Raw genomic sequence first — 57671 nt, forward strand, 5'->3', positions numbered from 1 at the left:
CACCAGCGAGAGCAACGACACGTAGGCGAGATTGCCCGCCAGCGTGGTCATGTTGTCCTCATCGATGCGGTGCCAGAGGAGCTTCAGCCACGCCCTCAGCGGGCGCGTGTGGTGGTTGGCTTTTTGATGAACGGTTTTTAGCATAACTGCTTCGCAAAGTAGTTCGGTATCGTCTCTTTTCCGGTCACCAGAATTGAGGTGATACCTGTCTGGTTAGCTCCCTCTATATTATCGACGTTGTCGTCGAAAAAGACCGCATCCGCCGCCGTGAATCCTTCCTCCTGCAACACCGCCTGATAGATCCGCGCCTCCGGTTTACGCATCCCCATCTCCTGGGAGAGATACACTTTATCTGCCGCCGCGTGGATTTCCGGGTATTCATCCGGCCAGAAGGTGGTATGCAGGCGGTTAGTATTCGACAGCACAACGACGCGATGCCCCTGCGCGCGAAGCTTGTGCATGATGTCGATCACCTCCGGGCGGATCGCGACAAATACCGCCTGCCAGCCGTGGGAAAACTGCTCGTAGCTCAACGAGAGCCCCATTTCCTGACAGAAACGTTCAGCGAACGCTTCGTCGCTGATTTCACCGCGCTCGTGCAGGTGGAAAGTCTCGCCCATCGCGAAATTCTGCTTTAACGTCGCCAGCGGAACACGGCTAAAATCGCTCCATGCGCCCAGCACCCGGTTAAAATCGATATCGACGATTACATTTCCTAAGTCAAAGATATAAAGCATGTTTATCTCCTTTCGCCGTGGAAAACTAACTGTAGCGGGAAAGAGAAACTTTAGCTATGCGCCAGATTCAGCTTAAAGAGAGGAACGGCCCGAAACGGAGTATCGGGCCATAAGACGATCAGCCAGCCTGCTGCTCTTCTCCTGAATGCACCTCGACAACCTCAACCTTGCTGGATTTAAGATGGCTGTGCAGCGCCGGGCCGGGCAGCTCATCGGTGAAAAGCGCCGTTGCCTGAGCCACGTTGCCGATTTCAACCGCCGCGGAGGCGTGGTATTTCGTATGATCGGCCGCCAGTAAAATGTGGCGGGAATGGGCGATCATGGCCTTAACCACGCTGGCTTCATTGACGTCAAACTCCATCATGGCGCCGTCGTGTTCAATCGCCCCCACGCTGGTCACGAGATAATCCGCCCGGAAGCCGGACACGAAGGCCGTCGCCGCCGGGCCGATAATGCCGCCGTTGTGCGGGCGCAGCGTACCGCCGGGCACCATCACCTCAAAACGCGGATTCTTATAAAGAATGTGCGCCACCCGCAGGCTGTTGGTGATGATGCGCAGATGATTATGGTTAAGCAGCGCCCGGGCAACGTGCTCTACGGTCGTCCCGATAGTGATAAAAATGGTTGAGCCATCGGGAATATAGTCCGCAATCGCTTCGGCAATCGCCCGTTTCTCTTCGGTAAGCGAGACTTCGCGCTGCTCAAATGCCGTGTTTACCACGCTGGATGCCCTGCCCGCGCCGCCATGATGCCGCGTGATCAGCCCCTGCTCGCTGAGCTTGCGGATATCCCGGCGCACCGTTTGCGTCGACACATCCAGCAGCTGGGCCAGTTCATCAATGTTCATATAGCCGCGTTCGGCAATCAGCGTCAGCAGACGATCGTGCCGCGGGTTGCCGGTTAGTTCGGTAAGGCTCATGGGCTGTCCTCTGAAAACCATCACGCCCCGCATTTTATACAAAAAGTGACAAAAAAGAGCGGGTTTGATCACAGTCGGGTATACCCGCGCGCCCGCCGGGCCTGGTACATTTCAGCGCGGCGACGGCGCTGGCAAAACGCACGGCGTCTGCGGCGGCGGAGTGCTGGGCCAGGCTGAACGCCAGCGCGCCGTGGAAAACGTCGCCCGCGCCGGTGGTATCAATGACGTTCACCTCAAACCCCGGCTGATGGCATAACGCGCCGTTCTCCAGCCAGAAGCAGCCGTCTCGCCCCTGGGTGACGTACACGTGTCCATTTGTGAGCGTTTGTGCTTTTTTCAGCGCCTCTTCGGCCTCATCCCGCTGCGTTAAGCGCCGTAGTCCCGGCGCGGAGAAGGCCGCGTGGTCGCTTAGGGCAACCAGCTCTGCGATGTCCTGCGGGGTGACATCCGCATCAAGCAGGGTCGGCACGCCCCGCTGGCGGGCAAGGGTAAACGCCTGTTTTGCCCCGTCATGCCAGCGCACGTCCGCTAACACAATATCCCACTGAGAGAAGTCGATTTCATGCAGCCAGTCTGCCGCAGCAGGGAGATCCGGGCTGGGGTAGTTCGCAATGACGCGCTCCCCGCTCGCATCCACCAGCACCGCCGATTGTGACGATCGGGCACCTTTAACTACGCGCGTAAAGCGGGTATTCACCCCCAGGGAGCCCAGCTCCGCAAGCAGCCGTCGGCCGGTATCGTCGTCCCCCACCCGGCCAATAAAATCCACTTCCGCGCCCAGCTTCGCCGCTGCCACCGCAGCTGTTGCCGCCGGGCCGCCGCCCACTTCCGTATAGTCTTTTGCGACATATTTCCCACCTTCCTTTGGTAAATCATCGAGATACCAGATGCGATCCAGCACGGTAATGCCGACACAAGCAATGCGAGTCATGGTGATTCCTTCTGCGATTTCTGATGCCTTCATTTTAATTTCAGCAAATGTTTAAAAAGTGACCCCTGTCAATTTTTTGACTATAAATTACAAATACGATCAAAAACAGACAACACAAACGCGCAGAAATTGACACGATATGACAGGAGAGAGGCATGTCAGCAATCGCATTTATCGGTTTAGGGCAGATGGGCGCGCCAATGGCGAAGAATCTGTTGAAGCAAGGTCACCGGCTTCAGGTCTTTGATGTGAACCCGCAGGCGGTTCAGCTCCTGGTGGAGAGCGGCGCGAAGGCGGCGGCAACGCCCGCACAGGCCGCAACGGATGCCGAGTTCGTCATCACCATGCTGCCCAACGGCGACCTGGTGCGCAGCGTACTGTTCGGCGAGCACGGCGTATGCGAAGGGTTATCCCGCGACGCGCTGGTGATTGATATGTCGACCATTCATCCCCTGCAAACCGACGCGCTGATCCGCGACATGGCTGACCGCGGCTTCAGCCTGATGGACGTGCCCGTCGGACGCACGTCTGACCATGCCATCGCCGGCACGCTGCTCCTGCTGGCAGGCGGCACGGCGCAGCAGGTTGAGCGCGCCACTCCCGTATTAATGGCGATGGGCAACGAGCTGATTAACGCCGGTGGCCCGGGCATGGGCATCCGCGTGAAGCTCATCAATAACTACATGAGTATCGCCCTGAACGCCCTCTCCGCCGAGGCGGCCGTGCTGTGTGAAGCCCTCGGCCTCTCCTTTGAGGTGGCGCTGAAGGTGATGAGCGGCACGCCGGCGGGTAAAGGCCACTTCACCACCTCATGGCCGAATAAGGTGCTGAAAGGGGATCTTTCCCCCGCCTTCATGATCGACCTTGCACATAAAGATCTGGGGATCGCCCTGGACGTGGCCAACCAGCTCCACGTGCCGATGCCGCTGGGCGCGGCCTCCCGCGAAGTTTACAGCCAGGCCCGCGCCGCCGGGCGCGGGCGCGAAGACTGGACGGCCATTCTTGAACAGGTTCGCGCATCTGCCGGGCTGAAAAAAACACACTGATACGAAAGGACTGAGGAATGACGATGTACACCCTGAAAGATATCACCCGACCTTCCGGCGGTTTTGCGATGCTGGCCGTGGATCAGCGCGAAGCGATGCGCCTGATGTTTGCCGCGGCAGGCGCGCCGGTGCCGGTAACGGACCAGAACCTGACGGATTTTAAGGTCAATGCCGCGAAAATTCTGTCCCCGTACGCCTCTGCCATTCTCGTCGACCAGCAGTTCTGCTATCGCCAGATTGTGGAGCAGCAGGCCGTGGCAAAAAGCTGCGCGATGATTGTGGCGGCCGACGAGTTTATTCCGGGGAACGGTATTCCCGTCGACAGCGTGGTGATAGACAAGAGCATCGACGCTCAGGCCGTGAAACGCGACGGCGGCAAGGCGCTGAAGCTGCTGGTGCTGTGGCGCAGCGATGAAGATCCGCAGCAGCGGCTTGAGATGGTGAAGGCGTTCAACACCCTGTGCCACGACAGCGGGCTGCTGAGCATTATCGAGCCGGTTGTGCGTCCACCGCGCCGCGGTGCCGCGTTTGACCGCGAGCAGGCGATTATCGACGCGGCCAAAGAGCTGGGCAACAGCGGTGCCGACCTCTACAAAGTGGAGATGCCGCTGTTTGGCAAAGGCACGCAGCAGGAGCTGCTGGCGGCCTCGCAGAGGCTGAACGAGAACATCGCCATGCCGTGGGTGATCCTCTCCTCCGGCGTGGACGATAAATTATTCCCGCGCGCCGTGAGCGTGGCGATGCAGGCGGGTGCATCGGGCTTTTTAGCCGGACGCGCCGTCTGGTCATCGGTGATTGGCCTGCCGGACACCGGGCTGATGCTCCGCGACATTTCTGTACCAAAACTGCAGCGTCTCGGTGAGATCGTCGACGAAATGATGGCTCGCCGTTAAGAAAGGACCCGAACATGAAATGGTTTAACACCCTGAGCCACAATCGCTGGCTCGAACAAGAGACCGACCGCATTCTTGATTTCGGCAAAAACGCCGCCGTACCGACCGGCTTCGGCTGGCTGGGCAATAACGGGCAGGTTCGCAGCGATATGGGCACGCATCTGTGGATCACCGCCCGTATGCTGCACGTTTACGCGGTGGCGGCGAACATGGGGCGTCCCGGCGCGTACGCCCTGGTTGAGCACGGCATCAATGCCCTCAACGGCCCGCTGCGCGACAAACAGCACGGCGGCTGGTACGCCTGCGTTAACGATGAAGGCGTGGTGGATGCCTCCAAGCAGGGCTATCAGCACTTCTTCGTGCTGCTCGGTGCGGCAAGCGCCGTTACCACCGGCCATCCGCAGGCGCGCAGGCTGCTGGACGACGCCATCGAGGTGATTGAGCGCTACTTCTGGAGCGAACGGGAGCAGATGTGCCTGGAGTCCTGGGATGAAGCCTTCAGCAAAACGGAAGATTACCGCGGCGGTAACGCCAACATGCACGCCGTGGAAGCCTTCCTCATCGTGTATGACGTAACCCACGACCGGAAATGGCTCGACCGCGCCCTGCGCATCGCCTCGGTGATTATTCACGACGTGGCGCGCAAAGGTGAGTATCGCGTTAACGAGCATTTCGACACCGACTGGAACCCGATCCGCGACTACAACATCGATAACCCCGCTCACCGCTTCCGCGCCTACGGCGGCACGCCGGGGCACTGGATCGAGTGGGGCCGCCTGATGCTGCACCTGCGCGCCGCGCTGGAGGCGCGCTTTGAAACCCCGCCGGCGTGGCTGCTGGAAGATGCGAAAGGGCTGTTCCACGCCACCATCCGCGACGCCTGGGCGCCCGACGGGGCCGATGGGTTCGTCTACTCCGTAGGCTGGGACGGCAAGCCTATCGTGCGCGAACGCGTGCGCTGGCCGATCGTCGAAGCGATGGGTACGGCCTACGCCCTCTACACCGTGACCGGCGAGGCGCAGTACGAAGCCTGGTATCAGAAATGGTGGGATTACTGCATCAAATACCTGATGGATTACGAGAACGGATCCTGGTGGCAGGAGCTGGACACCAATAACGAAGTGACCACCAAAGTCTGGGACGGCAAGCAGGATATTTATCATCTGCTGCACTGCCTGGTGATCCCCCGCCTTCCGCTGGCGCCGGGCTTAGCGCCTGCCGTAGCCGCCGGATTACTGGATAGCCAGGCCAAATAATAAAGACGGAGTTTTTATGCGTACCCTACACAATATTGACCTGAAAAATAATGAAAATGGTTTCACCCTCAGCTGGGAGAACCGACTGATTTTGTCCCACTCCACGGACGAGCCTTGCCTGTGGATCGGCGCGGGCGAGGCCGATATCGAGATGTTTCGCGGCAACTTCAGCATTAAAGACAAGCTCAACGAAAGGATTGCCCTGACGGACGCGACCGTTACGCGGCAAAGCGCGGGCTGGGCGATTCGCTTTACCCGCGGCGACGCGGTGAGCGCCACGCTGCTGGTGGGTGTGGATGCAGAAGGCCGTCTGGAGCTGAAGCTTAAAAATGATGCCACCTGCCATAACCGCATCTGGCTGCGGCTGGCGGCGCAGCCGGAGGAGCATATCTACGGCTGCGGCGAGCAGTTCTCGTACTTCGATCTGCGCGGCAAGCCGTTCCCGCTGTGGACCAGCGAGCAGGGCGTAGGCCGCAATAAGCAGACCTACGTGACCTGGCAGGCCGACTGCAAAGAGAACGCGGGCGGCGATTACTACTGGACCTTCTTCCCGCAGCCTACCTTCGTGAGCACCCGGAAGTACTACTGCCACGTGGACAACAGCTGCTACATGAACTTCGACTTCAGCGCGCCGGACTTTCACGAGCTGGCGTTCTGGGAGGATAACGCCACGCTGCGCTTCGAATGTGCGGAAACGTACGTCGATCTGCTGGAAAAACTTACCGGCCTGCTGGGGCGACAGCCAGAGCTGCCGGACTGGGTTTACGACGGCGTAACGCTGGGTATTCAGGGCGGCACCGGGGTGTGTCAGCAGAAGCTCGACGCCATGCGCGAGGGCGGCGTAAAGGTGAACGGCATCTGGGCGCAGGACTGGTCCGGCATTCGCATGACCTCCTTCGGTAAACGCGTGATGTGGAACTGGAAGTGGAACAGCGAGCTGTATCCGCAGCTTGACGAGCGTATTGCGCAGTGGAAGCAGGAAGGCGTGCAGTTCCTTTCCTATATCAACCCGTACGTCGCCAGCGACAGAGACCTTTGCGAAGAGGCGGCCAAACGCGGCTATCTGACCAAAAATGCCGACGGCAAGGACTACCACGTCGAGTTCGGCGAGTTCTACGCGGGCGTTATCGACCTGACCAACCCGGAAGCCTACGGCTGGTACAAAGAGGTCATCAAAAAGAACCTGATTGAACTGGGCTGCGGCGGCTGGATGGCCGATTTCGGGGAATATCTGCCGACCGATACCTTCCTGCACAACGGCGTCAGCGCGGAGATTATGCATAACGCCTGGCCCGCACTGTGGGCGAAATGTAACTACGAGGCGCTGGAAGAGACCGGCAAGCTTGGGGAGATCCTGTTCTTCATGCGCGCGGGCTACACCGGCAGCCAGAAGCACTCGGTAATGATGTGGGCGGGAGATCAGAACGTCGACTGGAGCCTGGACGACGGTCTGGCGTCCGTTGTACCTGCTGCGCTGTCGCTGGCGATGACCGGGCACGGGCTGCACCACAGCGACATCGGCGGCTATACCACCCTGTTCGAGATGAAGCGCAGCAAGGAGCTGCTGCTGCGCTGGTGCGACTTCAGCGCCTTTACGCCGATGATGCGTACCCACGAGGGCAACCGCCCCGGCGATAACTGGCAGTTTGACGGCGACGCTGAAACCATCGCGCACTTTGCGCGCATGACCACCGTATTCACCACCCTGAAGCCGTATATCAAAGCCGCCGTCGCGCAGAATGCGAAAAGCGGCCTGCCGGTGATGCGTCCGCTGTTCCTGCACTACGAGGACGACGCGCGCGCCTACACGCTGAAATACCAGTATCTGTTTGGCCGCGACCTGCTGGTGGCGCCGGTTCATGAAGAGGGACGCCGCGACTGGACGCTTTATCTGCCGCAGGACAGCTGGGTGAATGCGTGGACGGGGGAAATCTGCCGGGGCGGTGACGTGACCGTTGATGCCCCGCTCGGCAAGCCGCCGGTCTTCTATCGCCAGCAAAGCGAATGGGCAGATCTGTTTAGCACCTTACGTCATATCTGATAAGGCTCGCCCGCAGGAAAGCCTGCGGGCAGGCGGAGAACAATAATGAGTCAACATACTTCCGATCCGGCAACCCTGCGCCTGCCGTTTAAAGAAAAACTCGCCTACGGGATGGGCGATCTCGGCTCTAACATCCTGCTGGATATCGGCACGCTGTATCTGCTGAAATTTTACACCGACGTGCTGGGCCTGCCGGGCACCTACGGCGGGATCATCTTCCTGATTGCCAAATTCTTTACCGCCTTCACCGATATGGGTACCGGGATCATGCTCGACTCCCGGCGCAGGATCGGCCCGAAAGGAAAATTTCGCCCGTTCGTGCTGTATGCCGCCTTCCCGGTGACCTTGCTGGCGATTGCCAACTTCGTCGGCACGCCGTTTGAGATAACCGGCAAAACGGTAATGGCAACGGTGCTGTTCATGCTGTACGGCCTGTTCTTCAGCATGATGAACTGCTCTTACGGCGCGATGGTGCCCGCCATTACCAAAAACCCGGACGAGCGCGCCTCGCTGGCCGCCTGGCGTCAGGGCGGCGCCACGCTGGGCCTGCTGCTCTGTACCGTGGGCTTTGTCCCGGTAATGAACCTTATCGAGGGCAACGACCAGCTTGGCTATATCTTTGCCGCCACGCTGTTCTCGCTGTTCGGGCTGTTTTTTATGTGGTGGTGCTACAAGGGCGTGACCGAGCGTTACGTCGAGACGCAGCCTGCTCATCCGGCGCAAAAACCGGGGCTGCTGCAGTCGTTTCGCGCCATCGCCGGGAACCGTCCGCTGTTTATCCTGTGCATCGCCAACCTGTGCACGCTGGGCGCGTTTAATGTCAAGCTCGCCATCCAGGTTTACTACACGCAGTACGTGCTGAACGACCCGATCCTGCTGTCGTACATGGGCTTCTTCAGCATGGGCTGTATTTTTATCGGCGTCTTTATGATGCCCGGCGCGGTGCGGCGCTTCGGCAAGAAAAAGGTCTACATCAGCGGGCTGATGATTTGGGTGGCGGGCGATCTGCTTAACTACTTCTTCGGCGGCGGCTCGGTGAGCTTTGTGGCGTTCTCCTGTCTGGCGTTCTTCGGCTCCGCGTTCGTGAACAGCCTGAACTGGGCGCTGGTGTCCGATACCGTGGAATACGGCGAGTGGCGCACCGGCGTGCGCTCCGAGGGGACGGTCTATACCGGCTTTACCTTCTTCCGTAAGGTCTCGCAGGCGCTGGCGGGTTTCTTCCCAGGGATCATGCTCACGCAGATCGGCTATGTGCCCAACGTGGTGCAGTCCGCCGGAACGGTTGAGGGGCTGCGGCAGCTGATTTTTATCTATCCGAGCCTGCTGGCGGTCATCACCATTGTGGCGATGGGCTGCTTCTACAACCTCAACGAGAAGATGTATGTGCGCATCGTGGAAGAGATCGAACTGCGCAAACGTACGGCATAAATGACGTGATAGGGCGCCCCTGCGTGGCGCTCTGAGGATCGACCATGACACACAATACTGATCCGTTAACCCTGAAACTGAGCCTGCGAGAGAAGTGCGCCTACGGGATGGGCGATTTTGGCTCGAATCTGATGCTCTGTATTGGCACGTTGTATCTGCTGAAGTTTTACACGGACGAGCTGGGCATGCCCGCGTTCTATGGCGGCATTATTTTCCTGGTGGCGAAGTTTTTTACCGCGTTCACCGACATGCTGACCGGCGTACTGCTGGACTCCCGGCGTAATATCGGCGCGCGGGGAAAATTCCGGCCGTTTATTCTGTACGCCTCCGTCCCGGTGGCGCTGGTCGCCGCGGCGCAGTTTATGGCCAACGACTTTAGCCTGACGGTGAAAACGGCCCTCGCCACCGCGCTCTTCATGATGTTTGGCCTCTGCTACAGCCTGATGAACTGCGCCTACGGTGCAATGGTCCCGGCCATTACCAAAAACCCGAACGAGCGCGCGCAGCTTGCGGCGTGGCGTCAGGGCGGCGCAACGGTGGGGCTACTGCTTTGCACCGTCGGCTTTATGCCCATCCAGGCGCTGTTCGTCAGCCAGCCCTCCCTCGGCTATCTGGTGGCCGCGCTGGTGTTTGTCACCGGCGGCCTGTTCTGCATGTGGTGGTGCTACAGCGGGGTAAAAGAGCGCTACGTGGAGATCGCGCCCGATCACCATAAGCCGGGTATTCTGAAGTCGTTCTGCGCGATTTTCCGCAATCCGCCGCTGCTGGTGCTGTGTATCGCCAACCTGTGCACCCTCGCCGCGTTTAACATCAAGCTGGCGATCCAGGTCTATTACACCCAGTACGTGCTGAACGATCTGCATCTGCTGTCGTGGATGGGCTTTTTCAGCATGGGCTGCATTCTGATTGGCGTGTTTCTGGTACCCGGCGCGGTGAAGCGCTTTGGCAAGAAGCCGGTCTATCTGGGCGGGCTGGCGCTGTGGGCAGCAGGCGACGTGCTGAACTTCTTCTGGGGGACCAGCTCCCTGCTGTTCGTGCTGTTTTCCTGCATGGCCTTTTTCGGCACCGCGTTTGTTAACAGCCTGAACTGGGCGCTGGTGCCGGATACCGTCGATTACGGCGAGTGGAAAACCGGCATCCGCGCCGAGGGGTCGGTTTATACCGGCTATACCTTCTCGCGCAAAATCTCCGCGGCGCTCGCCGGTTTCCTGCCCGGCATCATGCTGACCCAGATTGGCTACGTTCCCCATGCGGTACAGAGCGCAGGCACGCTGCTGGGCCTGCGTCAGCTGATTTTCCTCTGGCCGTGCGGCCTGGCGATAGTTGCCGCCGTGACCATGGGGCTGTTTTATAAACTCAACGAAGCGCGCTTCGCCTTTATTATTGAGGAGATTGGAAAACGGAAAAAAGAGTCAGCACATACCCCTGAGATAACCAACAACAATAAAGCGTCAGCAGTCACTTTATAACAATAAAACCGGCCAGTATTTCCTTCCTGTTAATCAGGAGGGAGGCCTTTCTGTACCTGATACATGGACAAATTATGAAAAGAATCATCACTGTACTGATCGTGTCGTCTGTGTCCTGCCCGGTATTTGCCGGGGCTTATGTCGAAACCCGCGAAGCATACAATACGGCCTCTGAGCTGCACGAAGTCATCCTGCGCGCTGGCTATAACTTCGATATGGGCGCGGGGCTGATGTTCACCAACGCCTATAACGTGGGGAAATGGGATGAGCTAAAGCACAGCTATAACGAAATAGAGGGGTGGTATCCGCTCTTTAAACCAACCGACAAACTTACCTTCCAGCCCGGCGGATTGATTAACGACAGCAGCGCAGGGTCCGGCGGTGCGGTCTATTTAGATACCAACTACAAATTTACGGACGGGTTCAACCTGACGTTCCGCTATCGCTTTAACCATAACAACTACGACACGCCGGACTATAACGGGCAGATGGACAAGAACGACACGCACGAATTTGCTAACTACTGGAATTTCAAAGTGACGGAGGCGTTTTTCTACACCTTTGAGCCGCACTTTTTCCAGCGGGTAAATGATTACCACAGCAAAAATGGCAAAGACCATCACTGGGAAATCACCAACAAGTTCAGCTACAGGATCGACAGAAACTGGCTGCCGTACCTTGAGCTTCAGTGGCTGGACAGATGGAATGATTACAACCGGGAGCAGTACCGGATACGCCTGGGATTACGCTATTCGTTTTAATAAAAAAGCCGCTGATCTCTCAGCGGCTTTTTAACCTGCCGGGTGGCGCACGCGCTTCCCCGGCCTACGGCATAACCGAATTACTCTTCTTTCGCACCGCGCATAGCACGTTTACGATCGTTCTCGGTCAGGTGACGTTTACGGATACGAATTGACTGAGGCGTCACTTCTACCAGCTCGTCGTCATCGATGAATTCCAGAGCCTGCTCCAGGGTCATCTTGATCGGTGGAACCAGAACCGTTGCTTCGTCAGTACCGGACGCACGCATGTTGGTCAGTTTCTTACCGGTCAGGCAGTTTACCGTCAGGTCGTTAGAACGGCTGTGAATACCGATGATCTGGCCTTCGTAAACTTCAGCACCGTGACCCAGGAACAGCTTACCGCGATCCTGCAGACCGAACAGCGCAAACGCAACCGCTTTACCCTGACCGTTGGAAATCAGTACGCCGTTGTTACGCTGGCCCACTTCGCCCGGACGAACGTCGTCGTAGTGGCTGAAGGTGGAGTACAGCAGACCGGTACCGGACGTCATGGTCATGAACTCAGAACGGAAGCCGATCAGGCCACGGCTTGGGATCACGTAGTCGAGACGTACGCGGCCTTTGCCATCTGGATTCATGTTTTTCAGGTCGCCTTTACGCTCGCCCAGCGCCTGCATTACAGAACCCTGGTGCTGCTCTTCAACGTCCAGCGTCACGTTCTCGAATGGCTCTTGTTTACGGCCATCGATTTCGCGGAAGATAACTTTCGGACGGGAAACCGCCATCTCGAAACCTTCACGACGCATGTTTTCGATCAGAACTGACAGGTGCAGTTCGCCACGACCGGAAACGCGGAAGGCATCAGCGTCTTCCGTTTCTTCAACGCGCAGCGCAACGTTGTGCACCAGCTCTTTGTTCAGGCGGTCAAGGATCTGACGAGAGGTAACAAACTTACCTTCTTTACCACAGAACGGAGAGGTGTTGACGTTGAAGAACATGGATACGGTTGGTTCATCAACGGACAGGGCTGGCAGCGCTTCAACGTTCTGCGGATCGCAGATGGTGTCGGAGATGTTCAGTTCACCCAGACCGGTGATGGCGATGATGTCGCCAGCTTCAGCGATGTCGCTCTCGATACGCTCAAGACCCAGGTGAGTCAGTACTTTACCGACTTTACCGTTACGGGTTTTGCCTTCGCTATCGATGATAGTGACCTGCTGGTTAGGCTTCACTTTACCGCGCTTGATACGACCGATGCCGATAACGCCAACATAGTTGTTGTAGTCGAGCTGGGAGATCTGCATTTGCAGCGTGCCTTCCAGGTCAACGTTTGGCGCAGGAACACGGTCAACAATCGTCTGGTACAGCGGAGTCATGTCTTCAGCCATGTCTTCGTGATCCAGACCGGCAATACCGTTCAGCGCAGACGCGTAAACGATAGGGAAGTCCAGCTGTTCGTCGGTCGCGTCGAGGTTAACGAACAGGTCGAATACCTGGTCAACAACCCAGTCAGGACGCGCGCCTGGACGGTCTACCTTGTTGATAACAACGATAGGTTTCAGGCCGTGGGCAAATGCTTTTTTGGTCACGAAGCGCGTTTGCGGCATCGGGCCGTCAAATGCGTCAACCACCAGCAGCACGGAATCCACCATGGACATCACGCGCTCAACTTCACCACCGAAGTCGGCGTGCCCTGGGGTATCAACGATGTTGATACGGTAGTCATTCCATTTGATAGCGGTGTTTTTGGCGAGGATGGTAATCCCACGCTCTTTCTCCAAATCGTTGGAGTCCATCACACGCTCTTGAGTTTCGGCACGAGCATCAAACGTACCGGACTGCTGCAGCAGCTTATCAACCAGGGTAGTTTTACCATGGTCGACGTGCGCGATGATGGCGATATTACGCAATTTTTCGATCACAACTTTGCCTCAGGCATTTAGAAATAGCGCGTTATTGTACACGGATTAATCGCACTACAAAACAGGATCACAAACATCCCCCGCAAACAAGTATTGCAGAGATGCTTTGTGATCGCTTTCACGGAGCGGTAAAAGGGCACTTTAACGTAAATTGCACCAATATGGTGCTCAATGTTCACATCGAAGCACTATAATGGTGCAAAGAATCCAATGTGGTGCAGCCCTTCTGCACTATGGTGCGCATGATAACGCCTTTTGGGGGTGTTTTAAAAGTTGGCACAGATTTCGCTTTACAGAAATACAGTAAAAATATGGCAGCCCAGCCGATTTGAAGACCTCGTTACCACGACGACAATGACCAATCTGGAGAGTTAAGTATGTCCGCTGAACACGTTTTGACGATGCTGAACGAACATGAAGTGAAGTTTGTTGATCTGCGCTTCACCGATACCAAAGGTAAAGAACAGCACGTCACTATCCCTGCTCATCAGGTGAACGCCGAATTCTTTGAAGAAGGCAAAATGTTTGACGGCTCCTCCATTGGTGGCTGGAAAGGCATTAACGAATCCGACATGGTTCTGATGCCAGACGCTACCACCGCGCTCATTGACCCGTTCTTCGAAGAGCCTACGCTGATCATCCGCTGCGATATCCTGGAACCAGGCACGCTGCAGGGCTACGACCGCGATCCACGCTCCATCGCAAAACGTGCTGAAGAGTACCTGCGTTCTACCGGCATCGCGGACACCGTTCTGTTCGGGCCAGAGCCAGAGTTCTTCCTGTTCGACGACATCCGTTTCGGCGCGACCATCTCCGGTTCCCACGTGGCTATCGACGACATCGAAGGCGCATGGAACTCTTCCACCAAATACGAAGGTGGTAACAAAGGTCACCGTCCAGGCGTGAAAGGCGGTTACTTCCCGGTTCCTCCGGTTGATTCTTCACAGGACATCCGTTCTACCATGTGTCTGATCATGGAAGAGATGGGCCTGGTTGTTGAAGCGCACCACCACGAAGTGGCAACGGCTGGCCAGAACGAAATCGCCACCCGCTTCAACACCATGACCAAAAAAGCGGACGAGATTCAGATCTACAAATACGTTGTGCACAACGTTGCGCACCGTTTCGGTAAAACCGCGACCTTCATGCCAAAACCAATGTTTGGCGACAACGGTTCCGGCATGCACTGCCACATGTCCCTGTCCAAGAACGGTACTAACCTGTTCTCTGGCGACAAGTACGCGGGTCTGTCCGAGCAGGCGCTGCACTACATCGGTGGTGTTATCAAACACGCTAAAGCGATCAACGCCCTGGCGAACCCAACCACTAACTCCTACAAGCGTCTGGTCCCTGGCTACGAAGCACCAGTAATGCTGGCGTACTCTGCCCGTAACCGTTCTGCTTCTATCCGTATCCCGGTGGTGGCATCTCCGAAAGCGCGTCGTATCGAAGTGCGCTTCCCTGACCCGGCGGCTAACCCATACCTGTGCTTCGCAGCGCTGCTGATGGCAGGCCTGGACGGTATCAAGAACAAGATCCACCCGGGCGAAGCGATGGATAAAAACCTGTACGACCTGCCGCCAGAAGAAGCGAAAGAGATCCCACAGGTTGCCGGCTCTCTGGAAGAAGCCCTCCAGGCGCTGGACGCAGACCGCGAGTTCCTGACCGCTGGCGGCGTGTTCACCGATGAAGCTATCGACGCTTACATCGCGCTGCGTACCGAAGAAAACGACCGCGTTCGCATGACGCCGCACCCGGTTGAGTTCGAGCTGTACTACAGCGTTTAACTGATTTGTTTTACCCGGCGCTTTCGCGTCGGGGGTAGTTGCCGTGGAAACTTTAGCCCATCTTCGGATGGGCTTTTTTCTCCACCAACAACCTGATCTCACGCGCTTTTTACCTCTAAAACGCTATACTGCACTAAAATAGTGCAACAACTCCAGGAGACTGCTGAATGGCAACTGGCACGCTGCCCGATGCTGGGCAGATCCTCAATTCTTTGATTAACAGCATCCTGCTGGTCGACGACGAGCTGGCGGTGCATTACGCCAACCCGGCGGCGCAGCAGCTGCTCGCCCAAAGCTCACGAAAGCTGTTTGGCACGCCGCTGCCGGAACTGCTGAGCTATTTCTCGCTGAATATCGGCCTGATGCGCGAGAGTTTGCAGGCGGGCCAGGGCTTTACCGATAACGAAGTGACGCTGGTGATCGACGGACGCTCGCATATTTTGTCCCTCACGGCACAGCGTCTGCCGGACGGCCTGATCCTGCTGGAAATGGCGCCGATGGATAACCAGCGTCGTCTCAGCCAGGAGCAGCTTCAGCATGCGCAGCAGATTGCGGCGCGCGACCTGGTGCGCGGGCTGGCCCATGAGATCAAAAACCCGCTGGGCGGCTTACGCGGGGCGGCGCAACTTCTGACCAAAGCGCTGCCCGACCCTGCGCTGGCGGAGTATACCAACGTCATTATTGAGCAGGCGGACCGTCTGCGTAATCTGGTCGACCGCCTGCTCGGGCCGCAGCAGCCGGGGATGCACGTATCGGAAAGCATTCACAAGGTCGCTGAGCGGGTGGTGAAACTCGTCTCGATGGAGCTGCCGGACAACGTCACGCTGGTGCGTGATTACGACCCAAGCCTCCCCGAGCTGGCGCACGATCCGGACCAGATTGAGCAGGTGCTGTTAAACATCGTGCGTAACGCGTTGCAGGCGCTGGGCCCGGAGGGTGGCGAAATCATTCTGCGTACCCGCACCGCGTTCCAGCTGACGCTGCACGGCGTTCGCTATCGCCTGGCGGCACGTATTGACGTGGAAGATAACGGTCCGGGTATTCCGCCGCAGCTGCAGGATACGCTCTTTTACCCGATGGTCAGCGGTCGCGAAGGCGGTACCGGGCTGGGCTTATCCATTGCCCGTAGCCTGATTGACCAACACTCCGGCAAAATTGAATTTACCAGTTGGCCGGGACATACCGAGTTCTCGGTTTTCCTGCCGATTAAAAAATAAAGGTGACGTTTATGCAACGAGGGATAGTCTGGGTAGTCGATGACGATAGCTCCATCCGTTGGGTGCTTGAACGCGCGCTCACGGGAGCGGGATTAAGCTGCACGACGTTTGAGAGCGGCAGCGAGGTGCTCGACGCGCTCACCACCAAAACGCCGGACGTGCTGCTCTCGGATATTCGCATGCCGGGGATGGACGGGCTGGCGCTCTTAAAGCAGATCAAACAGCGCCACCCGATGCTTCCGGTCATCATAATGACCGCCCACTCCGACCTGGATGCCGCCGTTAGCGCGTACCAGCAGGGCGCGTTTGATTACCTGCCAAAACCGTTTGATATTGACGAAGCCGTTGCGCTGGTTGAGCGCGCTATCAGCCACTATCAGGAGCAACAGCAGCCCCGCAACGCTCCCGACTTTGGGCCAACGACGGACATCATCGGTGAAGCGCCGGCCATGCAGGACGTGTTTCGCATCATCGGCCGCCTGTCGCGTTCATCCATCAGCGTATTGATTAATGGCGAATCCGGGACCGGTAAAGAGCTGGTTGCTCACGCCCTGCATCGCCACAGCCCGCGGGCGAAAGCGCCTTTTATCGCCCTGAACATGGCGGCGATCCCGAAGGATTTGATTGAATCTGAGCTGTTCGGCCACGAAAAAGGGGCGTTTACCGGGGCGAATACCATTCGTCAGGGGCGCTTTGAACAGGCGGACGGCGGCACGCTTTTCCTCGATGAAATCGGCGATATGCCGCTGGACGTTCAGACCCGTCTGCTGCGCGTGCTGGCGGATGGCCAGTTTTATCGCGTGGGCGGCTATGCGCCGGTGAAGGTGGACGTGCGTATTATCGCCGCGACGCACCAGAACCTGGAACTGCGGGTGCAGGAGGGAAAATTCCGTGAGGATCTTTTCCATCGCCTGAACGTGATCCGCGTTCATCTGCCGCCGCTGCGCGAGCGCCGGGAAGATATTCCGCGCCTGGCGCGCCACTTCCTGCAGGTGGCAGCCCGCGAGCTGGGCGTAGAAGCCAAGCAGCTTCACCCGGAAACCGATGCTGCCCTCACCCGTCTGGCGTGGCCGGGCAACGTGCGTCAGCTGGAAAATACCTGCCGCTGGCTGACGGTGATGGCCGCCGGACAGGAAGTATTGATTCAGGATTTACCGGCAGAGCTGTTTGAAGCCACCGTGCCGGAAAGCAGTACCGGACACGCGCTGCCGGACAGCTGGGCGACGCTGCTGGCGCAGTGGGCGGATCGCGCGCTGCGTTCCGGTCATCAAAACCTGCTTTCTGAGGCTCAGCCTGAAATGGAGCGCACGCTGCTGACCACCGCGCTTCGCCATACGCAGGGACACAAGCAGGAAGCGGCTCGCCTGCTGGGATGGGGTCGAAACACCCTGACGCGCAAGCTGAAAGAGCTGGGCATGGAGTGATCGTTACCGCTGTGTAAAGATGATTAATTGAGCGCAAACTGTCGTTATTTTGCGCTTTACTGTTCCGATGAGTTTTGTATGATCGTGCCCGGAAATTTGGGGGGACCATCATGCTGGAATCACTAGTGTCTTTACTGTCGAGCGGAGCAGCTGAAAGCCACACGCCGCAAACCGCCGTAGCTGCGGTATTGTGCGCGGCGCTGGTTGGGCTGTTTAGCTAGCGCGTTGCAGATGAAAAGCCGGGTGGCGCTTCGCTTACCCGGCTTTGCGCCTTAAATCACCCGCGAGAACTGCTGCATACGCGCTTTCTGCCGAAGGTAAGCGTCAAAGCACATGCAGATATTACGAATCAATAAACGTCCTTTCGGCGTGACCGCAATCGCATTCTCCGACACATCCACCAGCCCGTCTTTCGCCAGCGGCGCCAGAAGCTTCAGGTCTTCCGCAAAATAATCGCTGAACGTCAGATCCCACTGCGTCTCCACGTCGCTGAACTCAAGACGGAAGTTGCAGATAAGCGCCTTGATCGCGTCGCGGCGAATGCAGTCATCGCGGGTTAACGCAATGCCGCGCCACAGCGCATTGCCGGTGTCGTCTACCTGCGGGTAGTAAAGCTTCAGCTCTTTCTGGTTCTGGGCATAGCAGTCACCGATCATGCTGATGGCGGAGACGCCCATTCCGAGCAGATCGGTGTCGCCCTGGGTGGTATAGCCCTGGAAGTTGCGGTGGAGCACGCCCTCACGCTGGGCAATCGCCAGCTCGTCATCCGGGCGGGCAAAGTGATCCATGCCGATAAACTGATAGCCCGCTTCGGTCAGCGATGCGATGGTTTCCTGCAAAATGTCCAGCTTCTGCTGGGCGGAGGGCAGATCCGCATCTTTGATTTTGCGCTGAGCAGCGAACAGCGTCGGCAGGTGCGCATAGTTAAAGACGCTCAGGCGGTCCGGGTTGAGTTCAGCCACGCGTTTTAGCGTAAAGGCGAAGCTCTCCGGCGTCTGCTTCGGCAGGCCGTAAATCAGATCAATGTTGGTCGAGGTAAAGCCGATCTCACGCGCATGGTTAAGCAAGGCGAAGATAAACGCTTCGTCCTGCTCGCGGTTTACCAGGCGCTGCACCTCTTTGTTGAAGTCCTGCACGCCCATGCTCAGGCGGTTAAAACCTTCTTTGCGTAAGTGATCCAGTACATCCAGCTCTATTTCACGCGGATCAACCTCGATCGAGATTTCGGCGTCGTCGTTAAACGTGAAGTTGCCGCGCAGCAGCGCCATCAGGCGGCTTATTTGCGCTTTATTCAGGTAGGTTGGCGTGCCGCCGCCCCAGTGAAGCTGGCTCACCTGGCGTCCTTTAAACAGCGGTGCGCGGTGCACAATTTCCTGCTCGAGCGCATCGAGGTACCGATCGGCTTTATGCTGCTGGCGGGTAACGATTTTATTGCAGCCGCAGAAGTAGCAGAGCTTGTGGCAGAACGGAATATGGACGTAAAGCGACAGCGGGCGTTCCGGATAGCGCGCAACGGCCTGCTGAAAATCCGCCTCGCCGAAAGCCCCGGAAAATTCCAGCGCGGTGGGGTATGAGGTATAACGCGGCCCGGAATAGTTATATTTCTGGATCAGGGCCAAATCCCAGTCGATAGATGGTACAGACATGCTCACTCCTTCCGTTGGTGTCGCGTTCGTATACGGCGGCCCGTTCTGGCTCCGTTGCGGGCCATCATTCGGGTGCGCAGCCACTTCTGTCGCCGCGACAACCGCCGTAGTTTAACGAATAACCACACCAGATAACATATAACCGGAAGGGTTATAAGCAGGGCAAGCGTACCTGCCGGGTGCAAATGTTAGTTTCCACCTTTCAGAAGACGCATCATATCTTCCTGCTTTTCGTCTTCCTCTTCGTCTTCTTCATCGTCGTACGACAGACCGAGCTTCTGCATCAGTTCGTCAATGCGATCCAGTTTGGCATCCACCCATGTCTGCTCTTCAGCGGTCAGGGTTTCACCCTCTTCAAGACGTTCCAGAAGCGCATCCAGGCGCTCATCGTTCTCCAGCAAATCCAGCTCAGCCTGCGGTGAAAGCATAGGTTTCTCGCTCTTTGGTTTGTGCTGCTTAGTGACCGGGGTGTCTGTCACGCCCAGTGGAATGGGAGTTTTACTGCCGATACGAGGATCTTTCTGCTGTTTGCCTTTTGCAGAAGCGCCCGCGGCACCGCCACCGTTAGCACGGCTGCCCGCAGCATGGCCACGATGTTTTTTATCGCGTTTGCGATCGCGCGCTTCCTGATTCAGTTCTTCGCGCGTTTTGCGGCGTGCTTTTGCAGGGCGTTTCGCGCCCGCTGCGGAGGTCGGTTTTTTCATGATGTTTTATCTTTAAGTCGTTTTCTTCAGTATAGAATTGCGGCGAAATCTAGCAGAAAGCAAGCAAAGAAAAAAGGCGACAGAGCAATCTGTCGCCTTTTTTCCTGACACACAACCCTTAACGGGTTACACATTCCCTGTTTACCTACAACAAACCCTGTTTATCCTTTGGCTGCTACCGTCCGTGATACGGTTCCGTTTCCTGTTAAAACGCCTCCAAGGCGCCGGTCATCCTGACAATCCTGAGTCTTCGCCTCCTGGCGCTCCTGACCCTTGTCCTTAAGTCGTAATCCTGTTGGCATCCTCGCCATGGCGCTCACTTTACCTTGTTTCACTAGACGCACAAGCAACGAAAAGGTACAAAACCGGATTTTCAGAATATTACTCATTATCAACTCTTTGAATTTTAATGGTTTAGCATTTTTAAGGCCTGCGATTTCTCTTAAATGTCTTATAACCTCAGGAGCAGATGTCTCACATTTCTCAGGGTTTACGCTCACACGTCAATGACGATGGGAAAAGCCTTTTGCCCGCATTCAGGTATAATCCCCGCAGATTACGATTTTTGGAGACGACCACGTGACTACCTGGAACTACCAACAGACGCATTTTGTCACCAGTGCGCCCGATATTCGCCACCTGCCCTCAGACACGGGGATTGAAGTGGCATTTGCTGGCCGCTCCAATGCGGGAAAATCCAGCGCCCTGAATACGCTGACCAATCAGAAAAACCTGGCGCGTACCTCAAAAACACCTGGCCGTACCCAGTTGATTAACCTGTTTGAAGTGGCTGAAGGCAAACGCCTGGTCGACCTGCCGGGCTATGGCTACGCGCAGGTGCCGGAAGAGATGAAGATCAAATGGCAGCGTGCGCTGGGTGAATACCTGGAAAAACGCATGTGCCTGAAAGGGCTGGTGGTGCTGATGGACATCCGCCATCCGCTGAAAGATCTCGACCAGCAGATGATTGACTGGGCAGTGGCAAGCGATATTGCGGTGCTGGTGCTGCTGACAAAAGCGGATAAGCTGGCGAGCGGCGCGCGCAAAGCGCAGGTGAACATGGTTCGCGAAGCGGTGCTGGCGTTCAACGGTGATGTGCAGGTTGAGCCATTCTCGTCGCTGAAAAAGCAGGGCGTGGACAAGCTGCGTCAGAAACTCGACAGCTGGTTCAACGATCTCGAACCGGCGACAGAAGCGGAAGCAGAGTAAGGATGGGCGCGGCGATGACCGCGCTTTTTTTTGCCTGACGTTTTCTTTGCCGCAATAAAAAACGCCCCAGTCATTACTGACTGGGGCGGCTAAAATATTCAGCCAAATCCGATTACGTGAAGTAAAAGGTCTGAAAGATAGAACATCTTACCTCTGTACCCTACGTCGTTAACTCTACTCTTTTTTTGTCGCCTGAAAAAGCACTTTTTGTAGTTTTTTTTCATTCTTTACATAGGGAATTCTAATGATCGTCACAAAACGCGCGTACTTATGTTGCTTACTTACATAAAACGCGCGTTATTCCGATAACGCTTAGTGAGCCTGATCCCAGTTTTCACCGCTACCCACTTCCACCAGCAACGGCACGTCCAGCTTCATGCTGCTTTCCATCAGTTCATGGATCTTCTGAGAGACCTTTTCCAGGTCGTCTTTATGAACTTCAAATACCAGCTCATCGTGTACCTGCATGATCATTTTTACGCGCGGTTTCTCTTTTTCCAGCCAGGCATCAACGGCGATCATTGCACGTTTGATGATGTCTGCCGCAGTACCCTGCATCGGGGCATTGATAGCAGCGCGTTCAGCGCCAGCGCGGCGCGCCGCGTTGCTGGATTTGATGTCCGGAAGGTAAAGACGACGGCCATCCAGCGTTTCAACGTAGCCTTTCTCTTTCGCCTGCGCGCGGGTACGTTCCATATATTCCAGCACGCCCGGATAGCGCTCAAAGTAGAGATCCATATACTTCTGCGACTCTTTACGCGGAATATTGAGCTGGCGTGAAAGGCCAAATGCGCTCATACCGTAAATAAGGCCGAAGTTAATCGCTTTTGCGCTACGACGCTGTTCGTTTGTCACGCTGTCCAGCGGCAGGCCAAACACTTCGGCAGCCGTCGCCCGGTGGATATCCTTCCCTTCGGCAAATGCCGTCAGCAGGCCTTTGTCACGCGACAGGTGCGCCATAATGCGCAGTTCAATTTGCGAGTAGTCCGCGGAGACAATCAGATAATCTTCTGGCGCGATAAACGCCTGACGAATACGGCGGCCCTCTTCATTACGCACCGGGATGTTTTGCAGGTTAGGATCGGTCGACGAAAGTCGCCCGGTTGCCGCGACAGCCTGATGATATGAGGTATGCACGCGGCCCGTTTTCGGATTGATCATCAGCGGCAGCTTATCGGTGTAGGTCGATTTCAGCTTCGCCAGGCCACGGTATTGCAGAATAACTTTTGGCAGCGGGTAGTCCAGCGCCAGTTCTTCCAGCACCTCTTCAGAGGTTGAAGGCGCGCCGCCCGGGGTTTTCTTCAGCGGTTTGATACCCTGCTTTTCAAACAGGATGGTCTGCAGCTGTTTCGGTGACGACAGGTTGAACGCCTCGCCCGCAAGCTCGTGCGCTTTCTGTTCAAGCTCGGTCAGACGCTGCGCCAGTTCGCCAGAGTGGTTATGCAGCACCGTTGGATCGATTTTAACGCCGTTGCGTTCAATGCGGGACAGCACGGGCACCAGCGGCATCTCAACGTTCTGGAACACGTTCAGCGGCCCTTCGTGCTTCTGCAATTTTGGCCACATCTTCAGGTGCAGCTGTAGCGTAACGTCAGCATCTTCCGCGGCATAGCGGCCTGCTTCTTCCAGCGCAATCTGGTTAAAGGTCAGCTGATTTTTGCCCTTACCGGCAATTTCTTCAAAGGTGATGGTTTTGTGCTTCAGCCAACGGTCCGATAAGGAATCCATATCGTGACGGCCCGCTACGCTGTCCAGAATGTAGGATTCCAGCATGGTGTCGAAGGCAATACCACGCAGTTCGATACCGTAGTTTTGCAGAATGCCGCGGTCGAATTTCAGGTTCTGACCGACTTTCAGCGCTTTCTCGTCTTCCAGAATTGGCTTCAGCAGCGCTAAGGCGCGCTCGCGCGAGATCTGCTCTGGCGCATCCAGATAGTCGTGAGCAACAGGAACGTAGGCTGCAATACCCGGCTCCGTCGCGAACGACAGGCCCACCATATTGGCAGAAATGTTATCAAGGCTGTCCGTTTCGGTATCGAACGCAAATACCGGTGCTTTTTTCAGCTTTTCAATCCAGGCGACGAGCTGTGACTCTTCGAGAATGGTTTCATAGTTATCGAAGGAGAGCGCTGTCGCCGCTTCTTCTGCCTCTTCTTCGGCATCTACGACGAGGGTTTCCTTCGGCTTAGCCGCGGGTTTCGCTCCTTTAGCCTGGAGCCATTTACCGCCTTCCACATCGGTGATCCAGCGTTTAAATTCATACTTCCTGAACAGGCCAAGCAGTTCATCGGCGGCGGGTTCCTGTACTTCAAGCCGATCGCAGGTAAGTTCCAGCTCTACGTCGGTTTTGATGGTGGCCAGCTGATAGGAGAGGTAAGCCACCTCTTTATTATCGGCGAGCTTTCCGGCCATGGTTTTTGCGCCACGGAAGGTAAGCCCGGCAATTTTTTCAGGCTCAGCGTATAGCGTATCCAGCCCACCCAGCCCTTGCAGCAGCGCCTGAGCCGTTTTTTCGCCCACGCCCGGTACGCCAGGAATGTTATCGGAGGAGTCTCCCATCAGGGCGAGGAAATCGATAATGAGCTCTGGCGGTACGCCGTATTTGGCGACAACTTCTTCCGGGCCCAGAATGGTGTTGGTCATGGTGTTGATCAGCGTGATCCCCGGCGTCACAAGCTGCGCCATGTCTTTATCACCGGTACTGATCAGCACCGGGCGACCTGCCTTTTCGGCTTCACGCGCCAGGGTGCCAATCACGTCGTCAGCCTCAACGCCCGAGACAGCCAGCAAAGGCAGCCCCATTGCTTTCACCATAGCGTGCAGCGGTTCAATCTGCGCACGCAGATCGTCAGGCATAGGAGGGCGGTGAGATTTGTAGTGCTCAAATAATTCGTCGCGGAAGGTTTTGCCCTTCGCATCAAAGACGACAGCCGCATGCGTCGGGTGATACTGCAAAATCAGGCTGCGCAGCATATTCAGCACGCCGTACATTGCGCCGGTAGGTTCTCCTGCGCTGTTGGTCAGAGGAGGAAACGCATGATACGCCCGATAAAGGTAAGAAGAGCCATCGACGAGTATAAGTGGGTTTTCTGGGATCTGAACCATAATGTCCGTGCCTTTAATTAATTTATGGATAAAGGATGCCACAGAAGGATGAAAACATCAGGTTTTAGCGCCTGATAGCGGAAAAGATTTTGCGATCGTGAAGATCGCTCGCAAAATCAAACTGTGGATAAGTTTGTGAATATTTTCAATACAGGTGAATAACAGTTCTTTAAGTTTGAGGTTTTATTTTAATTTACCTAGTAAAATCAATAAAATAATTAACGATCGTGCGAGATCACCCCTTACTGATGGTTATTTAGTCTTTGTGGATATAAGACGTAAACACGCTTCCTGCATGGATAAATTCGCTGCCATGAGGCACGGGCCGCCGCCTCTTCGCGTGAAAGCGCCCTGCTGTGAGCGAATTTCTGATAAGATCGGCACCCAGCACCGGATAGCCGGCTGCTCATTTACAGCTAACTATCTGAAAAAATTGATTATGTCTAGAATACTCGCTGCAATAACATTATTGCTTAGCGTCATTTTAACCATTCTGGTTACCATCGCCTGTTCTGTGCCGATCATTATTGCCGGAATAATTAAGCTGTTGTTGCCTGTTCCTGCGGTATGGCGCGCGGTTTCTGCTTTTTGTAATTTTATGATGTATTGCTGGTGTGAAGGGCTGGCGATCCTGCTGCACCTTAACCCCTGGCTTAAGTGGGATGTTCAGGGTCTCGACATGCTGAACAAAAAGAACTGGTATCTGCTGATCTGCAATCATCACAGCTGGGCCGACATCGTTGTATTGTGCGTGCTGTTTCGCAAACGCATACCGATGAATAAGTACTTTCTGAAGCAGCAGCTGGCCTGGGTCCCTTTTATTGGGTTGGCCTGCTGGGCGCTGGATATGCCGTTTATGAAACGCTATTCGCGCAGCTATTTGCTTCGTCATCCGGAACGCCGTGGTAAGGATGTTGAAACCACGCGCCGCTCTTGCGAAAAGTTTCGCGCGCATCCCACCACGATAGTTAACTTCGTTGAAGGGTCCCGCTTTACCGAAGAGAAGCGCCAGCAGACTCGCTCCCCCTATCAGAACCTGTTGCCGCCAAAGGCGGCGGGTATAGCCATGGCGCTCAACGTGCTGGGTGCACAGTTCGATAAGCTGCTGAACGTGACGCTCTGCTATCCCGAGAACGACAGGACGCCGTTCTACGATATGCTGAGCGGCAAGCTGACGCGTATTGTTGTTCGTGTTGATCTGGTGCCGGTCGACACGGCACTGCATGGCGATTACGTAAACGATAAAAACTTCAAACGTCGTTTCCAGCTTTGGCTTAATACGCTCTGGAAAGAGAAAGACGAGCAGATAGCGAGTATCAAATCTTCATACAAAAACGCCGGTCAGTGACCGGCGTTTTCGTTATGTCTGTTACTTCTTCTCAACCAGATACTTCACGGTATCAGCGTACTGTTGTACGAAGATATCCATGCTGGTCGTATCCATACCACGCGTATTCACCTGGTATTTGCCGTTAACATACATCGCCGGAACGCCCTGCAGCTGAAGGTCTGAAGCCGCTTTTTCCTGCTGCGCCACGAGGGATTTCACCACAAAACTGTTCCAGGCGGCGTCGTAGTCTTCACCTTTCACACCGGCATCCACGAACACTTTGCGGATATCTGCGGCGGTCTGCACGGTCTGGGTTTTCTGTACGGCTTCAAACATTGGCGCGGTGATCTTATCTTCCACACCCAGCGCAATTGCAACCGCCCACGCCTGAGTCAGATCTTTACCCAGCGGGCCAAGGAACTCAACGTGATATTTGGTCATTTTGGTGCCTTCCGGCAGTTTTTTCTTCACGTTATCAGAAACATGAAGTACCTGCTCAAACTCGTAGCAGTGCGGGCAGTAGAACGAGAAGAACTCCAGCACCTGCGGCTCGCCAGCAACAGGCTTGTCCAGCGTGATGTACTGCTTGCCGTCGGTAAACTGCGCAGCAGATGCGCTAAATGCCAGAATCATACCAGCCAGCGCCAGCCAAATTTTTTTCATGATTAACTCTCTCCTGGGTGTGTCCAATTAATACATCGGCGTTAATTGCAAAGGTGGTTCCTGCAAAACCTTAACCTGCTCGGTAAATGTGGATATCTGGTTGCGCCAGTAATCCTCCCCGGTAAGCCAGGGGAAATTTCGGGGAAACGCCGGGTCTTCCCAACGCCTGATTAGCCACGCGAGATAATAAACAAAACGCATCGCACGTAAAGGCTCTATCAAGGCAATTTCGTCTGAATTAAAGGGGCTAAATTCTTCATAAGCTTCAATTATGGTCTCAAGCTGCATGCGCTGCTCGGCTTTATCACCGTTGAGCAACATCCACAGATCCTGAACCGCTGGGCCCATACGGGCATCGTCGAGATCGACAAATAGCGGGCCGTCGCGCCAGAGAATATTCCCGGCGTGGCAGTCACCGTGCAGACGCAGCGTCGAAATATCCTCTCGCCAGCCGGCTTTTACGGCATCAATAAGCTTATCGGTCGCCGCGAGGAAATTATCCTTTAACGCCTTCGGAATTAGCGTCGACGTTTCGAATAGATGTCGCGGCTCGATGAGATATTCCTGAACACCAATGGTCGGACGGGCCATAAACGGTGTTTTACGTCCCGTCTGATGAATACGCCCCAGATAGCGAGCGACCCATTCCATCTGATCGATATTATCCGCCTCAAACTGTCTTCCACCCAGGCTCGGAAATACCGCGTAGTAAAACCCCTGATGGGTCAACAGCGTTTGGTTATTGAATGCGAGCGGAGCGGCAACGGGAACATCATCATTCAGGAGATCGTGGGCAAACTGATGCTCTTCCTGAATTTGTTGTGCGGACCAGCGCTGCGGGCGGTAAAACTTTACGACAAAGCGCTGGCGCTCTTCGTCCTGAAACTGATAGACGCGGTTTTCGTAGCTGTTTAAAGGGGTTAACCCGGAATCCACCCGAATACCCTGCTCGAACAGCGCATCCATAATGGTATCCGGGTGTAATGTCTGGAAAGTAAAAGCCTGGTCGTTCATCCGATCATCCGGAAATTATACGAATGATTCAGGATATCATCTTGTGGCGATTTCGGTGGCTCCGCTTACAAGCTTTTACTCTTTAATTACGCCTCTGGCGCGCAGCAGTGCGGTTTTAAAATCTTCCTCATAGTCTTTCTGAATACCAGGAATAACAGCATCTTTAGCTGAGTCGCGCATTTTAAGGTGGTAGATCAGGATGTCGTCAGAAAGGTCTGCCAGTTCGCCATCAAAACCTGACTCTTTGGCCAGTTTCTGTAAAAATTGCATCAGATTCAGCTCTGGCTCTTTCTGCCATGCCGGCTGGAGGAGTTCAATGACTTCATTTAGACGTTTACATTTCATGGTAGTGCTCCTTTCATTTAGAGAGACACGTTAGCAGGGTCAATCCCACAATAAAAGAGGCGATATTCGTGAATCAACGCCAGGAAATCATCGGCGTTGTTCTGGCCGGTGGCAGAGCAACGCGAATGGGCGGAAAAGATAAGGGGCTTCAGCTCCTGAACGACAAACCGTTATGGCAGCATGTTGCTGATACGCTGGCAGATCGGGTCTCGTCGATGGCAATCAGCGCTAACCGGCATCTCGACATCTACCAGCGCAGTGGATATCCGGTTTATCAGGATAACCAGCTCAATTACCCCGGTCCGCTGGCGGGAATGCTTTCCGTTCTGCAGCAGTCGCGGGGCGAGTGGTTTCTCTTTTGTTCGTGCGATACGCCCTGTATCCCGTCTTGTCTGGTTGAACGTCTGGTGCAGCGGCGCGGTGATGCTCCCGTCGTATGGGTACACGACGGCGAGCGCGATCATCCAACTATCGCGTTAATGAACCGCTCGTTAACGGCTGCGCTGGAAGCTTACCTGGCCGCAGGAGAACGGCGGGTAATGGTATTTATGCGCCAGGCCGGTGGGCATTCCGTTGATTTCAGCGACATGAAATCTGCGTTTGTGAACGTGAACACCACGGAAGATTTGCAGATGATGCAGGAGAAGAAATGATACCCGTTTTAGCGATCTCAGCGTGGAGTGGTACCGGAAAAACCACGCTGCTAAAAAAACTGATACCAGCACTTTGCGCCAAAGGCATTCGTCCCGGATTGATTAAGCACACGCACCATAACATGGATGTCGATAAGCCGGGGAAAGATAGCTATGAGCTACGCAAGGCTGGCGCTGCGCAAACGATGGTGGCGAGTAATCAGCGCTGGGCATTGATGACAGAAACCCCGGATGAAGCGCCGCTGGATCTCGCTTATCTGGTGAGTCGAATGGATCATTCCAGGCTGGATCTGGTGCTGGTTGAGGGGTTTAAGCATGAGGCCGTGCCTAAGATCCTGCTGTTCAGAAGCGGTGCCGGACATGATGTCAGCGAATTAACGCTTGATGAGCACGTGATTGCAGTGGCGAGTGATGTTGCTTTGCCTCTGGAAGTACCGGTTCTGGATTTAAATAATGTGGATGAGATTGCGGAGTTTATTGTGAGGTGGGGTGCGGTCTGAGGCCCGCTTTAACAGGGGAGGAGGAAAACCCCAAAACGCAAAAAGGCCATCCTTCCGGATGGCCTCTTCACTTATTTGAAGCCTGGCAGTTCCCTACTCTCACATGGGGAGACCCCACACTACCATCGGCGCTACGGCGTTTCACTTCTGAGTTCGGCATGGGGTCAGGTGGGACCACCGCGCTAAAGCCGCCAGGCAAATTCTGTTAATCTGTATCAGGCTGAAAATCTGTCTCTTCGCCAAAACATCTTCGGCGTTGTAAGGTTAAGCCTCACGGTTCATTAGTATCGGTTAGCTCAACGCATCGCTGCGCTTACACACCCGACCTATCAACGTCGTCGTCTTCAACGTTCCTTCAGGACTCTCAAGGAGTCAGGGAGAACTCATCTCGGGGCAAGTTTCGTGCTTAGATGCTTTCAGCACTTATCTCTTCCGCATTTAGCTACCGGGCAGTGCCATTGGCATGACAACCCGAACACCAGTGATGCGTCCACTCCGGTCCTCTCGTACTAGGAGCAGCCCCCCTCAATTCTCCAGCGCCCACGGCAGATAGGGACCGAACTGTCTCACGACGTTCTAAACCCAGCTCGCGTACCACTTTAAATGGCGAACAGCCATACCCTTGGGACCTACTTCAGCCCCAGGATGTGATGAGCCGACATCGAGGTGCCAAACACCGCCGTCGATATGAACTCTTGGGCGGTATCAGCCTGTTATCCCCGGAGTACCTTTTATCCGTTGAGCGATGGCCCTTCCATTCAGAACCACCGGATCACTATGACCTGCTTTCGCACCTGCTCGCGCCGTCACGCTCGCAGTCAAGCTGGCTTATGCCATTGCACTAACCTCCTGATGTCCGACCAGGATTAGCCAACCTTCGTGCTCCTCCGTTACTCTTTGGGAGGAGACCGCCCCAGTCAAACTACCCACCAGACACTGTCCGCAACCCGGATTACGGGTCTACGTTAGAACACCAGCCATTAAAGGGTGGTATTTCAAGGGCGGCTCCACGCAGACTGGCGTCCACGCTTCAAAGCCTCCCACCTATCCTACACATCAAGGACCAGTGTTCAGTGTCAAGCTATAGTAAAGGTTCACGGGGTCTTTCCGTCTTGCCGCGGGTACACTGCATCTTCACAGCGAGTTCAATTTCACTGAGTCTCGGGTGGAGACAGCCTGGCCATCATTACGCCATTCGTGCAGGTCGGAACTTACCCGACAAGGAATTTCGCTACCTTAGGACCGTTATAGTTACGGCCGCCGTTTACCGGGGCTTCGATCAAGAGCTTCGCGTTGCCGCTAACCCCATCAATTAACCTTCCGGCACCGGGCAGGCGTCACACCGTATACGTCCACTTTCGTGTTTGCACAGTGCTGTGTTTTTAATAAACAGTTGCAGCCAGCTGGTATCTTCGACTGATTTCAGCTCCACCCGCAGGGGCTTCACCTACATATCAGCGTGCCTTCTCCCGAAGTTACGGCACCATTTTGCCTAGTTCCTTCACCCGAGTTCTCTCAAGCGCCTTGGTATTCTCTACCTGACCACCTGTGTCGGTTTGGGGTACGATTTCGTGTTACCTGATGCTTAGAGGCTTTTCCTGGAAGCAGGGCATTTGTTACTTCAGCACCGTAGTGCCTCGTCATCACACCTCAGCGTTAAAAAGGTACCGGATTTACCTGGAACCTCCGCCTACATGCTTAAACCGGGACAACCGTCGCCCGGCTAACATAGCCTTCTCCGTCCCCCCTTCGCAGTAACACCAAGTACAGGAATATTAACCTGTTTCCCATCGACTACGCCTTTCGGCCTCGCCTTAGGGGTCGACTCACCCTGCCCCGATTAACGTTGGACAGGAACCCTTGGTCTTCCGGCGAGCGGGCTTTTCACCCGCTTTATCGTTACTTATGTCAGCATTCGCACTTCTGATACCTCCAGCACCCCTCACAGGACACCTTCAACGGCTTACAGAACGCTCCCCTACCCAACAACGCCTAAGCGTCGCTGCCGCAGCTTCGGTGCATGGTTTAGCCCCGTTACATCTTCCGCGCAGGCCGACTCGACCAGTGAGCTATTACGCTTTCTTTAAATGATGGCTGCTTCTAAGCCAACATCCTGGCTGTCTGTGCCTTCCCACATCGTTTCCCACTTAACCATGACTTTGGGACCTTAGCTGGCGGTCTGGGTTGTTTCCCTCTTCACGACGGACGTTAGCACCCGCCGTGTGTCTCCCGTGATAACATTCTTCGGTATTCGTAGTTTGCATCGGGTTGGTAAGCCGGGATGGCCCCCTAGCCGAAACAGTGCTCTACCCCCGAAGATGAGTTCACGAGGCGCTACCTAAATAGCTTTCGGGGAGAACCAGCTATCTCCCGGTTTGATTGGCCTTTCACCCCCAGCCACAGGTCATCCGCTAATTTTTCAACATTAGTCGGTTCGGTCCTCCAGTTAGTGTTACCCAACCTTCAACCTGCCCATGGCTAGATCACCGGGTTTCGGGTCTATACCCTGCAACTTAACGCCCAGTTAAGACTCGGTTTCCCTTCGGCTCCCCTATACGGTTAACCTTGCTACAGAATATAAGTCGCTGACCCATTATACAAAAGGTACGCAGTCACCCCATAAAGAGGCTCCCACTGCTTGTACGTACACGGTTTCAGGTTCTTTTTCACTCCCCTCGCCGGGGTTCTTTTCGCCTTTCCCTCACGGTACTGGTTCACTATCGGTCAGTCAGGAGTATTTAGCCTTGGAGGATGGTCCCCCCATATTCAGACAGGATACCACGTGTCCCGCCCTACTCTTCGAGTTCACAGCATGTGTGCTTTCGTGTACGGGACTATCACCCTGTACCGTCGGACTTTCCAGACCGTTCCACTAACACACAAGCTGATTCAGACTCCGGGCTGCTCCCCGTTCGCTCGCCGCTACTGGGGGAATCTCGGTTGATTTCTTTTCCTCGGGGTACTTAGATGTTTCAGTTCCCCCGGTTCGCCTCGTTAGCCTATGTATTCAGCTAACGATAGTGCAACGGATTGCACTGGGTTTCCCCATTCGGACATCGCCGGGTCAAGGGTTCATATCACCTCGCCGGCGCTTTTCGCAGATTAGCACGTCCTTCATCGCCTCTGACTGCCAGGGCATCCACCGTGTACGCTTAGTCGCTTAACCTCACAACCCGAAGATGTTTCACTTCATGATTGCGAAAATTTGAGAGACTCGAACACACATGAGCTGTGTGTCGTTTCAATTTTCAGCTTGATCCAGATTTTTAAAGAGCAAATATCTCAAACGTGACTCGCAAGTCAGTTTTGAGATATGACGGCAGGTGACTTTCACTCACGAACCAGCAAGTGGCGTCCCCTAGGGGATTCGAACCCCTGTTACCGCCGTGAAAGGGCGGTGTCCTGGGCCTCTAGACGAAGGGGACACTGAAGTCTCAATCGCAAGACGCCTTGCTATTTACTTTTCATCAGACAATCTGTGTGAGCACTGCAAAGGCAGGTTCTTTAAGGTAAGGAGGTGATCCAACCGCAGGTTCCCCTACGGTTACCTTGTTACGACTTCACCCCAGTCATGAATCACAAAGTGGTAAGCGCCCTCCCGAAGGTTAAGCTACCTACTTCTTTTGCAACCCACTCCCATGGTGTGACGGGCGGTGTGTACAAGGCCCGGGAACGTATTCACCGTAGCATTCTGATCTACGATTACTAGCGATTCCGACTTCATGGAGTCGAGTTGCAGACTCCAATCCGGACTACGACGCACTTTATGAGGTCCGCTTGCTCTCGCGAGGTCGCTTCTCTTTGTATGCGCCATTGTAGCACGTGTGTAGCCCTACTCGTAAGGGCCATGATGACTTGACGTCATCCCCACCTTCCTCCAGTTTATCACTGGCAGTCTCCTTTGAGTTCCCGGCCTAACCGCTGGCAACAAAGGATAAGGGTTGCGCTCGTTGCGGGACTTAACCCAACATTTCACAACACGAGCTGACGACAGCCATGCAGCACCTGTCTCAGAGTTCCCGAAGGCACCAAAGCATCTCTGCTAAGTTCTCTGGATGTCAAGAGTAGGTAAGGTTCTTCGCGTTGCATCGAATTAAACCACATGCTCCACCGCTTGTGCGGGCCCCCGTCAATTCATTTGAGTTTTAACCTTGCGGCCGTACTCCCCAGGCGGTCGACTTAACGCGTTAGCTCCGGAAGCCACGCCTCAAGGGCACAACCTCCAAGTCGACATCGTTTACGGCGTGGACTACCAGGGTATCTAATCCTGTTTGCTCCCCACGCTTTCGCACCTGAGCGTCAGTCTTTGTCCAGGGGGCCGCCTTCGCCACCGGTATTCCTCCAGATCTCTACGCATTTCACCGCTACACCTGGAATTCTACCCCCCTCTACAAGACTCTAGCCTGCCAGTTTCGAATGCAGTTCCCAGGTTGAGCCCGGGGATTTCACATCCGACTTGACAGACCGCCTGCGTGCGCTTTACGCCCAGTAATTCCGATTAACGCTTGCACCCTCCGTATTACCGCGGCTGCTGGCACGGAGTTAGCCGGTGCTTCTTCTGCGGGTAACGTCAATCGGTAAGGTTATTAACCTTACCGCCTTCCTCCCCGCTGAAAGTGCTTTACAACCCGAAGGCCTTCTTCACACACGCGGCATGGCTGCATCAGGCTTGCGCCCATTGTGCAATATTCCCCACTGCTGCCTCCCGTAGGAGTCTGGACCGTGTCTCAGTTCCAGTGTGGCTGGTCATCCTCTCAGACCAGCTAGGGATCGTCGCCTAGGTGAGCCGTTACCCCACCTACTAGCTAATCCCATCTGGGCACATCCGATGGCAAGAGGCCCGAAGGTCCCCCTCTTTGGTCTTGCGACGTTATGCGGTATTAGCTACCGTTTCCAGTAGTTATCCCCCTCCATCAGGCAGTTTCCCAGACATTACTCACCCGTCCGCCACTCGTCAGCGAAGCAGCAAGCTGCTTCCTGTTACCGTTCGACTTGCATGTGTTAGGCCTGCCGCCAGCGTTCAATCTGAGCCATGATCAAACTCTTCAATTTAAGTTTGATGCTCGTGAATTAAACTTCGTAATGAATTACGTATGTTCACTCAGAGACTTGGTATTCATTTTTCGTCTTGCGACGTTAAGAATCCATGTCACTTTGAGTGCCCACACAGATTGTCTGATAAATTGTTAAAGAGCAGTGCCGCTTCGTTTTTCGCTGCGGCGCGGGGTGTGCATATTACGCTTTCCCGCTTCAGAGTCAAGCGATTATTTCGCTTTTCTCTGCTGACCCGGCGGCTTGCGTGCCGTTGTTCCGTGTCAGTGGAGGCGCATTATAGGGAGTTCTTCCGAAGTGACAAGAGGAAATTTGAAAAAAGTTTCTGACCGTGTTTTTTTTCACCAAAAGCGGTGAGAACAAGCTACAAATTGTTCTATTTGATGTATCTGCAACCACAATCACACCTGAGGTGGCATAATTAGCGGCAAGAATAGTTAAGGAATAAAAGCGATGCCATTAAGCGCACAACAGCTGGCAGCCCAAAAAAACCTGTCGTACGTGCTGGCAGAGAAGCTGGCTCAGCTGATCCTGGCAGGTGTATATGCCCCAGGCAGCATCCTGCCCAGCGAGATGGAACTGGGCGATCGGTTTGGCGTGAGCCGTACCGCCGTTCGCGAAGCGGTGAAAACATTATCGGCGAAAGGGATGGTGTTACCACGTCCGCGCATTGGCACCCGCGTTATGCCACAGGGGAACTGGAACTTTCTCGATCAGGAGTTACTCACCTGGTGGATGACCGAAGATAATTTTAACCAGGTCGTCGACCACTTTCTGGTCATGCGCAGCAGTCTTGAACCGCAGGCCTGCCTGCTTGCCGCCACGCTCGGCACCGCAGAGCAAAAAGCGCAGCTCAATACCTTAATGGAAGAGATGGTGTTCCTGAAAAAGCACTTTAACCGCGAACGCTGGGTCGAGGTCGATATGGCCTGGCACGAGCATATCTATAATATGAGCGCGAATCCGTTTCTGACGTCTTTTGCTTCTTTATTCCATTCGGTGTACCACACTTACTTTACCTCTATTACGCAGGATGAGGTGGTGAAGCTGGATCTGCATCAGGCGATTGTCGATGCTATTCAGGAGAGCGACGGGCAGCGAGCCCTGAGTGCGTGCCAGGCATTGCTGGCCGCGCCAACCCACCAGCAGGTAAATAAATGACAGAGAAAAAAGCGCGCAGTATGGCCGGATTGCCGTGGATTGCAGCCATGGCGTTCTTTATGCAGGCACTGGATGCCACTATCCTCAATACCGCACTTCCCGCAATAGCACAGAGCCTTAACCGTTCTCCGCTGGCGATGCAGTCAGCCATCATCAGTTACACCCTGACGGTGGCGATGCTTATTCCGGTTAGCGGCTGGCTGGCCGATCGATTCGGTACCCGAAAAGTTTTTATGGTGGCGGTCACGCTCTTTACGCTTGGCTCGCTGGCCTGCGCCCTCTCCACCTCCCTGACGGAGCTGGTTATCTTCCGCGTGCTGCAGGGTATTGGCGGCGCGATGATGATGCCCGTCGCTCGCCTGGCGTTATTGCGCGCCTATCCGCGCAGCGAACTGCTTCCGGTACTCAACTTTGTAACCATGCCGGGGCTGGTCGGTCCGATACTTGGTCCGGTACTCGGCGGGGTACTGGTTACCTGGGCAAGCTGGCACTGGATTTTCCTGATTAATATTCCGATTGGCGTGGCCGGGCTGATTTACGCCCGCAAATACATGCCGAACTTCACCACGCCTCGACGCAGCTTCGATATGGGCGGCTTTTTCCTGTTTGGCCTGAGCCTGGTGCTCTTCTCCAGCGGGATGGAGTTGTTCGGCGAGAAAATCGTGGAAACGTGGCTGGCGCTTGCCGTTATCCTCAGCGGTATTCTGCTGTTCCTTCTCTATATACGTCACGCGCGCCGCCACCCGACGCCGCTTATCTCTTTATCCCTTTTTAATACCCGAACATTTTCCGTCGGGATCGCGGGCAATATTGCCTCACGTCTGGGCACGGGCTGCGTACCCTTCCTGATGCCGCTGATGTTGCAGGTCGGTTTTGGCTACCCGGCGCTGATCGCGGGCTGCATGATGGCGCCCACGGCAATGGGATCGATTCTGGCGAAATCCACGGTTACGCAGGTGCTGCGCTGGTTCGGCTATCGTAAGACGCTGGTTGGCGTAACGGTATTCATTGGATTGATGATTGCGCAGTTCTCGCTGCAGTCTGCGGCGTTACCCATCTGGATGCTGATCCTGCCGCTGTTTGTGCTGGGGATGGCGATGTCGACGCAGTTCACGTCGATGAATACGATAACCCTGGCGGACCTTACCGACGAGAACGCCAGCAGCGGCAACAGCGTACTGGCGGTGACCCAACAGCTGTCGATCAGCCTCGGGGTCGCCGTGAGCGCCGCGGTCCTGCGGTTTTATGAAGGGTTTGACGGTACCAATACCGTGGAGCAGTTCCACTATACCTTTATCACCATGGGCGCGCTTACGGTGGTGTCGGCGCTGGTCTTCATGCTGTTAAAACCGAAAGATGGCCAGAACCTGATTAAAGAGCGTCACAAGGAAAAGGCTAAACCGAACCGCGTTCCATCAGAACAGGAGTAAGCTGCAGCCGTTGCTGTTGCAGCGTGGGCTGCGCCATGCGGTGGATCAACACATCGATGGCCAGCTCACCCAGTTCATCCTTAGGCTGATGAATCGTCGTCAGCGGCGGCGTCATGTAGCGCGCCAGTTCGATATCATCGTAACCAATAATCGCCATATCTTCCGGAACGCGTAATCCGGCCTGATACAGCGCCTGATACGCGCCAAACGCCATCGCGTCGTTACCGATAAATACCGCCTGCGGGCGAATCTCCTGCGCCAGCAGTTTCTGCATCGCCTCGAATCCGCCGTTAAATTCAAAATCGCCGGTGATCTGATAACCATCAGGAACGGTAAGCCCCGCACGCTGCATTGCAGAGAGATAGCCTTCCAGCCGCAGGCGCGCCGGGGTTTTATCCAGCGGGCCGGTAATGCAGGCAATGCGGGTATGACCTTTATCGATCAGATGCTGCGTCGCCATATCGCCGCCCAGCAGCGAGTTATCCTGAATCAGATCGCTGGTACCGTCGAACGGCGCCCAGTCCATCATCACCGTGGGAATAGAAGGGTAGCGCTGGATGATCTCCTTCGAAGGTTGATGCGTTTCGGTACAGAGCAACAGCAGCCCGTCGACGCGTTTTTGCATCAGCGTCTCCAGATTGCGGTTCATGCGCTGCTCGTCCCCTTCGGTATTGCACAGCACCAGGCTGTAGCCGCGCTCAAAGCAGCTGCGCTCCACGCCGCGCACCAGCTCAGAATAAAAGGGGTTGGTACTGGCCGTGATCAGCATGCCGATGGTGCGCGTCTGGTTGAGCTTCAGGCTGCGCGCCAGCGCCGACGGCGCATAGTTGAGTTCTTTTATTGCAGCGTCAACTTTCTCCCGAATCGCCTCGCTGACGAAGCGATCTTTATTGATAACGTGGGAAACAGTCGAGGTAGAAACACCCGCCATACGGGCGACATCTTTCATTGTGGCCAAGCGTTACCCCTGCTGACTTAAGAATTCATCGATCTCTTTACGCCACGGCACGGAAGGCTGAGCGCCTTTACGCGTCACCGCAATCGCGGCGGCGGCATGCGCAAAGCGGATCGCGTCGTCCATCGCTTTCCCTTCCAGCAGCGCCGTCACCAGCGCACCGTTAAAGGTATCTCCAGCGGCGATGGTATCGATGGCTTTCACCTTGAAGCCCGGTACGCGACGGCCTTCACCGTTGACGCTTGCCCACACGCCGCGGCTACCGAGGGTGATAATCACGGTGCCGATGCCTTTGTCGTGCAGCGCTTTTGCTGCACGCGCTGCGTCGTCATCAGTTTCCACGCGGATCCCCGTCAGCTTTTCCGCTTCGGTTTCATTCGGGGTGATGATATCCACCAGCGCCAGCAGTTCATCTGATAATACACGGGCAGGCGCAGGGTTCAGTACGACAGAGGTATGATTTTCCTGGGCTATTTTCGCGGCGGCGAGCACGCTTTCAACCGGCGACTCCAGCTGCATCAGCAGGGCTGCCGCTCCGGCGATGATTTCACGCTGCGCTTCGACGCGTTCTGTCGTTAACGCAGCATTGGCTCCCGCATGAATACCGATGACATTCTCACCTTCCGCGTTGACGAAAATCAGCGCCACGCCGGTAGATTCCCCTTCAACCACGCTGACTGGCGCAATATCGATATTGTCGCTGGCCAGCTGTTTGCGAACGCGCTCGCCGGTATCGTCATCGCCCGTGCAGGCGATAAACGCGATACTCGCCCCGCTGCGCCCGGCCGCTACCGCCTGGTTTGCGCCCTTTCCGCCGAACGCCACCTGGTACTGATTGCCGGTGACGGTTTCGCCCGGCGTGGGGAACGTTTCAAGGTTGAGAATGTGATCGGCATTGATACTGCCAAGGACGACGAGGTTGCCTGCGGTTTTCATGTATGAGCTGTCCATCTGAGAGCGCCACCGGTATTACCCGGTGGCGTATGCCACACTTTTCTTTTATTTGGTGTCCCTCAGGCAGCCAGCGACTGCCTGAATCGCCTTTTACTGCTTAATGACCAGCTTCAGGTCAACCGGGTATTTGGCCTGAACTTTTTCGCCCTTCAGCACTTTATCGGCAGTTTGCACGCCAGTTGCGCCAATCTGCTCAGGCAGCTGAGCGATGGTCGCAGCCAGTTTGCCATCATTTACTGCTTTTTCACCATCCGGAGTGCCGTCAAATCCGACAACCATCACATCAGTTTTACCCGCAGTCTGAAGCGCACGCAGCGCGCCCAGCGCCATTTCGTCGTTCTGAGCGAACACGGCCTTCACGTCAGGATGCGCGGTCAGCAGGTTCTGCATAACGTTCAGACCTTTAGTACGGTCGAAGTCTGCCGGCTGGCTCGCCAGCACGTTAAATTTGTGCGCAGCAACGGCCTGCTGGAAGCCTTCACCACGCTCACGCGCAGCGGACGTACCGGCAATGCCCTGTAGTTCGATAACTTTCGCGCCTTCTCCGGCTTTCTTCGCAATGTAATCACCGGCGATTTTACCGCCCAGTACGTTATCAGACGCGATGTGGCTGACAACTTCACCTTTCGTTGCCTGACGGTCCAGGGTGATGACCGGGATCTTCGCCTGGTTTGCCATCTTCACGGCGTTACCTACCGCGTCGGAATCGGTTGGGTTGATCAGCAGGATTTTGGTACCACGAACGGTTAAGTCCTGAACGTTCGCCAGCTCTTTTGCCGGGTTGTTCTGAGAGTCCAGCACCACCAGGTTGTAGCCCAGTTTGTCCGCTTCTTTCTGCGCGCCGTCCTTCAGGGAGACGAAGAACGGGTTGTTCAGGGTTGAGACAACCAGCGCGATGGTATCTTTCGCCATGGCGTTAGCACTTACGGTTGCGCTCAGCGCGACAGCAGAAACCAGGGTAGCCAGTTTTTTCATGTTCATATCTAAGATGTCCTGTAGTGTCGTCAGTTACTGTTTTTTGTTGTCTACCAGTACCGCCAGCAAAATCACCACTGCCTTAACGATCATCTGGTAATAGGAGGAAACACCTAACAAATTCAAACCATTATTCAGGAAACCGAGGATCAGTGCGCCGATCAATGTCCCAACAATGCGACCTTTACCGCCAGCAAGGCTGGTACCGCCCAGAACCACTGCCGCGATGGCATCCAGCTCATACCCCGTACCCGCCGTTGGCTGCGCAGAAGAGAGGCGCGCCACTTCGATGATGCCCGCCAGAGACGCCAGCAGGCCGCACAGGGAGTAAACGATAATTTTGACTTTATTAACGCTGATGCCGGACAGACGCGTTGCCGCTTCGTTACCGCCCAGCGCATAGATATAACGGCCCAGACGGGTATGGTGCAGCATGTACCACGCCGCCAGGAAGACGATAGCCATAATCCAGACCGGCGTCGGGATACCCAGCGGACGGCCGATACCGAACCAGCCAAACAGATCGGCGTTTTCGGTAAAGCCGGTATTCACCGGGCTACCGTTGGTGTACACCATGGTGACGCCGCGCAGCAGCAGCATCATCACCAGCGTGGCAATAAACGCCTGCACGCGGCCTTTTGCCACAATTACGCCGGTTACCGCGCCAATCGCCGCGCCAGCCGCCAGCGCAGCGGCAACGGCCACCAGCGCGTTGACTTCAATACCGACAATCGACGCGGCAATCGCACCGGTGAGCGCCAGCAGGGAACCGACGGACAGATCGATACCCGAAGTCAGAATCACCAGCGTCATCCCGACCGCCATAATGGCGTTTACGGAAGTCTGCTGAAGAATGTTGAACAGGTTATTAACGGTAAAAAAGTTCGGGCTCATGGTCGATACAATCGCGATCAGCACCAGCAGGGCAATCAGCGATTTTTGCTCCATCAGCCATGCCTTTGTGAAATAGCGGCGACCAGAAACAGCCTGGGTAGTCATCTTCTTACTCCTGATTCACGCGATTAAGCTTGCCCACAGCGGCAGCCATCAGAACTTCCTGGGTGGCCTGCTCGCGAGTGAATTCACCGCCGAGATGCCCTTCATGCATGACGATAATGCGATCGCTCATGCCTAATACTTCTGGCATCTCGGAAGAGACCAGAATGATGCTCAGACCGTCGGCCTTAAACTGGTTAATCAGCTGATAAATCTCTTTTTTGGCGCCCACGTCTACGCCACGGGTTGGTTCATCGAGGATCAGCACTTTCGGGCGCGTCATCAGCCCGCGGGCAATCGCCACTTTCTGCTGATTACCGCCGGACAACAGGCCAATCGCCTGCTCCATCGACGGCGTTTTAACATTAAAGAGACGGATAAAATCGCTGACCGCCTGCTGTTCATCTTTGTGCTTCAGGCTGCCGCCGCTGCGGCTGAAATAGCGCAGCGCGGTGAGTGACATGTTCTCTTTCACCGACATGCCCAGCACCAGGCCGTCGCGCTTACGGTCTTCGGAGATATAGACAATGCCGTTCGCCAGGCCATCCTGCGGCGAGCGGGTGACCACCTCGTGGCCGTCAAGAGTGACGTAACCGCTGGTGCGCGGCAGTGCGCCGTAGAGCACTTTCATAAGCTCGGTGCGCCCCGCGCCCATCAGGCCTGCGACGCCGAGGATCTCGCCCTGGCGCAGGGTAAAGGTCACGTCGTTTACGCCCGGCCCGCAGAGGTTATCCACCTTCAGGCGGATTTCGCCCGGCGCTTTGTCCAGACGCGGATACTGATCTTCCAGCTTGCGTCCCACCATCATTTCGATAAGCGAATCTTCCGTCAGCGTCGCCACTTCGCGCTCGGCGATAAACTGGCCATCGCGAAAAACGGTGACGTCGTCGCAGATCTCGAAGATCTCTTTCATGCGGTGAGAGATATATACTATGCCGCGGCCCTGCGATTTCAGCTCGCGGATAACGCGGAACAGGGATTCGGTTTCCGTATCGGTCAGGGCGTCGGTCGGTTCATCCATAATGATGACCTTCGACTCAAAGCTCAGCACCTTGGCGATTTCCACCATCTGCTGATCGCCGATGGAGAGGTCCCCCACCAGCCGGTCGCTCTTAAAGCGCAGGTTCAGCTTCGCCAGCAGTTTGTCCGCTTCGGCGTACATGGTTTTCCAGTCGATTTTTCCGAACCGGTTCACGAACTCGCGGCCCAGGAAGATGTTCTCCGCAATGGTGAGCTGCGGGATCAGGTTTAGCTCCTGGTGGATGATGCCGATACCCGCTTCCTGCGAGGATTTCGGCCCGTTGAAGGTGGTCTCTTTACCCAGCCAGACGAGTGAACCGGCATCGCGCTGATAGATCCCGGTCAGCACTTTCATCATGGTGGATTTGCCGGCGCCGTTCTCGCCCACCAGCGCCATCACGCGTCCGGAATAAACGTTCAGCGCCGCGCCGGAGAGGGCTTTTACGCCCGGGAACGATTTATCGATCCCTTTGAGTTGCAGTAATGCGTCCATGATGGCCTCAGAAGGTGACGCCAGCACAGAGAATGATATTCGCATACGGGGAACACTCCCCGCTGCGAATCACCGCCTGACTGTCTGCGGTTTGTTGTTTGAACTGCTCGTGCGTTGTGTAACGAATTTCTATGGTGTTTCCCTGGTGCTGTTGCAGTTGCTCAATAAACGTGAGCAACGTTTCGTGGAGTTGCGGATTATGTTGTTTGATTTCCGCGGCGAGAATGGCCGTCTCAACCTGCATCTCCGCGGTCACTACTTCCAGTACCTGCATAAACGAGGGTACGCCCTGCGTTAACGCCATATCGATACGGGTTGTGCTGCGCGGAACCGGTAAGCCTGCATCGCAAACCACCAGCGTATCGGTATGCCCAAGGCGGGAAATAACCGATGAGATTTCTGAGTTGAGTACTGTGCCTTTCTTCATTTTTTGCTCCACTAGCGAAACGTTTCGCTAAAAACAGTGTAGCCGCAAGAGTGTTCAGAAAACCATCATGACGTAACGGATTTGTGATCGAAGTCGAAACGTTTCGCTAAGTGAAATGAGGCAGAAGGTAAATGCAAAAACGGTAACCCTGAGGTTACCGTTTTTTATGTTTGCGCCCTCTTACTCTGGAAAGCGCATCAGGCCACACGGAGGCTTAAATCTCGACCTGCGTCCCCAGCTCAATCACGCGGTTAGGCGGGATTTCAAACTGGTCAGGGGCGCGCAGGGCGTTACGCTGCAGGATCAAGTACAGCTTGCCGCGCAGGCGCAGATACCATGGGCGTTTTCCGATGATCAGCGACTCGTGCGACATAAAGAACGATGTCTCCATCATGCGGCAGCTTAACCCTTCCAGGCCGCAGCGGTGGAACACCTCTTCCACGTTCGGCGTTTCGCGCCAGCCGTAGCTCGCCACCACGCGCCAGAAGGTCGGCGATAGCTGCTCAATCTGCACGCGACGCACGTTGTGTACATACGGCGCGTCTTCGGTGCGCAGCGTCAGCAGGATCACGCGCTCGTGCAGCACCTTGTTGTGCTTAAGGTTATGCATCAGCGCAAACGGGATCACGTTCAGCGCGCGAGACATGTACACCGCGGTACCCGGCACGCGCACCGGCGGGGATTTCTCCAGCGAGGCGATCATCGCTTCCAGAGAGTTACCATGCTCGTGCATACGACGCAGCAGGCGGAAACGCTCGCTCTTCCACGTCGTCATCACAATAAACATCACCAGACCCAGCGTCAGCGGCAGCCAGCCACCGGAGACAATCTTGTCGAGGTTAGCGGAGAACAGCGGTACGTCGATGCAGAGGAAACCGACCAGGATCAGCCCGACCAGGAACTTATTCCAGTGCCAGTTACGGTACGCCACCGTGGTGGAGAGCAGAGAGGTCAACACCATCGTTCCGGTCACGGCGATACCATACGCCGCCGCCAGGTTACTGGAGTGCTCGAAGCTGACGATAACAATCACCACAGCAAAATAGAGCAGCCAGTTGACGAACGGAATGTAGATCTGGCCTGACTCCATCTCCGAGGTATGAATAATGCGCATCGGGGAGAGATAGCCCAGACGCACAGCCTGACGCGTCAGGGAGAACACGCCGGAGATCACCGCCTGTGAGGCAATCACCGTCGCCAGCGTCGCCAGGATCAGCATTGGGACCAGCGCCCAGTCAGGAGCCAGCAGGAAGAACGGGTTTTTAATCGCTTCAGGATGTTCAAGCAACAGCGCGCCCTGGCCGAAGTAGTTCAGCACCAGTGAAGGCAGGACAAGGCTAAACCACGCTACGCGGATAGGGAGTTTCCCGAAGTGGCCCATATCCGCATACAGCGCCTCGACGCCGGTAATGGAAAGCACCACCGCACCCAGCGCCACGAACGACACCACTTTATATTCCAGGAAGAAATGCACCGCCCACATCGGGTTCAGCGCATGCAGGACATCCGGGTTAGCAATAATGCTGCGCAAGCCCAGCGCCGCCAGGATCAGGAACCAGGCCAGCATAATAGGTGCGAACAGCTTGCCCACCAGGCCGGTACCGTGTTTTTGTATGGCAAACAGCAGCGTCAGCACGATAATAGCGAGTGGAACGACCCACGTATCAAGCTGCGGCGCGACAATCTCCAGCCCCTCTATGGCTGACATCACCGAAATCGCCGGCGTTATCACCACTTCCCCATAGAAGAAGCTGCCGCCTATCAGGCCGATAATGACCAGTACGGAGGTCATTCTTGCCGACGTATTGCGTCCGGCAAGGGACATCAGGGTCAGAATACCGCCCTCGCCCGCGTTATCAGCACGCATAACGAAAGAGAGATACTTAACGGAAACTACCAGGATCAGCAGCCAGAAGATGAGCGAGAGGAAACCAAATACGGCGTCGCGCTCTACACCAAAACCAAACTGACCGGACAAACATTCACGAAGCGTATAAAGCGGGCTGGTGCCGATATCACCGTAGACAACCCCGATCGCCGCAAGCGTTACTGCGGGTAATGATTGCTTATTATCAGTGCTCATAGACTAGTCTTTTCGTTTGAATAACAAATGTGTGCTTAGTCCCTTGGCCCACAAAAAGCGCACAGTATGCACGATTCAATGCAAAATCGTACCCCTAAATGCTGCCGCATTAATGTAGCGCAAAGAAAATAGCGCCGCACTTCAGCCTATTATCAGGCCAGACCGAAACGTCTATACTCGCTTCAATTAGCCGCCACGACGGCGAAAGGATGCAAAACTATTATGGCTCACTCACATTTATTAGCAGAAAGAATTTCCCGCCTCAGCAGCGCGCTGGAGAAAGGCCTTTTCGAGCGTAGCCACGCCATTCGCCTCTGTTTACTGGCGGCGCTGAGCGGTGAAAGCGTATTTCTGCTGGGACCGCCGGGCATTGCCAAAAGCCTGATCGCGCGCCGCCTCAAGTTCGCATTCCAGAACGCCCGCGCATTTGAGTATTTGATGACCCGTTTCTCCACGCCGGAAGAAGTGTTCGGGCCGCTCTCTATTCAGGCGTTAAAGGATGAGGGACGCTATGAGCGTCTGACGGCGGGCTATCTCCCTGAAGCCGAAATCGTCTTTCTTGATGAGATCTGGAAAGCCGGTCCGGCCATACTGAACACCCTGCTGACGGCGATTAACGAACGCCGGTTCCGCAACGGCGCGAGCGAAGAGAAGATCCCCATGCGCCTGCTGGTGGCCGCGTCAAACGAACTGCCCGAAGACGACAGCAGCCTGGAAGCGCTGTATGACCGCATGCTGATCCGCCTGTGGCTGGATAAAGTGCAGGACAAGTCGAACTTCCGTTCAATGCTGGTGAGCCAGCAGGACGAAAACGAAAACCCGGTGGCAGCGTCATTGCAGGTGACGGACGAGGAATACCACCAGTGGCAGGAGGAGATCGGCAAGATAAAGCTGCCGGATAGCGTATTTGAGCTGATCTTCATGCTGCGCCAGCAGCTTGATTTACTGCCTTCCGCGCCGTATGTCTCTGACCGTCGCTGGAAAAAAGCGATTCGCCTGCTTCAGGCAAGCGCGCTGTTCAGCGGTCGCGATGCCGTCGCGCCAGTCGATCTGATCCTGCTGAAAGACTGCCTGTGGCACGACGCCGAAGGGATGAACCTGATGCAGCAGCAGCTGGACGTTTTGATGACCGGGCACGCGTGGGGCCAGCAGTCGATGCTTAACCAGCTGGGAGCGATTGCCCAACGCCGCCTCCAGCTCCAGCAGCAGCAAAGCGATAAAACCGCGCTAAAGGTGAACCGCCTCGGCGGGATGTTCGCCCGTAAGCCGCACTATGAACTGCCGGCCGAACTGACCGATGACTCGCTCACCCTGCTTCTACAGCAGCCGCTGAAGCTGCATGATATGCAGGTAGTGCACGTGACGCTCGAACGTGTCGCGCTGGCGCAGTGGCTGGATAAAGGCGGCGAGATCCGCGGCAAGCTCAACGGAATTGGCTTTGCCCAGCCGCTGACGATGGAAGTCGACAGCAGCCAGCATCTGGTGATCCGCGACGTCAGCCTTCAGGGTTCGCGCCTTGCGCTGCCGGGCACGGCCTCCGACAGTATCCCGGAGGAGATCAAACAGCAGCTGGAAGCGCTGGATGCCGAATGGCACCGGCAGCACACGCGCTTCAGCGAGCAGCAGAAATGCCTCTTTATCCATAGCGACTGGTTAGGCCGCATTGAAGCCAGCCTTCAGGACGTTGGCGCGCAGATCAAACAGGCGCGTCAATGCTAACGCTGGACACGCTCAACGTCATGCTGGCGGTTAGCGAGGATGGTTTAATCGAAGAGGTTGTTATCACCCTGCTTGCTTCACCGCAGCTGGCGGCCTTCTTTGAAAAATTCCCGAAGCTCAAAAGGGCAATGACGGACGATCTTCCACGCTGGCGCGATAACCTGCGGCAGCGGTTCAAGGAGACGGAAGTTCCGCCGGAGCTGACAGAGGAAGTTGCCGGCTATCAGCAGTGCCAGCGGCTTTCTACGCCGCAGTTTATTGCCCGGCTTCAGCAAACCCTGGCTCTGCTTGATAACGTTCACTCCCCGTTTGCCGGCCAGGCCAGAGCGCTGGTCACGGACAACCCCACCTTCACGCCCGCGCTGCACACGCTCTTTTTACAGCGCTGGCGGCTGAGCCTTGTGGTGCAGGCCACGACCCTTAACCAGCAGCTGCTGGAGGAGGAGCGCGAACAGCTGCTTAGTGAAGTGCAGGAGCGAATGACGTTAAGCGGCCAGCTGGAACAGGTGCTGGTGGAGAATGAAAACGCTGCCGGACGGCTCTGGGATATGAGTGCCGGGCAGCTAAAGCGTGGCGATTATCAGCTGATCGTGAAGTACGGCGACTTTCTGGCAGAGCAGCCGGAGCTGATGAAGCTCGCGGAACAGCTGGGCCGCTCCCGGGAGGCCAAATCGGTCCCAAAGAAAGATGCGCCGATGGAAACCTTCCGCACGCTGGTACGCGAACCCTCCACCGTGCCGGAGCAGGTGGATGGATTACAGCAAGGTGATGACATCCTGCGCCTGCTGCCTACGGAACTCGGCACGCTGGGAATGACCGAACTGGAGTACGAGTTTTATCGTCGGCTGGTGGAAAAACAGCTGCTCACCTATCGGCTGCATGGCGAAGCCTGGCGCGAGAAGATCGGCCAGCGACCGGTAGTGCGTCAGGACTTTGACGAGCAGCCGCGCGGGCCTTTTATTGTCTGCGTGGATACGTCCGGATCGATGGGGGGCTTCAATGAACAGTGCGCAAAGGCGTTCTGCCTGGCGCTGATGCGCGTGGCGCTTGCCGACCGCCGTCGCTGCTACATCATGTTATTTTCCAGCGAAGTGGTGGGATATGAACTGACCAGCTCACAGGGACTGGAGCAGGCGATCCGCTTTTTAAGCCAGCGCTTTCGCGGGGGCACCGATCTGGCCCGCTGTTTTCGCAGCATCATTGAACGTATGCAGGGCGGCGACTGGTACGACGCGGATGCGGTAGTGATTTCCGATTTTATTGCCCAGCGGCTGCCGGACGATGTGGTGAATAAGGTGAAGGAGATGCAGCGCGTTCACCAGCACCGTTTTCATGCGGTGGCGATGTCTGCCCATGGAAAACCCGGCATCATGCGCATCTTCGATCATATCTGGCGCTTTGATACCGGGCTGCGTAGCCGCCTGCTCAGACGCTGGCGACGCTAATCAAAGAAGAGAGCCGACGCTTTCACGTACCTGCTGCGGCCAGACGCCACACTGCACCTGGCCAATGTGGGACAGCTGCAGCAGCAGCATGGTCAGACGAGACTGGCCAATACCGCCACCGATGGTCTGCGGCATTTCACCGCGCAGCAGCGCCTGGTGCCACTCCAGCTTCAGACGATCTTCATCTCCGGTAATGGCCAGCTGACGCTTCAGCGCTTCAGCATCCACGCGGATCCCCATAGACGAGAGTTCAAACGCATCTTCCAGTACCGGGTTCCAGACCAGAATGTCGCCATTCAGACCGGCATACTCGCTCTCGCCCACGGTGCTCCAGTCATCATAATCCGGCGCGCGGACGTCATGACGTTTACCGTCAGAGAGTTTGCCGCCAATGCCGATCAGGAATACCGCCCCCAGCTCTTTGGCGATCGCCCGTTCACGGCCTTTGGCATCCAGATCCGGGAAACGGCTCAGCAATTCCTGACTGTGAACAAAGTGGATCGTATCCGGCAGGAACGGTGCCAGGCCAAACGCTTCGCTCACGGCGGCTTCAGTCGCTTTGATCCCCGCGTAAATTGCCTCAACGGTAGATTTCAGCGTACCGACGTGGCGCTCGCCGTCACCCATTACGCGTTCCCAGTCCCACTGGTCAACGTAGACAGAGTGAATCGGGGAGAGGCGGTCTTCATCGGGGCGAAGGGCTTTCATGTGCGTGTAGAGCCCTTCGCCCGCGCTGAAGTCGTGTTGTCCCAGGGTCTGACGCTTCCACTTCGCCAGTGAATGAACCACTTCGAACTGGGCGTCTGGCAGTGTTTTCACTTTCACCTGTACCGCTTTTTCGCAACCAGACAAGTTATCCTGCGTCCCGTCACCCACGCGGCTCAGAATCGGAGCCTGAACTTCAATAAGGCCAAGCTTCTCTTCCAGCTGGCGAGAAAAATGGGATTTTACGAAACTGATCTGGCGTTGTTTTGCGATGTAAGCGGTTTTCATTATTTATACTCCTGCGTCCTGTTAGTAATGATTAAGCAACAGAACCGGCACCTGATTCAATAACCCATCAACAAAAAGGCGCCTTCACTTTTGATTCGTTAAAATAAGGCGCTAGAATAGACATATTCATTAATCTTCATAAGAAAAAGCTATGGAAAATTATCAGATCGACAATCTGGACCGCGGCATCCTGGAAGCGCTGATGGCCAACGCGCGCACCGCGTATGCCGAACTGGCGAAACAGTTTGGCGTCAGCCCGGGGACGATTCACGTGCGCGTAGAGAAAATGAAGCAGGCAGGGATCATCACCGGCGCGCGCATTGATGTCAGCCCGAAGCAGCTCGGGTACGACGTTTGCTGCTTCATTGGCATTATTCTCAAAAGTGCCAAAGATTACCCTTCCGCGCTCGAGAAGCTGAACGCGCTGGATGAGGTCACCGAGGCGTACTACACCACCGGGCACTACAGCATCTTTATAAAGGTGATGTGCCGATCCATCGACGCCCTTCAGCAGGTACTTATCAACAAGATCCAAACAATCGATGAAATTCAGTCCACCGAGACGCTGATCTCCCTGCAAAACCCGATCATGCGTACTATCCGCCCGTGATCGGGCAAATTCATTCCCACATTTTCCACAGGTAGATCCCAGCTCGTTCACAGCGTACAATGTCCGCCTCTTTATCTGAGCGAGCGATCAATGGCGGACATTACTCTTATCAGCGGCAGCACGCTTGGCGGTGCTGAATATGTAGCGGAACATCTGGCCGAGAAGCTGGAAGACGCGGGCTTTTCCACGGAAACCCTGCACGGACCGCTACTTGACGATCTCCCGACTGACGGGGTCTGGCTGCTGATCACCTCCACGCACGGCGCGGGCGATCTGCCGGATAACCTGCAACCTTTATATGACGAACTGCTGGAACAACAGCCCGATCTGTCAAATGTCCGGTTTGGCGCAGTCGGGATCGGCAGCCGTGAATATGACACGTTCTGTGGTGCAATAGAGAAAGTCGAAGCTGCGGTGACCGCTTGCGGAGCAAAACAGCTGGGTGAAACGCTGAAGATCAACATCCTCGATCATGACATTCCGGAAGATCCAGCCGAGATCTGGTTGGGTGAATGGAAAAATTTACTCAAAAACGATTAAAGTTCGCGCGATCAGATGTGGATAACTCTGGTTAAAAGCTCGTATTAAGCCGTAGTTATCCAAAGTATAACCCTGAGACTGTTTTCGCCCTGTGTATAAAGTGGCGATCTGATCCCAGCTTATACGGTCCAGGATCACCGATCATTCACAGCAAACGATCCTTCCTAACTGCATGATCTTACTTATTGGATCGGACTTATCCACAAAGGTCTGCGATCCTAATAAGAGATCACAATAGAACAGATCTCTAAATAAAAAGATCTTCTTTTTAATAGCCCAGGATCCCAATGCTTTCTCGAAAGACTAAAGTTGAGTAGAATCCACGGCCCGGGCTTCAATCCATTTTCATACCGCTTTACGCGAGGCAGACCACCATGTTTTATCAGGATCCTTTTGACGTCATCATCATTGGCGGGGGTCACGCAGGCACTGAGGCCGCAATGGCCGCAGCGCGAATGGGTCAGCAGACCCTGCTTTTGACACACAATATCGACACGCTGGGACAAATGTCCTGTAATCCGGCGATTGGCGGCATTGGGAAAGGACACCTGGTAAAAGAAGTGGATGCACTTGGCGGCCTGATGGCGAAAGCGATCGATCGCGCTGGCATTCAGTTTAGGATACTAAACGCGAGTAAAGGTCCGGCTGTACGTGCCACCCGTGCACAGGCAGACCGCGTGCTTTACCGTCAGGCCGTGCGCACCGCGCTGGAGAACCAGCCGAACCTGATGATCTTCCAGCAGGCGGTTGAAGATCTTATCGTTGAGAACGATCGTGTTGTGGGTGCCGTGACCCAGATGGGGCTTAAGTTCCGCGCTAAAGCGGTGGTGCTCACCGTCGGGACATTCCTGGACGGCAAGATCCACATCGGTCTGGATAACTACAGCGGTGGCCGCGCCGGCGATCCGCCGTCCATTCCGCTGTCACGCCGTCTGCGCGAGCTGCCGCTGCGCGTGAGCCGCCTGAAAACCGGTACGCCGCCGCGCATTGATGCGCGCACTATCGATTTCAGCGTACTGGCGCAGCAGCACGGCGATAATCCGATGCCGGTGTTCTCGTTCATGGGCAATGCGGCGCAACATCCGCAGCAGGTGCCGTGCTACATCACGCATACCAACGAAAAAACCCATGACGTGATCCGCAATAACCTCGATCGCAGCCCAATGTACGCAGGCGTGATCGAAGGGATCGGGCCACGCTACTGCCCGTCGATCGAAGACAAGGTGATGCGCTTTGCCGATCGCAACCAGCATCAGATCTTCCTCGAGCCGGAAGGGCTGACCTCTAACGAAATTTACCCGAACGGCATCTCCACCAGCCTGCCGTTCGACGTGCAGATGCAAATTGTGCGCTCAATGCAGGGCATGGGAAACGCGAAAATCGTTCGTCCTGGCTACGCTATTGAGTACGATTTCTTCGATCCGCTTGACCTAAAGCCGACGCTGGAGAGCAAATTCATCCAGGGTCTGTTCTTCGCCGGCCAGATTAACGGCACCACCGGTTACGAAGAAGCCGCAGCGCAGGGCCTGCTGGCCGGTCTGAACGCCGCCCGCTTCTCTGCCGAGAAAGAGGGCTGGGCACCGGCGCGTTCTCAGGCCTATCTGGGCGTGCTGGTTGACGATCTCTGCACCCTGGGAACCAAAGAACCGTACCGTATGTTTACCTCTCGCGCGGAATATCGTCTGATGCTGCGCGAAGACAACGCCGATCTGCGTCTGACCGAGATCGGCCGCGAGCTGGGTCTGGTGGACGACGACCGCTGGGCGCGCTTCAACGAGAAGCTGGAGCGTATCGAACAGGAACGTCAGCGTCTGAAAACCACATGGGTAAACCCGCAGGCGGAAACCGCTGCCGAAGTAAACGCTCACTTAACTGCGCCGCTTTCGCGTGAGGCCAGCGGTGAAGATCTGCTGCGTCGTCCGGAAGTCACGTATGAGAACCTGGTCAAACTGACGGCGTTCGCGCCGGGCCTGGAAGACGCTGAAGCGGCTGAGCAGGTCGAAATTCAGGTGAAATACGAAGGTTACATCGCGCGCCAGCAGGATGAGATCGAGAAACAGCAGCGCAACGAAAATACGCTGCTGCCGGAAATGCTGGACTATCGTCAGGTGACGGGCCTTTCCAACGAAGTGATCGCTAAGCTGAACGATCACAAACCTGTGTCGATTGGCCAGGCCTCGCGTATCTCCGGCGTCACACCCGCCGCGATTTCGATTCTGCTGGTGTGGTTGAAAAAGCAGGGCATGCTGCGCCGTAGTGCGTAATGCCCTGAATATTGCCCGGTGGCGCTGCGCTTACCGGGCTTACTGAACCCCGTAGGGCGGGTTAGCGAAGCGTCACCCGCCGCTTAAGTATCTCAACAGGTATTCACCGTGCTCAATAAACTCTCTCGTCTGCTGGAACAGGCAGGTATTTCGCTCACCGATCACCAGAAAAACCAGCTGGTGGCCTACGTCGATATGCTGAACAAATGGAACAAAGCGTACAACCTGACTTCCGTACGCGATCCCAACGAGATGCTGATTCGCCATATTCTCGATAGCATCGTGGTGGCGCCGTATCTTAACGGTGAACGTTTTATCGACGTAGGTACGGGTCCGGGCCTGCCGGGGGTTCCGTTGTCCATTGTCCGTCCGGAGAGTCATTTCACGCTGCTGGATAGCCTGGGCAAGCGCGTTCGCTTTTTACGCCAGGTCCAGCATGAACTGAAGCTGGAAAACATCACGCCCGTGCAGAGCAGGGTAGAGGCGTTTCCGGCAGAGCCGCCGTTTGACGGGGTTATCAGCCGTGCCTTTGCCTCGCTCAACGATATGGTGAGCTGGTGTAAGCACCTGCCGGCAGAAAATGGCCGTTTTTATGCGCTTAAAGGGCAGCTCCCGGGGGATGAAATTGAGCAGCTTCCGGACGGCTATACTGTCGAATCCATTGAGAAACTCCAGATTCCTCAGCTCGATGGCGAGCGCCATCTGGTTATAATTAAGCCAAACTCTTTTTAAAAAATTAATAAAAAATGTGGAATTTGTGCTGTTCTGATCGTGTTAAAAAACAGCACTTCCAGCCAGAACGGACGCTGGTTAATTTAACCTTGTTGTTACTATGGATTTTCTTGTGGTTAACCTTACCTTATTCATTCACCATGAAGATAATCAACAATGAAAATATCAGCCTGCTAAAAGTGGGTGCTGGCAACCAGAATGTGATGTTAAATATTTATTAAGAATGTCAATAAAAGGTTTTTGTTGTAGATAAGCCTGTTTTAAAAATAGTTGCGAATTTTTATCTTGAATTTCATAAAGATGGAATAAAGCGTTTTACGTCTTTGATAAATACAACTTTATCGCAAATGTGCAATTTGTGATCTTGTGCACGCTTTATCATCAACGTTTTCGCGCTGTTTGCAGTTTCGCCTGAAGGTCGACGCTTTGGTCAAAAGTTGAAAAATAGCGCTGGGGAAAAATATTTAAACATTTATTCACCTTTTCGCTACTTAATGTTTGAAATCACGGGTACGCACCGTATAATTTGACCGCTTTTTGATGCTTGACTCTGAGCCTTAAAGGACGTTTTATACGACACGCGGCATACCTCGAAGGGAGCAGGAGTAAAAACGTGATGTCTGTGTCGCTCTTGAGTAGAAACGTTGCTCGTAAGCTTCTGTTCATTCAGTTTCTGGCTGTGATAGCAAGTGGACTGCTGTTTAGCCTCAAAGACCCCTTCTGGGGCATCTCCGCCGCGTGCGGGGGTTTGGCGGTAGTGCTGCCAAACGTGTTGTTTATGATTTTTGCCTGGCGTCATCAGGCGCATACACCTGCCAAAGGCCGCGTGGCCTGGTCCTTCGCTCTCGGCGAAGTGTGTAAGGTGTTGCTGACCTTTGCATTGCTGGTGATGGCGCTGGCGGTTTTGAAAGTGGTATTCATGCCGCTGATAGCAACGTGGGTTTTGGTGCTGGTGGTACAAGTTCTGGCTCCAGCTGTAATCAATAACAAAGGGTAAAAGGCATCATGGCTTCAGAAAATATGACGCCGCAGGATTACATAGGTCACCATCTGAATAACCTTCAGCTGGACCTGCGTACATTCTCGCTGGTGGATCCACATCACCCCCCGGCCACCTTCTGGACGATCAACATCGACTCCATGTTCTTCTCGGTGGTTTTGGGTCTTCTGTTCCTGGCCATGTTCCGCAGCGTTGCTAAAAAGGCGACCAGCGGTGTTCCAGGGAAATTCCAGACGTTCGTTGAGATGATCATCGGCTTCGTTCATGGCAGCGTGAAAGACATGTACCATGGTAAGAGCAAGCTGATTGCTCCGCTGGCCCTGACCGTGTTCGTTTGGGTGTTCCTGATGAACCTGATGGACCTTCTGCCTATCGATTTCCTGCCGTGGATCGGCGAGCATGTCTTCGGTCTGCCTGCTCTGCGCGTGGTTCCGTCTGCGGACGTGAACATCACCCTGTCGATGGCGCTGGGCGTGTTTATCCTGATTCTTTTCTACAGCATCAAAATGAAAGGCGTAAGCGGCTTTGTGAAAGAGCTTACCTTGCAGCCGTTCAACCACTGGGCGTTTATTCCGGTCAACCTGATCCTGGAAGGCGTTAGCCTGCTGTCCAAACCTGTTTCACTGGGTCTGCGACTGTTCGGCAACATGTATGCGGGTGAGCTGATTTTCATTCTGATCGCGGGTCTTCTGCCGTGGTGGTCACAGTGGATTCTGAATGTGCCATGGGCCATTTTCCACATCCTGATCATTACGCTGCAAGCCTTTATCTTCATGGTTCTGACGATCGTCTATCTGTCGATGGCGTCTGAAGAGCACTGATTTTTTACCAACACTACTACGTTTTAATTGAAACAAACTGGAGACTGTCATGGAAAACCTGAATATGGATCTGCTGTACATGGCTGCCGCTGTGATGATGGGTCTGGCGGCTATCGGTGCTGCGATCGGTATCGGCATCCTCGGAGGTAAATTCCTGGAAGGCGCAGCGCGTCAACCGGATCTGATTCCTCTGCTGCGTACTCAGTTCTTTATCGTTATGGGTCTGGTGGATGCAATCCCAATGATCGCTGTAGGTCTGGGTCTGTACGTGATGTTTGCTGTCGCGTAGTAGTTGTTTTAAAACCCCAAGCCACAGAAATTTAAGAGGTATTGTGCTGTGAACATGAACGCAACAATCCTCGGCCAGGCCATCGCGTTTATTATCTTTGTCTGGTTCTGCATGAAGTATGTATGGCCGCCTTTAATGGCTGCCATCGAAAAACGTCAGAAAGAAATTGCTGACGGTCTGGCTTCCGCAGAACGCGCTAAGAAAGATTTGGACCTTGCACAGGCCAACGCGACAGACCAGCTGAAAAAAGCGAAAGCTGAAGCTCAGGTAATCATTGAACAGGCTAACAAACGCCGTTCACAGATCCTGGACGAAGCCAAAGCTGAAGCAGAACAGGAACGTACTAAGATCGTGACACAGGCTCAGGCTGAAATTGAAGCTGAGCGTAAACGTGCTCGTGAAGAACTGCGTAAGCAGGTTGCGATTCTGGCTGTTGCTGGCGCCGAGAAGATCATCGAACGTTCCGTGGATGAAGCTGCTAACAGCGACATCGTGGACAAACTTGTCGCTGAACTGTAAGGAGGGAGGGGCTGATGTCTGAATTTGTTACGGTAGCTCGCCCCTACGCCAAAGCAGCTTTTGACTTTGCTGTCGAACACCAAAATGTCGATCGCTGGCAGAACATGCTGGCGTTTGCCGCTGAGGTGACGAAAAACGAACAAATGGCCGAGTTGCTTTCCGGTGCGTTAGCACCTGAAACTCTCGCCGCGTCGTTTATCGCCGTGTGCGGAGAGCAACTGGATGCCAACGGCCAGAACCTGATTAAGGTAATGGCAGAAAATGGTCGTCTCCGTGTGCTCCCGGATGTTCTCGAGCAGTTTGAGCACTTACGTGCCCTTAGTGAAGCAACCGCTGAAGTTGAAGTAACTTCCGCGACTGAACTGAGTGACGAACAGCTTGCGAAAATCACTGCCGCGATGGAAAAACGTCTGTCACGCAAAGTTAAGCTGAATTGCAAAATCGATAAGTCTGTAATGGCAGGCGTAATCATCCGCTCGGGTGATATGGTCATTGATGGCAGCGTACGCGGCCGTCTTGAGCGCCTTGCAGACGTCTTGCAGTCTTAAGGGGACTGGAGCATGCAACTGAATTCCACCGAAATCAGCGAACTGATCAAGCAGCGCATTGCTCAGTTCAGTGTTGTGAGTGAAGCTCACAACGAAGGTACTATTGTTTCTGTAAGTGACGGTGTTATCCGCATCCACGGCCTGGCCGATTGTATGCAGGGTGAGATGATTTCCCTGCCGGGTAACCGTTACGCTATCGCACTGAACCTGGAGCGCGACTCCGTAGGTGCAGTTGTGATGGGTCCATACGCTGACCTCGCCGAAGGCATGAAGGTTAAGTGTACTGGCCGTATTCTGGAAGTGCCGGTTGGCCGTGGCCTGCTGGGTCGTGTTGTTAACACCCTGGGTGCGCCAATCGACGGTAAAGGTCCGGTTGAGCACGATGGCTTCTCCCCAATCGAAGTTATCGCACCGGGCGTTATCGACCGTCAGTCCGTTGATCAGCCAGTGCAGACTGGTTATAAGTCCGTTGATGCCATGATCCCAATCGGTCGTGGTCAGCGTGAACTGATCATCGGTGACCGTCAGACCGGTAAAACCGCGATGGCAATCGACGCCATCATCAACCAGCGTGACTCCGGCATCAAATGTGTGTACGTGGCTATCGGCCAGAAAGCGTCCACCATTTCCAACGTGGTTCGTAAACTGGAAGAGCACGGCGCGCTGTCTAACACCATCGTTGTTGTGGCTACCGCTTCTGAATCCGCTGCACTGCAATACCTGGCACCATACGCCGGTTGCGCAATGGGCGAATACTTCCGTGACCGCGGTGAAGATGCGCTGATCGTATACGATGACCTGTCTAAACAGGCCGTTGCTTATCGTCAGGTTTCCCTGCTGCTCCGTCGTCCACCAGGACGTGAAGCATTCCCGGGCGACGTATTCTACCTCCACTCTCGTCTGCTGGAGCGTGCTTCCCGCGTTAACGCGGAATACGTCGAGAACTTCACCAAAGGTGAAGTGAAGGGTAAAACGGGTTCTCTGACCGCGCTGCCGATCATTGAAACCCAGGCGGGTGACGTTTCTGCGTTCGTTCCGACTAACGTAATCTCCATTACCGATGGTCAGATCTTCCTGGAAACCAACCTGTTTAACTCCGGTATTCGTCCGGCGGTTAACCCGGGTATCTCCGTATCCCGTGTTGGTGGTGCTGCTCAGACCAAGATCATCAAGAAACTGTCCGGTGGTATCCGTACCGCACTGGCACAGTATCGTGAACTGGCTGCGTTCTCTCAGTTCGCATCCGATCTGGACGAAGCAACCCGTAAACAGCTGAGCCACGGTCAGAAAGTGACCGAGCTGCTGAAGCAGAAACAGTACGCTCCAATGTCTGTTGCTCAGCAGGGCCTGGTACTGTTCGCGGCTGAACGCGGTTACCTCGAAGATGTGGAACTGGCGAAAATCGGTAGCTTCGAAGCCGCTCTGCTGGCTTACGTCGACCGTGATCACGCTCCGCTGATGCAAGAGATCAACCAGACCGGTGGCTATAACGACGAAATCGAAGGCAAGCTGAAAGCTATCCTCGATTCCTTCAAAGCAACCCAATCCTGGTAATCGTCCGGCGGCTTGTCTCAGGACAAGCCGCCTGGCATTGAGGAGAAGCTCATGGCCGGCGCAAAAGAGATACGTAGTAAGATCGCAAGCGTCCAGAACACGCAAAAGA

49 protein-coding genes, 1 tRNA gene and 3 rRNA genes (2 of these 53 only partly in view) are annotated in these 57671 nt (G+C 55.2%); 30 read left to right on the plus strand and 23 right to left on the minus strand.

The annotated features are described in order from the left end of the window. From MOQ06_RS17770 to MOQ06_RS17785, 4 genes are all read right to left on the minus strand, one after another. Positions 1 to 144, minus strand: partial view of a virulence factor BrkB family protein gene (locus tag MOQ06_RS17770; RefSeq protein WP_176609164.1) — the start only. The gene continues 738 nt to the left of window position 1, outside the view; only the first 144 of its 882 coding nucleotides appear in the window; its start codon is at positions 142 to 144; the stop codon falls past the left edge of the window. Continuing rightward, positions 138 to 737: a glucose-1-phosphatase gene (gene yihX, locus MOQ06_RS17775; RefSeq protein WP_148422534.1), complete on the minus strand. Its 600-nt coding sequence runs from the start codon at positions 735 to 737 to the stop codon at positions 138 to 140. The genes MOQ06_RS17770 and yihX overlap by 7 nt, the downstream gene beginning before the upstream one ends. Positions 738 to 855: 118 nt before the next feature. Further along, positions 856 to 1656: a DeoR/GlpR family DNA-binding transcription regulator gene (locus MOQ06_RS17780; RefSeq protein WP_242174221.1), complete on the minus strand. Its 801-nt coding sequence runs from the start codon at positions 1654 to 1656 to the stop codon at positions 856 to 858. A gap of 34 nt (positions 1657 to 1690) precedes the next feature. Beyond that, positions 1691 to 2587 carry a sugar kinase gene (locus MOQ06_RS17785; RefSeq protein WP_242174224.1) on the minus strand — a complete coding sequence of 299 codons (897 nt, stop codon included), beginning with the start codon at positions 2585 to 2587 and terminating at the stop codon, positions 1691 to 1693. A 155-nt stretch (positions 2588 to 2742) separates the two neighbouring features. On the opposite strand from MOQ06_RS17785, the gene yihU reads away from it, so the two are divergent. From yihU to ompL, 7 genes are all read left to right on the plus strand, one after another. Beyond that, positions 2743 to 3633 (plus strand): sulfolactaldehyde 3-reductase, encoded by an 891-nt coding sequence (yihU, locus tag MOQ06_RS17790; protein ID WP_242174226.1) that lies wholly within the window; start codon positions 2743 to 2745, stop codon positions 3631 to 3633. Between the two features lie 17 nt (positions 3634 to 3650). After that, positions 3651 to 4526 carry a sulfofructosephosphate aldolase gene (gene yihT, locus MOQ06_RS17795; RefSeq protein ID WP_242174228.1) on the plus strand — a complete coding sequence of 292 codons (876 nt, stop codon included), beginning with the start codon at positions 3651 to 3653 and terminating at the stop codon, positions 4524 to 4526. A gap of 14 nt (positions 4527 to 4540) precedes the next feature. Further along, positions 4541 to 5782: a sulfoquinovose isomerase gene (gene yihS, locus MOQ06_RS17800; RefSeq protein ID WP_038985317.1), complete on the plus strand. Its 1242-nt coding sequence runs from the start codon at positions 4541 to 4543 to the stop codon at positions 5780 to 5782. 16 nt (positions 5783 to 5798) lie between these two features. After that, positions 5799 to 7823 (plus strand): alpha-glucosidase, encoded by a 2025-nt coding sequence (locus tag MOQ06_RS17805; protein WP_242174230.1) that lies wholly within the window; start codon positions 5799 to 5801, stop codon positions 7821 to 7823. 45 nt (positions 7824 to 7868) lie between these two features. Beyond that, positions 7869 to 9251 (plus strand): MFS transporter, encoded by a 1383-nt coding sequence (locus tag MOQ06_RS17810; protein WP_242174232.1) that lies wholly within the window; start codon positions 7869 to 7871, stop codon positions 9249 to 9251. A gap of 44 nt (positions 9252 to 9295) precedes the next feature. Next, entirely contained in the window at positions 9296 to 10720 is a 1425-nt protein-coding gene (locus tag MOQ06_RS17815; RefSeq protein ID WP_242174234.1) for an MFS transporter, read from the plus strand. Between the two features lie 74 nt (positions 10721 to 10794). After that, complete coding sequence (ompL, locus tag MOQ06_RS17820) at positions 10795 to 11481, plus strand: porin OmpL (RefSeq protein ID WP_148422542.1); 687 nt, start codon at positions 10795 to 10797, stop codon at positions 11479 to 11481. An 80-nt stretch (positions 11482 to 11561) separates the two neighbouring features. On the opposite strand, the gene typA is transcribed toward ompL, so the two are convergent. Then, positions 11562 to 13385 carry a ribosome-dependent GTPase TypA gene (gene typA, locus MOQ06_RS17825; RefSeq protein ID WP_006808726.1) on the minus strand — a complete coding sequence of 608 codons (1824 nt, stop codon included), beginning with the start codon at positions 13383 to 13385 and terminating at the stop codon, positions 11562 to 11564. 377 nt (positions 13386 to 13762) lie between these two features. Between typA and glnA the strand changes: the two genes are divergently transcribed. The 4 genes from glnA (at position 13763) to MOQ06_RS17845 (ending at position 18034) form a co-directional block, all read left to right on the plus strand. Further along, positions 13763 to 15172 (plus strand): glutamate--ammonia ligase, encoded by a 1410-nt coding sequence (gene glnA / locus MOQ06_RS17830; RefSeq protein WP_040077943.1) that lies wholly within the window; start codon positions 13763 to 13765, stop codon positions 15170 to 15172. A gap of 167 nt (positions 15173 to 15339) precedes the next feature. Next, positions 15340 to 16389: a nitrogen regulation protein NR(II) gene (gene glnL / locus MOQ06_RS17835; RefSeq protein ID WP_242174236.1), complete on the plus strand. Its 1050-nt coding sequence runs from the start codon at positions 15340 to 15342 to the stop codon at positions 16387 to 16389. An 11-nt stretch (positions 16390 to 16400) separates the two neighbouring features. After that, positions 16401 to 17813 (plus strand): nitrogen regulation protein NR(I), encoded by a 1413-nt coding sequence (glnG, locus tag MOQ06_RS17840; RefSeq protein ID WP_148422544.1) that lies wholly within the window; start codon positions 16401 to 16403, stop codon positions 17811 to 17813. A gap of 110 nt (positions 17814 to 17923) precedes the next feature. Then, a complete protein-coding gene (locus MOQ06_RS17845; protein WP_148422545.1) occupies positions 17924 to 18034 on the plus strand; it encodes a YshB family small membrane protein in 111 nt (36 codons plus the stop codon). Between the two features lie 51 nt (positions 18035 to 18085). Here MOQ06_RS17845 and hemN read toward each other — a convergent pair whose 3' ends face one another. After that, a complete protein-coding gene (hemN, locus tag MOQ06_RS17850; RefSeq protein ID WP_242174238.1) occupies positions 18086 to 19459 on the minus strand; it encodes an oxygen-independent coproporphyrinogen III oxidase in 1374 nt (457 codons plus the stop codon). A gap of 188 nt (positions 19460 to 19647) precedes the next feature. Beyond that, positions 19648 to 20163 (minus strand): Der GTPase-activating protein YihI, encoded by a 516-nt coding sequence (gene yihI / locus MOQ06_RS17855; RefSeq protein WP_148422548.1) that lies wholly within the window; start codon positions 20161 to 20163, stop codon positions 19648 to 19650. A gap of 579 nt (positions 20164 to 20742) precedes the next feature. Here yihI and yihA point away from each other — a divergent pair. Then, positions 20743 to 21372, plus strand: coding sequence for a ribosome biogenesis GTP-binding protein YihA/YsxC (gene yihA / locus MOQ06_RS17860; RefSeq protein ID WP_148422550.1), 630 nt, complete (start codon positions 20743 to 20745; stop codon positions 21370 to 21372). 312 nt (positions 21373 to 21684) lie between these two features. Here the strand turns inward: yihA and polA are convergent, their stop codons facing one another. Next, entirely contained in the window at positions 21685 to 24477 is a 2793-nt protein-coding gene (gene polA / locus MOQ06_RS17865) for a DNA polymerase I (RefSeq protein WP_193355931.1), read from the minus strand. A 439-nt stretch (positions 24478 to 24916) separates the two neighbouring features. On the opposite strand from polA, the gene MOQ06_RS17870 reads away from it, so the two are divergent. After that, positions 24917 to 25825 carry an acyltransferase gene (locus MOQ06_RS17870; protein WP_242174240.1) on the plus strand — a complete coding sequence of 303 codons (909 nt, stop codon included), beginning with the start codon at positions 24917 to 24919 and terminating at the stop codon, positions 25823 to 25825. A gap of 21 nt (positions 25826 to 25846) precedes the next feature. Here the strand turns inward: MOQ06_RS17870 and dsbA are convergent, their stop codons facing one another. The 3 genes from dsbA to MOQ06_RS17885 all read right to left on the minus strand — a co-directional run bounded on the left by dsbA (position 25847) and on the right by MOQ06_RS17885 (position 27829). Beyond that, positions 25847 to 26470, minus strand: coding sequence for a thiol:disulfide interchange protein DsbA (gene dsbA, locus MOQ06_RS17875; RefSeq protein WP_148422553.1), 624 nt, complete (start codon positions 26468 to 26470; stop codon positions 25847 to 25849). 27 nt (positions 26471 to 26497) lie between these two features. Beyond that, positions 26498 to 27484, minus strand: coding sequence for a serine/threonine protein kinase (locus MOQ06_RS17880; protein WP_242174242.1), 987 nt, complete (start codon positions 27482 to 27484; stop codon positions 26498 to 26500). A 75-nt stretch (positions 27485 to 27559) separates the two neighbouring features. Next, entirely contained in the window at positions 27560 to 27829 is a 270-nt protein-coding gene (locus MOQ06_RS17885; RefSeq protein WP_003861904.1) for a YihD family protein, read from the minus strand. A 68-nt stretch (positions 27830 to 27897) separates the two neighbouring features. Here MOQ06_RS17885 and mobA point away from each other — a divergent pair, with 68 nt between their 5' ends. Both mobA and mobB read left to right on the plus strand, forming a co-directional pair. After that, positions 27898 to 28482: a molybdenum cofactor guanylyltransferase MobA gene (mobA, locus tag MOQ06_RS17890; RefSeq protein WP_242174244.1), complete on the plus strand. Its 585-nt coding sequence runs from the start codon at positions 27898 to 27900 to the stop codon at positions 28480 to 28482. Beyond that, on the plus strand, positions 28479 to 28982 hold the full coding sequence (gene mobB / locus MOQ06_RS17895) for a molybdopterin-guanine dinucleotide biosynthesis protein MobB (RefSeq protein WP_242174246.1): 504 nt from the start codon (positions 28479 to 28481) through the stop codon (positions 28980 to 28982). Before mobA ends, mobB begins: the two co-directional genes overlap by 4 nt. Before the next feature lie 80 nt (positions 28983 to 29062). Here mobB and rrf read toward each other — a convergent pair. The 4 genes from rrf to MOQ06_RS17915 form a co-directional block, all read right to left on the minus strand. Further along, positions 29063 to 29178, minus strand: a 5S ribosomal RNA gene (rrf, locus tag MOQ06_RS17900). Between the two features lie 64 nt (positions 29179 to 29242). Then, a 23S ribosomal RNA gene (locus tag MOQ06_RS17905) occupies positions 29243 to 32148 on the minus strand. Positions 32149 to 32331: 183 nt separating this feature from the next. Then, positions 32332 to 32407 (minus strand) — tRNA-Glu (locus MOQ06_RS17910). 85 nt (positions 32408 to 32492) lie between these two features. Then, a 16S ribosomal RNA gene (locus tag MOQ06_RS17915) occupies positions 32493 to 34034 on the minus strand. Together the 16S, 23S and 5S rRNA genes with 1 tRNA gene alongside form the textbook arrangement of a ribosomal RNA operon. A gap of 453 nt (positions 34035 to 34487) precedes the next feature. Between MOQ06_RS17915 and MOQ06_RS17920 the strand changes: the two genes are divergently transcribed. Together MOQ06_RS17920 and mdtD are read left to right on the plus strand one after the other, a co-directional pair. Then, positions 34488 to 35195, plus strand: coding sequence for a FadR/GntR family transcriptional regulator (locus MOQ06_RS17920; protein ID WP_148420334.1), 708 nt, complete (start codon positions 34488 to 34490; stop codon positions 35193 to 35195). Next, positions 35192 to 36625 carry a multidrug transporter subunit MdtD gene (mdtD, locus tag MOQ06_RS17925; protein WP_148420335.1) on the plus strand — a complete coding sequence of 478 codons (1434 nt, stop codon included), beginning with the start codon at positions 35192 to 35194 and terminating at the stop codon, positions 36623 to 36625. The genes MOQ06_RS17920 and mdtD overlap by 4 nt, the downstream gene beginning before the upstream one ends. On the opposite strand, the gene rbsR is transcribed toward mdtD, so the two are convergent. The 7 genes from rbsR to kup form a co-directional block, all read right to left on the minus strand. Next, on the minus strand, positions 36591 to 37583 hold the full coding sequence (rbsR, locus tag MOQ06_RS17930; protein WP_242174248.1) for a ribose operon transcriptional repressor RbsR: 993 nt from the start codon (positions 37581 to 37583) through the stop codon (positions 36591 to 36593). The genes mdtD and rbsR overlap by 35 nt on opposite strands. A 3-nt stretch (positions 37584 to 37586) precedes the next feature. Beyond that, the gene (rbsK, locus tag MOQ06_RS17935) at positions 37587 to 38516 is read right to left on the minus strand and encodes a ribokinase (protein ID WP_242174451.1); all 930 of its coding nucleotides are present in this window, start codon (positions 38514 to 38516) and stop codon (positions 37587 to 37589) included. A 108-nt stretch (positions 38517 to 38624) separates the two neighbouring features. Beyond that, positions 38625 to 39515: a ribose ABC transporter substrate-binding protein RbsB gene (gene rbsB / locus MOQ06_RS17940; protein ID WP_148420337.1), complete on the minus strand. Its 891-nt coding sequence runs from the start codon at positions 39513 to 39515 to the stop codon at positions 38625 to 38627. Positions 39516 to 39542: 27 nt separating this feature from the next. Continuing rightward, entirely contained in the window at positions 39543 to 40508 is a 966-nt protein-coding gene (rbsC, locus tag MOQ06_RS17945; protein ID WP_108368022.1) for a ribose ABC transporter permease, read from the minus strand. 4 nt (positions 40509 to 40512) lie between these two features. Then, the gene (rbsA, locus tag MOQ06_RS17950; RefSeq protein WP_242174452.1) at positions 40513 to 42018 is read right to left on the minus strand and encodes a ribose ABC transporter ATP-binding protein RbsA; all 1506 of its coding nucleotides are present in this window, start codon (positions 42016 to 42018) and stop codon (positions 40513 to 40515) included. 7 nt (positions 42019 to 42025) lie between these two features. Then, the gene (gene rbsD, locus MOQ06_RS17955) at positions 42026 to 42445 is read right to left on the minus strand and encodes a D-ribose pyranase (RefSeq protein WP_193355461.1); all 420 of its coding nucleotides are present in this window, start codon (positions 42443 to 42445) and stop codon (positions 42026 to 42028) included. A gap of 214 nt (positions 42446 to 42659) precedes the next feature. Next, positions 42660 to 44528 (minus strand): low affinity potassium transporter Kup, encoded by a 1869-nt coding sequence (gene kup, locus MOQ06_RS17960; protein ID WP_148420340.1) that lies wholly within the window; start codon positions 44526 to 44528, stop codon positions 42660 to 42662. A 222-nt stretch (positions 44529 to 44750) separates the two neighbouring features. Here kup and ravA point away from each other — a divergent pair, with 222 nt between their 5' ends. Continuing rightward, complete coding sequence (ravA, locus tag MOQ06_RS17965; RefSeq protein WP_242174250.1) at positions 44751 to 46247, plus strand: ATPase RavA; 1497 nt, start codon at positions 44751 to 44753, stop codon at positions 46245 to 46247. Next, the gene (viaA, locus tag MOQ06_RS17970) at positions 46241 to 47692 is read left to right on the plus strand and encodes an ATPase RavA stimulator ViaA (protein WP_242174252.1); all 1452 of its coding nucleotides are present in this window, start codon (positions 46241 to 46243) and stop codon (positions 47690 to 47692) included. The genes ravA and viaA overlap by 7 nt, the downstream gene beginning before the upstream one ends. Here the strand turns inward: viaA and asnA are convergent, their stop codons facing one another. After that, positions 47693 to 48685 (minus strand): aspartate--ammonia ligase, encoded by a 993-nt coding sequence (gene asnA, locus MOQ06_RS17975; RefSeq protein WP_242174253.1) that lies wholly within the window; start codon positions 48683 to 48685, stop codon positions 47693 to 47695. Positions 48686 to 48836: 151 nt separating this feature from the next. Here asnA and asnC point away from each other — a divergent pair, with 151 nt between their 5' ends. The 11 genes from asnC to atpG all read left to right on the plus strand — a co-directional run. Next, positions 48837 to 49295 carry a transcriptional regulator AsnC gene (asnC, locus tag MOQ06_RS17980; protein ID WP_003862383.1) on the plus strand — a complete coding sequence of 153 codons (459 nt, stop codon included), beginning with the start codon at positions 48837 to 48839 and terminating at the stop codon, positions 49293 to 49295. A 90-nt stretch (positions 49296 to 49385) separates the two neighbouring features. Further along, the gene (mioC, locus tag MOQ06_RS17985; RefSeq protein ID WP_020882767.1) at positions 49386 to 49835 is read left to right on the plus strand and encodes an FMN-binding protein MioC; all 450 of its coding nucleotides are present in this window, start codon (positions 49386 to 49388) and stop codon (positions 49833 to 49835) included. A 374-nt stretch (positions 49836 to 50209) separates the two neighbouring features. Next, the gene (gene mnmG / locus MOQ06_RS17990) at positions 50210 to 52099 is read left to right on the plus strand and encodes a tRNA uridine-5-carboxymethylaminomethyl(34) synthesis enzyme MnmG (RefSeq protein WP_242174255.1); all 1890 of its coding nucleotides are present in this window, start codon (positions 50210 to 50212) and stop codon (positions 52097 to 52099) included. A gap of 108 nt (positions 52100 to 52207) precedes the next feature. Further along, positions 52208 to 52831, plus strand: a complete 624-nt coding sequence (gene rsmG / locus MOQ06_RS17995; protein ID WP_193355456.1) for a 16S rRNA (guanine(527)-N(7))-methyltransferase RsmG — start codon at positions 52208 to 52210, stop codon at positions 52829 to 52831. A gap of 616 nt (positions 52832 to 53447) precedes the next feature. Further along, the gene (atpI, locus tag MOQ06_RS18000; protein WP_003862375.1) at positions 53448 to 53828 is read left to right on the plus strand and encodes a F0F1 ATP synthase subunit I; all 381 of its coding nucleotides are present in this window, start codon (positions 53448 to 53450) and stop codon (positions 53826 to 53828) included. 8 nt (positions 53829 to 53836) lie between these two features. Beyond that, positions 53837 to 54652 carry a F0F1 ATP synthase subunit A gene (gene atpB / locus MOQ06_RS18005; RefSeq protein WP_148420346.1) on the plus strand — a complete coding sequence of 272 codons (816 nt, stop codon included), beginning with the start codon at positions 53837 to 53839 and terminating at the stop codon, positions 54650 to 54652. Positions 54653 to 54701: 49 nt separating this feature from the next. Next, positions 54702 to 54941, plus strand: coding sequence for a F0F1 ATP synthase subunit C (gene atpE, locus MOQ06_RS18010; RefSeq protein WP_000429386.1), 240 nt, complete (start codon positions 54702 to 54704; stop codon positions 54939 to 54941). Positions 54942 to 54989: 48 nt separating this feature from the next. Further along, positions 54990 to 55460: a F0F1 ATP synthase subunit B gene (atpF, locus tag MOQ06_RS18015; RefSeq protein ID WP_013099406.1), complete on the plus strand. Its 471-nt coding sequence runs from the start codon at positions 54990 to 54992 to the stop codon at positions 55458 to 55460. Between the two features lie 14 nt (positions 55461 to 55474). Continuing rightward, entirely contained in the window at positions 55475 to 56008 is a 534-nt protein-coding gene (gene atpH, locus MOQ06_RS18020; protein WP_003862369.1) for a F0F1 ATP synthase subunit delta, read from the plus strand. Positions 56009 to 56020: 12 nt separating this feature from the next. Continuing rightward, positions 56021 to 57562, plus strand: a complete 1542-nt coding sequence (gene atpA, locus MOQ06_RS18025; RefSeq protein WP_006808751.1) for a F0F1 ATP synthase subunit alpha — start codon at positions 56021 to 56023, stop codon at positions 57560 to 57562. Positions 57563 to 57613: 51 nt separating this feature from the next. Continuing rightward, a protein-coding gene (gene atpG / locus MOQ06_RS18030) for a F0F1 ATP synthase subunit gamma (RefSeq protein WP_003862364.1) crosses the window boundary here: on the plus strand, positions 57614 to 57671 show its 5' end (the start). 806 nt of this gene lie beyond the right edge of the window; only the first 58 of its 864 coding nucleotides appear in the window; it begins with the start codon at positions 57614 to 57616; its stop codon lies off the right edge, out of view.

The organism is Enterobacter sp. I4 (assembly GCF_022669095.1).
Lineage (GTDB): Bacteria > Pseudomonadota > Gammaproteobacteria > Enterobacterales > Enterobacteriaceae > Enterobacter > Enterobacter pasteurii.

What these genes read in the sequence shown, in the direction of transcription:
- rbsB (WP_148420337.1), bottom strand. Translation starts at nt 39,515, where the DNA reads ATGAACATGAAAAAACTGGCTACCCTGGTTTCTGCTGTCGCGCTGAGC.
- MOQ06_RS17880 (WP_242174242.1), bottom strand. Translation starts at nt 27,484, where the DNA reads ATGAACGACCAGGCTTTTACTTTCCAGACATTACACCCGGATACCATT.
- atpI (WP_003862375.1), top strand. Translation starts at nt 53,448, where the DNA reads ATGTCTGTGTCGCTCTTGAGTAGAAACGTTGCTCGTAAGCTTCTGTTC.
- rbsD (WP_193355461.1), bottom strand. Translation starts at nt 42,445, where the DNA reads ATGAAGAAAGGCACAGTACTCAACTCAGAAATCTCATCGGTTATTTCC.
- MOQ06_RS17920 (WP_148420334.1), top strand. Translation starts at nt 34,488, where the DNA reads ATGCCATTAAGCGCACAACAGCTGGCAGCCCAAAAAAACCTGTCGTAC.
- yihX (WP_148422534.1), bottom strand. Translation starts at nt 737, where the DNA reads ATGCTTTATATCTTTGACTTAGGAAATGTAATCGTCGATATCGATTTT.
- MOQ06_RS17870 (WP_242174240.1), top strand. Translation starts at nt 24,917, where the DNA reads ATGTCTAGAATACTCGCTGCAATAACATTATTGCTTAGCGTCATTTTA.
- MOQ06_RS17845 (WP_148422545.1), top strand. Translation starts at nt 17,924, where the DNA reads ATGCTGGAATCACTAGTGTCTTTACTGTCGAGCGGAGCAGCTGAAAGC.
- yihI (WP_148422548.1), bottom strand. Translation starts at nt 20,163, where the DNA reads ATGAAAAAACCGACCTCCGCAGCGGGCGCGAAACGCCCTGCAAAAGCA.
- atpE (WP_000429386.1), top strand. Translation starts at nt 54,702, where the DNA reads ATGGAAAACCTGAATATGGATCTGCTGTACATGGCTGCCGCTGTGATG.
- rbsC (WP_108368022.1), bottom strand. Translation starts at nt 40,508, where the DNA reads ATGACTACCCAGGCTGTTTCTGGTCGCCGCTATTTCACAAAGGCATGG.
- mnmG (WP_242174255.1), top strand. Translation starts at nt 50,210, where the DNA reads ATGTTTTATCAGGATCCTTTTGACGTCATCATCATTGGCGGGGGTCAC.
- ravA (WP_242174250.1), top strand. Translation starts at nt 44,751, where the DNA reads ATGGCTCACTCACATTTATTAGCAGAAAGAATTTCCCGCCTCAGCAGC.
- MOQ06_RS17805 (WP_242174230.1), top strand. Translation starts at nt 5,799, where the DNA reads ATGCGTACCCTACACAATATTGACCTGAAAAATAATGAAAATGGTTTC.
- polA (WP_193355931.1), bottom strand. Translation starts at nt 24,477, where the DNA reads ATGGTTCAGATCCCAGAAAACCCACTTATACTCGTCGATGGCTCTTCT.
- yihS (WP_038985317.1), top strand. Translation starts at nt 4,541, where the DNA reads ATGAAATGGTTTAACACCCTGAGCCACAATCGCTGGCTCGAACAAGAG.
- MOQ06_RS17785 (WP_242174224.1), bottom strand. Translation starts at nt 2,587, where the DNA reads ATGACTCGCATTGCTTGTGTCGGCATTACCGTGCTGGATCGCATCTGG.
- atpB (WP_148420346.1), top strand. Translation starts at nt 53,837, where the DNA reads ATGGCTTCAGAAAATATGACGCCGCAGGATTACATAGGTCACCATCTG.
- dsbA (WP_148422553.1), bottom strand. Translation starts at nt 26,470, where the DNA reads ATGAAAAAAATTTGGCTGGCGCTGGCTGGTATGATTCTGGCATTTAGC.
- glnG (WP_148422544.1), top strand. Translation starts at nt 16,401, where the DNA reads ATGCAACGAGGGATAGTCTGGGTAGTCGATGACGATAGCTCCATCCGT.
- MOQ06_RS17810 (WP_242174232.1), top strand. Translation starts at nt 7,869, where the DNA reads ATGAGTCAACATACTTCCGATCCGGCAACCCTGCGCCTGCCGTTTAAA.
- mioC (WP_020882767.1), top strand. Translation starts at nt 49,386, where the DNA reads ATGGCGGACATTACTCTTATCAGCGGCAGCACGCTTGGCGGTGCTGAA.
- glnL (WP_242174236.1), top strand. Translation starts at nt 15,340, where the DNA reads ATGGCAACTGGCACGCTGCCCGATGCTGGGCAGATCCTCAATTCTTTG.
- hemN (WP_242174238.1), bottom strand. Translation starts at nt 19,459, where the DNA reads ATGTCTGTACCATCTATCGACTGGGATTTGGCCCTGATCCAGAAATAT.
- atpH (WP_003862369.1), top strand. Translation starts at nt 55,475, where the DNA reads ATGTCTGAATTTGTTACGGTAGCTCGCCCCTACGCCAAAGCAGCTTTT.
- MOQ06_RS17780 (WP_242174221.1), bottom strand. Translation starts at nt 1,656, where the DNA reads ATGAGCCTTACCGAACTAACCGGCAACCCGCGGCACGATCGTCTGCTG.
- yihT (WP_242174228.1), top strand. Translation starts at nt 3,651, where the DNA reads ATGACGATGTACACCCTGAAAGATATCACCCGACCTTCCGGCGGTTTT.
- rbsK (WP_242174451.1), bottom strand. Translation starts at nt 38,516, where the DNA reads ATGAAAACCGCAGGCAACCTCGTCGTCCTTGGCAGTATCAATGCCGAT.
- glnA (WP_040077943.1), top strand. Translation starts at nt 13,763, where the DNA reads ATGTCCGCTGAACACGTTTTGACGATGCTGAACGAACATGAAGTGAAG.
- mdtD (WP_148420335.1), top strand. Translation starts at nt 35,192, where the DNA reads ATGACAGAGAAAAAAGCGCGCAGTATGGCCGGATTGCCGTGGATTGCA.
- mobB (WP_242174246.1), top strand. Translation starts at nt 28,479, where the DNA reads ATGATACCCGTTTTAGCGATCTCAGCGTGGAGTGGTACCGGAAAAACC.
- ompL (WP_148422542.1), top strand. Translation starts at nt 10,795, where the DNA reads ATGAAAAGAATCATCACTGTACTGATCGTGTCGTCTGTGTCCTGCCCG.
- rbsA (WP_242174452.1), bottom strand. Translation starts at nt 42,018, where the DNA reads ATGGACGCATTACTGCAACTCAAAGGGATCGATAAATCGTTCCCGGGC.
- kup (WP_148420340.1), bottom strand. Translation starts at nt 44,528, where the DNA reads ATGAGCACTGATAATAAGCAATCATTACCCGCAGTAACGCTTGCGGCG.
- asnC (WP_003862383.1), top strand. Translation starts at nt 48,837, where the DNA reads ATGGAAAATTATCAGATCGACAATCTGGACCGCGGCATCCTGGAAGCG.
- viaA (WP_242174252.1), top strand. Translation starts at nt 46,241, where the DNA reads ATGCTAACGCTGGACACGCTCAACGTCATGCTGGCGGTTAGCGAGGAT.
- MOQ06_RS17815 (WP_242174234.1), top strand. Translation starts at nt 9,296, where the DNA reads ATGACACACAATACTGATCCGTTAACCCTGAAACTGAGCCTGCGAGAG.
- MOQ06_RS17885 (WP_003861904.1), bottom strand. Translation starts at nt 27,829, where the DNA reads ATGAAATGTAAACGTCTAAATGAAGTCATTGAACTCCTCCAGCCGGCA.
- asnA (WP_242174253.1), bottom strand. Translation starts at nt 48,685, where the DNA reads ATGAAAACCGCTTACATCGCAAAACAACGCCAGATCAGTTTCGTAAAA.
- yihU (WP_242174226.1), top strand. Translation starts at nt 2,743, where the DNA reads ATGTCAGCAATCGCATTTATCGGTTTAGGGCAGATGGGCGCGCCAATG.
- atpA (WP_006808751.1), top strand. Translation starts at nt 56,021, where the DNA reads ATGCAACTGAATTCCACCGAAATCAGCGAACTGATCAAGCAGCGCATT.